This window comes from Geodermatophilus sp. SYSU D00691 (assembly GCF_054050275.1).
Window position 1 is genome coordinate 55,306 of record NZ_JBJGYZ010000018.1, and the last position, 47,737, is coordinate 103,042.

A 47,737-nucleotide genomic window follows, 5' to 3' on the forward strand; every position below is an offset into this window, starting at 1 on the left:
AGCTGACCCGCGTGCACGGGGACGACGACCTGGCGCGGACGGCGTACGAGGAGGCGCTGCGGCTGAGCGCGGAGGTCGGCGACGGGATCCTGCAGAGCATGCTGCTGGCCAACCTCGGCTACCTGGCCGAGCACCGCGGCGACCACGAGGAGGCGCGGGTGCTGCACCGCCGCGGGATCCACCTCTGCTGGTCCTCCGGGCGGCGGCTGGTGGCGGCGTGGCTCCTCGCCGAGGTGGCCGGACCGGAGGCCGCGCTGGGCCGGCCCGAGCGGGGCGCCCTGCTGGTCGGGGCCGCGGACGCGGCGCTGCGCGGGCTGGGCAACGACCGGGCGCCGAGTGACCGGCCCGAGTACCGGCGGGTGGTGCGGACGCTGCGCGCGGCCCTCGGCGACGCCGCCTTCGAGCGGGCGGCCGCCGAGGGGGCGCAGCTGTCGCTGGACGAGGCGGTGGAGCTGGCGATGACCGAGCCGGCGGTTCAGCCGGCCTGAGCCGCGGCCGCCACCAAAGGGTCGCGCCACACCACCGCGGTGCCGTCCAGGACGACGACGCCGTCCTGGTTGGTGATGGTCGTGGCCAGCGTGCTGATCGGCTTGTCCTCCCGCAGCGCCGTCACCTCGGCGGTCGCGGTGAGCACGTCGCCCGGCCGCACCGCCACGCGGAAGTTCCAGGTGACGGTGAGGAAGACGCTGCCCGGGCCGGGCAGGTCCTCGGCGACCAGCGCGTTGAGCAGGCCGCTGGTCACCCCGCCCTGGACGACGATCCCGCCGAACCGCGACCGCGCCGCGAGCTCCTGGTCGTAGTGCACCGGGTTGCGGTCGCCGGTGAGCTCGGTGAACAGCTCGATGTCCTCCGCCCGGACCGTGCGCGTCCGGCTCGCGGTGTCCCCCACGCGCATGTCACGCCGCCTCCTCCCGCACGACGCGGGCCTCGGTGAAGGTCTCGGTGCGCCACCACTGGCGGTAGACGTCCATGCCGACCCGCGCGATCAACCCTGCCGTCTGCGACCGGTGCGCCACCAGGGCCGCCATCTTCCGGTCGAGCAGCCGGCCGGACAGCACGGCCTCGTGGTCGGGGTCGGCCACCGGCTCCGGGGGCCCGGTCATCCACACGTCGGTCTCGGCGCAGAGCCCGCCCCAGCGCGCCAGCCACTCCGCGGTGAGCGCGGTGTGCCAGAGCCGCGCGGGGGTCCCGCCCACCGCGGCCGTCGTCCAGGCCGAGACGGCGCGGTGGTCGGCGTGCCCGGTCACCCCGTCGGGACCGAAGGTCACCACCAGGTCGGGGCGGACGTCGTCCACCACCGCGGCGACGGCCGCGGTGCCCACCGACCGCGGGACGGCGGCCAGCCGGCCGTCCCGCAGCGGGACCCGTGCGGCCAGCCAGCGGTGCTCGCGCACCCCGAGCTCCGCCAGGCTCTCCGTCAGCTCCCGGGAGCGGATCGCCGCCACCGCCGGGTCGTCGAGCCCCTCCTCGCCGCGGGTCGCGGTCGCGACCACCACGCGGTCGCCTGCTGCGACGGCCGAGGCCAGCAGGCCCGCCGCCAGGTACGCCTCGTCGTCCGGGTGCGCCCAGACCGCCAGCACTGTCCGTGTCATGGCGCAGACCGTCCGGGAGCGGTCTTCCACCGGCCTTCCGCGGCGGCGGCCGGCGCGTCCGGAGCGCGGAAGGCCCGCGGAAGGCGGCGTTCCTAGCGTCTGCCGCGTCCCGATCCACTCCCCGAAGGAGCACCCGACATGACCTCGACCGTGAGCCGCCCGGCCCGCAACGGTGTCGACGTCCCCACCCTGTTCGCGACCCTCGACGCGGTCAGGGGCGCCCCCCAGCTCGCCGACTTCCAGTTCCGCGCGACCAACACCTGGATCCGCGGCACCCACAGCCGCAGCACGATCCAGGGCTTCTACGGCGCCGGCCAGGAGGACGCCAGCCGCACCGAGGCCTTCGCCTACGACGCCGACCACCCGGCGGTGCTGGTGGGCACCAACCAGGGCCCCACCCCGGTGGAGTTCCTCCTCCACGCGATCGCCGCCTGCCTGACCTCGGGCCTGGCCAACATCGCCTCCGCCCGCGGCGTCGACCTGACCCGCGTCGAGTCGACCGTCGAGGGCGACATCGACCTGCTCGGCATCCTCGGCATCGACCAGGGCGTCCGGAACGGCTACTCGCAGATCCGGGTGCACTTCACCGTCGAGGGCGACGCCACCCCCGAGCAGCTGGCCGAGCTCGTCGAGCAGTCCCGCCGGCGGTCGGCGGTCTTCGACGTCCTGAGCAACGGCACCGACGTCCAGGTCGACGTCACCACCCCCTGAGATCACCCGCCCGCCGGCCGGCCCGCCCCCTGACCCGGGCGGGCCGCCCGCCGGCCCCCTCCCTGGAGACCCGTCATGACCTCCGTCCCCGCCCCGACCGTGGACGTCGCCGTCCTCGGCGCCGGCCAGGCCGGCCTCGCGGTCAGCCGCCTGCTCACCGACGCGGGCGTCGACCACGTCGTCCTCGACCGCGGCCGGCCGGCCGAGCGCTGGCGCTCCCGCCCCTGGGCCTCGCTGCGGCTGCTCACGCCCAACTGGATGAGCCGGCTGCCCGGCTGGTCCTACCGCGGCGACGACCCCTACGGCTACATGCGGGCCCGCGAGGTCGTCTCCTACCTGACCGCCTACGCGGCCTCCTTCGACGCCCCGGTGGTGGGCGACGCCGAGCTCGAGTCGGTGCGCCCGGCGCCCGGCGGCTACCGCGTCGACACCACCGCCGGGAGCTGGACCGCCGGCTCCGTCGTCGTGGCGACCGGCTGGTGCGACCGCCCGGCCGTCCCGGCCGTCGCGGCCGGCCTGGACCGGCGCGTCGCCCAGGAGACCGCGGGTACCTACCGCGACCCGGGGTCGCTGCCCGGCGGCGGCGTCCTGGTGGTCGGTGCCTCGGCCTCCGGTGTCCAGCTGGCCGACGAGCTGGCCGCGACCGGACGCCGCGTCGTCCTCTCGGTCGGCACGCACACCCGCCTGCCGCGCGACTACCGCGGGATGGACGTGCTGTGGTGGCTGACCTCGATGGGCGTCTTCGACCAGCGGATCCGGGTGCACGTCGCCCCCGGCCCGTCCGATCCGTCGCTGCAGCTGGCCGGCCGCCTCGACCGGCGCGACGTCGACCTGCCGTCGCTGCAGGACCGCGGGGTCGAGCTCGCCGGGCGGCTCACCGCCGCCGACGGCACCCGGGTCACCTTCGCCGACGACCTGCCCACGACGACGACCACGGCCGACGTCCGCCTGACCGCGCTGCTGCGCCGCGTCGACGCCTACGCCCGCGCCGTCGGCCTGGACGACGAGGTCGACCCGGTCCCGCCCGGGTTCGCCCCGGCCCGCACCGACGGGGCCCCGCGGGAGCTCGACCTGGCCGCCGCCGGGATCGGCTCGGTGGTCTGGGCGACCGGCTACCGCCGCGACTACCCGTGGCTGCACGTGCCGGTGCTGGACGCGGCAGGCGAGATCCGGCACGTCGCCGGCAGCACCGCCGCCCCCGGGCTGCACGTCGTCGGCATGCGCCGGCAGACGCGGCGCAACTCCACCTTCCTCGACGGCGTGCGGCACGACGCCGGCGCCGTCGTCGGCCGGATCCTCGGCTCGCTGGGCGCCGCCCGGCCCTCCCTGGGAGCGGCGGCGTGACCGCCCCGTGGGACGCGATCGTCGTCGGCGCCCGGGTCGCCGGGGCCTCGACGGCGATGCTGCTGGCCCGCGGCGGGATGCGCGTGCTCTGCGTCGACCGCGCCCGCAGCGGCAGCGACACCGTCTCGACCCACGCCCTCATGCGCGCCGGCGTGCTGCAGCTGGTGCGGTGGGGCCTGCTCGACGCCGTCCGCTCGGCGGGCACGCCGCCGATCCGGCGGATCCACTTCGGCTACGGCGAGGAGGAGGTCACCGTCTCGGTGCGGCCGAGCTCCGGCGTCGACGCCCTCTACGCCCCGCGGCGCACGGTGCTCGACGCGATCCTGGTCGACGCCGCCGTGGCCGCCGGTGCCACCTTCCGCTTCGGCACCTCCGCGACGGGGCTGCTGCGCGGTCCGGACGGCCGGGTCACCGGCGTCGTCCTGCGCGACCACGACGGCCGGGTGCGCGAGGAGCGCGCCCCGCTGGTGATCGGCGCCGACGGCCGCGCATCGCTGGTCGCCGAGCAGGTGACCGCGCCGTACCGCTTCACCGGCCGCGCGGCGACCGAGGTCGTCTACGGCTACGTCGCGGGCCTGCCGCAGGACGGCTACCGGTGGCTGTACGGGCCCGGCGCCAGCGTCGGCGCCATCCCCACCAACGACGGTCTCACCTGCGTCTTCGCCGGCGGGCAGCCGCACGCGGTGCGGCCGCTGGTGGGCGCGCACGGACCGGCCGGTGCGCTCCGCGCCCTGGCCTCGGTGAGCCCGCTGGGGCCGGCGCTGGCCGCGGCCACCCCGGTCGGGCGGGTGCGGCACGTGCGCGGCACGCCGGGGCACCTCCGGGTGCCGTACGGGCCGGGGTGGGCGCTGGTCGGCGACGCCGGCTACTGGAAGGACCCGCTGTCGACCCACGGCATGACCGCGGCCCTGCGCGACGCCGAGCTGCTGTCGCGGGCGGTGCTCGCCGCCCCCCGGCCGGGCCGGGCGCGCACCGAGGCGCTGGCCGGCTACGCGTCCTGCCGCGACGCGCTGTCGCTGCCGATGCTGCACGTCGTCGAGCGGATCGCCGCGCACGACTGGGACCTCGCGACGGTGCGCGAGCTGCTCATGGAGATGTCCTCGGCGATGACCGACGAGGTCGAGCTGCTGGAGGGGCTCCACCCGCTCGCCGAGGCGGTCTAGGGTCCGCCGCGGGGGTGGTCCGATGAGCGCCCACGAGGTCCGCGTCCGGCTGCTCGGCGGGTTCGGGGTGAGCGTGGACGGCGGTGCCCTGCCCGACGGCGGGTGGCGCCGGCGCTCCGCCGCGTCGCTGGTGAAGCTGCTCGCGCTCGCCCCCGGGCGCCGGCTGCACCGCGAGCAGGTGCTGGCCGCGCTGTGGCCCGGCACCGACCCCGCCGAGGCGGCGCCGCGGCTGCACAAGGCGGCCCACTACGCCCGGCGCTGGATGGTCGACGCGGGATCGCTGGTGCTGGCCGGCGAGCTGGTGGCGCTGTGGCCCGACGGCGAGGTCGTGGTGGACGCCGTCGCCGTGGAGGAGCGGGCCCGCCGCGCCCTGGCCGCCCGCGACGCCGGCCTCGCCGCGACCGCCGCCGACGCCTGGACCGGGGAGCTGCTGCCCGACGACCCGTACGAGGAGTGGGCCGCCGAGCCGCGCGACCGGCTGCGGCTGCTGCGCCTGGATGTGCTCCGGCTGGCCCGCCGGTGGGACGACGTGGCCGCCCTCGAGCCGGCCGACGAGCAGGCCCACGTGGAGCTCGCCCGCCGGCTGGCCGCGCAGGGCGACCGGGCGGCGGCGCTGCGCCAGTTCGAGCGGCTCGAGCGCGCGCTGCGCACCGAGCTCGGGGTCGACCTCTCCCCCGCCGCCGCCCGGCTGCGCACCTCGCTGCTGGCCGCGCGGGAGCCGCGGCCCGGCGACCTGGTGGGCCGCGACGAGGAGCTCGCGCGGGTGCGGGCACTGCTGGCCCGGGTGCGGCAGGGCACCGGCCGGGTGCTGTTCGTCTCCGGACCGGCGGGCGTCGGCAAGACGAGCCTGCTCGCGGCGCTGGAGGCCGAGGCCACCGACGCCGGCATGCGGGTGGGCACGGGGCTGGCCGCGCGCCTCGACGGCGCCTGGCCGTACGCACCGGTGCTGGAGGCGCTGGCCGACCTGTCCCGCCGGCACCCGGCCCTCCTCGACGGCCTCGACGACGCGATGCGGCAGGAGATCGAGCGGGCGCTGTCCGGCCGGGAGGGCGGGTGGAACGGCGTCGGCGGCCACCAGCGGCTGTTCATCGCCGCGGCCGAGCTGCTGCGGCTGGCCGCCGCCGGCGCCGGCGCGGTGCTGGTCGTCGACGACGCGCACGAGGCCGACGAGGCCAGCCTGCGGCTGCTGCACTTCCTCAGCCGGGCCACGGTGGGCGACCGGGTGGCCGTCGTCGTCGGCGCGCGGCCGGTCCCCGCCGGGGTGCTCGCCGACGTCCGCGGCTCGCTGCTCGGCCGCGGGAACGCCGGCACGCTGGACCTGGTGCCGCTGTCCCCGGCGGACGCGGTCGCGCTGGCCCGCCGGCACGCCCCGTCGGTCCCGGTGCCGGCGCTGCAGGCGGTGGCGGCCGCCGCCGGCGGGCTGCCCTTCGGCGTCGTCGAGGGGGCGCGGGCGGTGGCCGCCGACCCGTCCGCGGCGCCGGGGCACGCGGTGCTGCCGCCCGGGGTCCCGGTGGAGGTGCTGCGGGCGGTCGCGCCGGTCGCCGTCCTCGGGCCGTCGTTCGACACCGACGAGTTCGTCGAGTTGACCGGGCTCGGCGACGACGAGGCCTACGCCGTCCTCGACGCCGCGGTCGCCGCCCGGCTGCTGCGGCGCACGGCCACGGGGTTCTCCTTCGCGCACGCCCTGCACCGCGAGGCGCTGCTCGACCGGTTCGCCGGCCGCGGCGGCCGGCGGGGCGCGCACCGGGCGGCCGCGCGGGCGCTGCAGCGGCTCGGCCGCTCTCCCGGCCGGATCGGCCACCACCTCGTGCAGGCCGGCGCCACCGCCGAGGCCGTGCCGTGGGTGCTGCAGGCGGCCGAGACCGAGGCGGCGCTCGGCGCCTACCGCGACGCGCTGGCGACCCTGGACCGGGTGCGCGCGGCGGCCACCGGCGAGAACGCCGGCCGGCTGCTGGCGCTGCGCGCGGACCTGCTGAGCTCCTGCGGCGACCTGGCCGCCGTCGACGCCTACCGGGAGGCGCTGGCGGCGGTCACGACCGAGGGGCTGCGGGCGCGGGTGCGCACGCGGCTGGCCCGGGCGGCCACGCGGCACGGTGACCTCGACACCGCCGCGGCGGCGATCGAGGGCCTGCAGCCCGACGGCAGCAGCAACGACGGCGACCTCCTGGTCGCCCGGGCGCACCTGGCCTACTACCGCCGCGACTTCGCCGCCGCCGCCGACGCGGTGGACGAGGCCCGCCGCCGGCTGGCCCTCGGCGCCCCGGTCGACGGCCGGGTGTTCGACGTCGTGGCGCTGCAGGGCCTGCTCGCCCACCACCGCGGCGAGTGGTTCCAGCGGCTGCGCTCCGAGCTGCGGGTCGGGGTCTCGCGGCCGCAGTTCGCGATCGAGCTCTTCGACTCGCACCTGTGCGTCGCGGAGTACCTGCTGTACGGGCCGACGCCCTACGACGAGGTCCTCGAGCTGGCCGCCGACCTCCGGCGCACCGCGGAGCGGGCGGGCGTGGCCCGGGCGGTCGCGTTCGCGGTGGCGCTGCGCGGCGAGGCCGCCCTGCTCAAGGGCGACCTCGACCTCGCCGAGCGGGAGCTCACCGAGGCGGCCGACCTGCACCACGCCCTCGAGGCGCCCGGGGGCGAGGCGCACGCCCTGCAGCGGCTGGCCGAGGTGCACCTGCACCGCGGCGACGCGGCGCGGGCCGGCCCGCTGCTGCACCGGGCGGTGCCGCTGGCCCGCTGGTCGATCATCGGCCAGTGCCTGCTGCCCCGGATCTACGGCACGATGATCGACGCCGCCGGCGACGCCGAGGCCGCCGTCGCCGTGGTCGACCGGGCCGAGGCCACCCTCGGACCCAACAGCGACGACCAGTGCGGCTTCTGCGCGATCATGCTGGCCGCGCCGGCCGCACGAGCCCGCGCCGCCGTCGGGGACCTCCCGGGCGCGCGCCGGTGGCTCGCCGTGGCCGAGGCCAGCGGCTCGCACTGGGAGGGCACGGCCTGGGAGGCGGCGCTGATCGAGGTCCGCGGCGCGCTGGCGGCGGCGGAGCTGCGGCCGGTCGAGGCCTCGCGGCTGCTCACGTCCGCCGCGGCGCTGTTCGACAGCACGGGGCAGCCCTTCGACGCCGCCCGCTGCCGCACGGCGCTGGCCCCCGTCCCCGGCTAGGCCGGCGACAGCCGGACCGCGTCGAGCGCGGCCAGCGCGCCCAGCTCGTCGGCAGCCGTCCAGATCGCGCTGATCCGGCCGTCCCGCAGCGACAGGAGGTCGATCGCCCGCAGCTCCAGGTGCCGGCCGGTGGGCGCCAGCACGCCCGCTGCGGTGGCGAGCGGCCCCACCTGGCGGCCGCTGAGCCGGAAGGCCACGGCGACCTTGCCGTCGGCCCGGGCGACGTCCAGCACCTCGCGCTCGGGCCGGTCGAAGACCGCCTGCAGCGCCCGAGCCCGCCGGACGAGGTCGGCCGCCGACACCGCCGCCCCGTTCACCTGCACCGGGTCGGTGTAGAGGGCGCGGAAGGCGTCCTGCGCGGCGTCCTCGTCGTCCGGCAGGGGCTCGGTCCACAGGCGCAGCAGCCGGTCGACGTCGAAGGCCATGCGTCATCGTGCCCCGTCCGCGGCCAGCTCCGACAGGGTGACCGCGCGGTAGCCGCGGCGGGCCAGCTCCGGCAGCAGCCGCTCGGTCAGCGGCACCACGCGGGACCGCTCGTCGTAGCCCTCGTGCAGGACGACGACGGCGCCGGGCCGCAGCCGGCGCAGCACGAACGCCAGCTCGCGGTCGAGGTCGCGCACCTCGAGGTCGCGGACGGCGACGCTGCCCAGGGCCAGGCGGTACCCGACCTCCCGCGCCGTCCGGACCATGCCCGGGCGGACCCAGCCCGAGCCCGGCCGCACGAACCCCGGCCGCGCGCCGCACCGGCGCAGCACCGCGTCGGTGGCCCGCAGGTGCAGCCGGAACTCGGCGCCGCGCAGCAGCACGCTGGGGCGGTCCTCCCACAGGTGGTTGGCCACCTCGTGGCCGGCACGCACCAGCGCGGTCACCACCTCGGGGTGCTCCTCGGCCCGCGCACCGAGCGCGAAGAACGTCGCGCGGGCGCCGTGCCGCGCCAGGACGGAGGCCAGCGCCGGGGTCAGCCGCGGGTGCGGGCCGTCGTCGAAGGTGAGCGCCACCCGCCGCTGCCCGGTCGGGACGGCGAACAGCACCCGCCGCGACGTCCGGGCCAGGAGGCGCGCCAGCAGCGGTGACTGCCGGACCGCGCCCACCGCCAGCGCGGCCGCCGTCCCCCCGGCCAGCAGGGCGGCGCGCCGTCCCGTCACCGGAAACCTCCCACAACCACGCCGGCACGGTAGAGACTCCGCCCATGTCCAGCGACCTCGAGCGCCGCTCCCCGCCCTGCGCCCTCGTCATCTTCGGCGCGTCCGGTGACCTGACCGCCCGCAAGCTGCTCCCGGCGCTCGAGCGGCTCGCCGCCTACGGCGCGCTGCCCGAGGAGGTGTCGCTCATCGGGGTGGCCCGCACGCCGATGACCGACGACGAGTTCACCGCCTACTGCCGGGACAAGGTCGGGGCGACCGACAACCCGCGCTGGGCCGGGCTGCTCGCCGGCGCGCGGTACGTGCACGGCGGCTACGACGACCCGGCGACCTACGGCCGGCTGGCCGAGGTGCTCGGCGAGTGCGACCGCACGGCCGGGACGGCGGGCAACCGCGTCTACTACTTCTCCACCCCGCCGCGCCTGTTCGGGCCGATCGCGCTGAGCCTGGGCAAGGCGGGGCTGTCGGTCCCCGAGGGCGAGGCGTTCGTCCGCGCGGTGATCGAGAAGCCGTTCGGGTGGGACGAGGACAGCGCCCGCGACCTCTACGCCGACCTGTCGACGGCGTTCACCGAGGAGCAGATCTTCCGGATCGACCACTACCTGGCCAAGGAGACGGTGCAGAACCTGCTGGCGCTGCGCTTCGCCAACTCGATCTTCGAGCCGATCTGGAACCGCACCTGGGTCGACAACGTGCAGATCACCGTCGCCGAGACCCTCGGCGTGGGCGAGCGGGGCGGCTTCTACGAGACGACCGGCGCGATGCGCGACATCGTGCAGAACCACGTGCTGCAGGTGCTGTCGCTGTTCCTCATGGAGCCGCCGACGTCCTTCCACCCGGAGGCGATCCGCGACGAGAAGGTCAAGCTGCTGCGCGCCATCCGGCCGCTGGAGACCGAGGCCGAGATCGCCACGAGGGCGGTGCGCGGCCAGTACACCCGCGGCGGCACCCGCGAGGAGCTCATGCCCGGCTACCGGGAGGAGCCCGGCGTCGACCCGCTGAGCTCCACCGAGACCTTCGTGGCGATGCGGCTGGAGGTGGCGAACTGGCGGTGGAACGAGGTGCCGGTCTACGTGCGCACCGGCAAGCGGCTGCCGGCGCGGGTCACCGAGGTCGCGATGGAGTTCCACCGGCCGCCGCAGCTGCCGCTGTTCCCGGGGACGAAGGGCGACATCGAGCCCGACGCGCTCATCGTGCGGGTGCAGCCGGACGAGGGGCTCTCGCTGCGCTTCGGCGCCAAGGTGCCCGGGCACGCGTTCCGGGTGCAGAAGGCCTCCATGGACTTCTCCTACGAGAGCTTCGAGCAGCAGTCCATCGACGCCTACGAGCGGGTCATCCTCGACGCGCTCATCGGCGACCCGACGCTGTTCATCCGCGCCGACGAGGTCAGCCGCTCGTGGAAGATCGTCGACCCGGTGCTGCAGTACTGGAGCCAGGACCCGCACCCGATCCCGCTCTACCAGGCGTCGACGTGGGGGCCGACGGAGGCGGCGGCGCTGATCAGCCGGGAGGGCCGCCGCTGGCGCTCGCTGTAACGGTCAGTCGCGCGGCCGCGGGGTGACGTCGCGGGCGCTGTCGAGGACGTGCCCGTCCTCGCACGTCAGCGCCAGGTGGACCGGGGCGCCGCAGTCGCGGTGCCGCAGCTCCATCATCCCGGGGCCGTCGTCGAGCCAGCGGTCGCCCCACTCCATGAGCGCGACGAGCGTCGGGTAGAGGTCGATCCCCTTGCGGGTCAGCCGGTACTCGTGGCGCTGCCGCTCGCCCTCGGCCTGGTAGGGGACCCGCTTCAGGATCCCCTGGTCGACGAGCGTGGCCAGCCGGTCGGTGAGCACCGCCCGCGGCGCGCCCAGGATGCGCTGGAAGTCGGCGAACCGGCGGACGCCGAGGAACGCCTCGCGGAGCACCAGCAGGCTCCACTTCTCTCCGACGACGGCCAGCGTCCCGGCGACCGAGCACCGGGACCGGTCCAGCAGCAGCTCGCTCACGCCTCCAGCATAGAACCCCTGAGTTCACTTGACGAACCCCGAAAGGAGGAGCAGAGTTCGTCACACGAACTCAGGAGGTCCCGATGGAGATCGCGGTGGCGACCCGGCCCGTGCAGCCCGACGACCTGCCCCTGTTCCTGCGGCTGTGGCCGCGGCTGTCGCCCGAGACCCGGTACCGCCGCTTCCACGCGCCGGTGCACCGGTTCCCTATGTCCTTCGTGCGCCACCTGGTGCAGGTCGACCACGACGCCCGCGAGGCCGTGGTCGCCGAGGTCGGCGGCGAGGTGGTCGGCGTCGCCCGCTACGACCGCTCCCCCACCGACCCGGCGTCGGCCGAGTTCGCCGTGGTCGTGGAGGACGCCTGGCAGGGCGTCGGCGTGGGCCGGCAGCTGCTGCGCGACCTCACCGAGCTCGCCGCCCGCCGCGGCGTGCGCGAGCTGACCGCCACCGTCCAGGCCGACAACGACCGGATGCTGCGCCTGATCCGCCGGCTGCTGCCCGGCGCCGCGTTCGACGAGGACGACGGCGTCTTCACGGTGCGCAGCCGCATCGACTCCCCCGCGCCGGCCGTCGCGGTCGGCTGACCACCCGAGAGGAAACCGCCATGTCCCGCCTGCACGACCGCATGTCCCGCGCCCGCGCGACCCGCCGGATGCTCCGCGACGAGCGCGCCCTGCGCCAGCTCATCGCCGACGCCCCGACGCTCGAGTCGGCGCACGAGATCACGTCCCTGCTCACCCGCCGCTGAGGTCCGCAGCGCGGCTCACCCGCCGCCGAGCGCGCGCCAGGCGCCGGCGATCGCGGCGACGGACCGGTCGACGTCGTCCTCCGTCGTGGCGGCGCTCGACACCGAGATCCGCATCAGCCGGGTGCCGCGCCAGGTGGTCGCCCCGGTCCAGCACTCCCCCGACCGCTGGACCTCGGCGACCACCGCGTCGGTGGCGGCGCCGTCGTCGCCGAACCGGACCAGCACCTGGTTGAGGACGACGTCGTTGACGACCGTGACCCCGTCCAGCGACGACAGCCGCTCGGCGAACCGGCGGGCCCGGGCGCAGCACTGCTCGACGACGCCCGCGACGCCCGACCGGCCCAGCTCGCGCAGCGCCGCCCAGGTGGCGAAGCCGCGGGCCCGCCGGGACGACTCGGGCACGAAGTCCGCCGGGTGGCGGACGGCGCCCTCGCCCTGGCCGGTGAGGTAGGGGGCGGTGAACCACATCGCCGCCCGGTGGGCGGCCGGGTCGGCGCAGAAGGCGTACCCGCTGTCGTAGGGCACGTTGAGCCACTTGTGCCCGTCGGTCCCCCAGGAGTCGGCGCCCTCGACCCCGGCCACGAGGTGCCGGGTCGCCGGGCTGGCCGCGGCCCAGAGGCCGAAGGCGCCGTCCACGTGCACCCACGCCCGGTGCCGGTGCGCCACGTCGACGGCGGCGGCGAGGTCGTCGCAGGCGCCGGTGTTCACGTTGCCCGCCTGCAGGCCGACCACCGTGGGCCCCGCGGGCAGGTCCGCGAGCGTGCGCGCCAGTGCGTCGACGTCGATCCGGCCCTGCGCGTCGGCGTCCACCGGGACCACCGCGCCGGTGCCCAGGCCGAGCAGCCGCAGCGACCGGTCGACCGTCACGTGCCGCTCCACCGAGGCGACCACCCGCACCGGCGGGGCACCGGCCAGGCCGTCCCGCTCGACGTCCCACCCGGCGTCGGCGAGGACGCGGTGCCGCGCGGCGGCGAGCCCCACGGTGTTGGCGCCCTGCGCGCCGGTCACGAAACCGACCGACGCCGACGGCGGCAGCCCGAGCAGGTCGGCCAGCCAGCCGCCGGCGACCTCCTCGGCCACCGCGGCCGCGGGCGAGCTCACCGCGTTGAAGGCCGGCTGGTCCCAGGCGGCGGCCAGCATGTCGGCCGCCGTCGCCGCCGGCAGGGCGCCGCCGATGACGAAGCCGAAGAACCGCGGCCCCGCCGTCGCCACCAGCCCGGGCTCGATCGCGGCGACCAGGTCGCGCACGACGTCCGCCGGGTCGGCCGGCCCGTCGGGCAGGGCGCCGAGGGCCGTCCGCACCCTGGCCGCGGCCTCCGGCGGCGGCGCCACGGGACCGTCGGCGAGGCCCGCCCGGTAGGCCGCTGCGCGCTCGGCGACGTCGGTGAACAGGGTGCGCAGGTCCGTCACCCGCCGCAGGGTTCCACGACTCCGTCCGCCGCTCCAGACTGCAGCCCATGACCGTCGCCGTCGGCACGATGCTCCCCGACTTCTCCGGCGCCTCGCTCCCCGCCCGGCGCGCGATGGTGGCCGCGCTGGAGGACGCCGGGGTCGACCACCTGGCGATCGGCGACCACGTCAGCTTCTTCGGCGGGCACGGCTTCGACGGCCTGCTCCAGGCCGCGCACCTGCTCGCGCTGACCGAGCGGCTGCCGGTGCACATCGGCGTCTACCTGCTCGCGCTGCGCCACCCCGTGGTCGTCGCGCGCCAGCTCTCGGACCTGGCGGCGCTCGCGCCGGGCCGGCTGGTGCTCGGCGTGGGCATCGGCGGGGAGGACCGCCACGAGTTCGAGGTGTGCGGGGTGGACCCAGCCACCCGCGGCCGGCGCACCGACGAGGCCCTGCAGCTGCTGCGCCGGCTCTCGACCGGCGCGGCGGTGACCAGCGAGGGGCCGTGCTTCCCGGTGGTCGACGCGCGGGTGCTGCCGCCCTGGGACGTGCCGGTGGTCGTGGGCGGGCGGTCGGAGGCCGGCGTCCGGCGGGCCGCGCGCCTCGGCGACGGCTGGCTCGGCATCTGGGTGTCCGCCCGCCGCTACGCCCAGGTGACCGAGCAGGTGGCGCAGCTCGCCGCGGCCGACGGGCGGGGCGAGGTCGCCTGGCGGCACGGGCTGCAGGTGTGGTGCGGGTTCGGCGCCGATGCCGGGGACGCGACGCCGCCGCTGGCCCGCGCCATGGAGCAGCTCTACCAGCTGCCCTTCGACGCGTTCGCCCGCTACTCGCCGGCCGGCAGCCCCGAGGACGTCGCCGCGTTCCTCGCGCCCTACGTCGAGGCCGGCTGCCGCAGCTTCAACCTCATCCCCCGCGCCGCCGACCCGGAGCGGGCGCTGGCCGGCGTCGCCGAGGTCCGCCGGCTGCTGCAGAACTGACGGTGGGTCTCCCTAGCGTGCCCGCCGTGACCTCTCCCGACCCCGTCCTGGCCCGCATCGGGTCCGCCGTCGAACTGGGCGCCACCGACCGCGCGGCCGCCCGTGCCGAGTTCACCGCGATCTGGGACGAGCTCGGGCCCGCCGGCGACCCCCTGCACCGGGTGGCCGCGGCCCACCACGCCGCCGACGTCCAGGACGATCCGCGCGCGGAGCTCGCCTGGGACGAGCGGGCACTGGCGGCCGCCGACGCCGTGACCGACGAGCGGGCCGCCGCGGCCGGGGTCACCTCGGCGGTCGCCGCGTTCCACCCCTCGCTGCACCTCAACCTCGGCGAGGCGCACCGCAAGCTCGGCGACCTCGACGCCGCCCGGCACCACCTCGAGCGCGGCCGGGCGGCGGCCGGCGCCCTGCCCGACGACGGCTACGGGGCGATGATCCGCGGCGGGCTCGACGGCCTCGCCGCCCGGCTGGAGGTCACGCCGTCCGGGGGTGGGTGAGCCGGAGGTCGAGCTCCCGCCCGCATCGCTGGACGAGGCATGGGGGGTGTGGACCCGCACCCGGTCGGCGGGTCATCGTCAACCGGTGGTTGACGGTGCCGGAACGTCAACCTACGGTTGACGACATGACCCAGCCCGCGCCGTTGTCCCAGGCCGTCCGCCTGGACGACCTCATCGCGACGATCACCAGCGCCCACCAGGACCCGCTCGAGCAGCTGACCGACGCCGTCCTGCTGGCCGACCACATCGGCGAGGTCGCCGACTCGCTCATCGGCCACTTCGTCGACCGCGCCCGCCGCACCGGCGCCTCGTGGACCGAGATCGGCGCCAGCATGGGCGTCACCAAGCAGGCGGCCCAGAAGCGGTTCGTGCAGCGCGCGGGCGCCGAGACCGCCGCGCTCGACCCGAGCGCCGGGTTCGGCCGCTTCACCCCGCGCGCCCGCAACGTCGTCGTCACGGCGCAGGACGAGGCCAAGGCGCGCCGCCACGACCGGATCACCGCGGGCCACCTGGTGCTCGGCCTGCTGTCGGAGCCCGAGGGCCTGGCGGCCAGGGCGATCGTGGCCCAGGGGCTCGCGCCGGACCGGGTCCGCGAGGTCGCGGAGCGCACGCTCGGCCCGGCGGTGGCGGAGGTGCCGGAGATGGTGCCGTTCGACGACCACGCCAAGTCGGTGCTCGAGGGCACGTTCCGCGAGGCGCTGCGCCTCGGGCACAACTACATCGGCACCGAGCACGTCCTGCTGGCCCTGCTCGACGCCGAGGACGGCACCGGCGTCCTGGCCGGCCTGGGCATGGACCGCGCCCGCGCCGAGGCCGACATCGCGGCCGCCCTGTCCTCGATCGCGAAGGGGGCCCGGCAGCAGGGGTAGTGCCGTGTGCCACCGTGTCCGGCTGTGACCGCGGTCCTCTCCATCCAGTCGCACGTCGCCTACGGCCACGTGGGCAACTCGTCGGCCGTCTTCCCGCTGCAGCGCCTGGGCATCGAGGTGTGGCCGGTGCACACCGTCCAGTTCTCCAACCACACCGGCTACGGCCAGTGGCGCGGGCGGGTGTTCGACGGCCAGGCGGTCGAGGAGATCGTCGAGGGCATCGCCGAGCGCGGCGTCCTCGGCACGTGCGACGCCGTCCTCTCCGGCTACCTCGGCTCGGCCGACATCGGGCACGCCGTCGTCCAGACCGTGCAGAGGGTGCGGGCCGCCAACCCGGCCGCGGTCTACTGCTGCGACCCGGTGATCGGCGACGTCGGCCGCGGGGTGTTCGTGCGGCCGGGCATCGAGGAGCTGCTGCGGGAGGTCGCCGTCCCGGCCGCCGACCTGGTCACCCCCAACCACTTCGAGCTCGACCTGCTCGCCGGGACGACGACCCGCACGCTCGCCGAGGTCGAGGACGCCGTCGCCGCGGTGCAGGCGCTCGGCCCGCGGGTCGTGCTCACGACGTCGCTGGTCACCGACGACACCCCCGACGACGCGGTCGACCTGTTGGCGTCGGAGGGCGGCCGGCACTTCCGGGTGCGCACCCCGCGGCTGGGCGTCTCGGTCAACGGGGCCGGCGACGCGATCGCCGCGCTGTTCCTGGCGTCGTGGCTGGAGACCCGCTCGGCCGCCGAGGCGCTGGGCCGCGCGGCCGCCTCGGTGTTCGGGCTGCTCGCGCGCACCGAGGCGGCGGGCTCCCGGGAGATCCTGCTCGTGGCCGCGCAGGAGGAGTTCGCGGCGCCGTCGCGCACCTTCGACGTCCACGAGGTCTGAGACGCCCCCCACCGGGGTAGTGGAAGGCCACGCGACCGGTCGAACCAACGCGCCGACGCTCCGCCTCCTGGAAGTGCCTCCATGCCGACCGTTGCTGACCAGGTCTCCGACCTCGACCGCCGCATCGTGACCGCCTACACCGACCTCAACGTCGCCCGCGCGCGGTTCTACCTCGACCCCTGCGGTGAGGTCGTCACCGCCTGCGAGCAGGCGGAGGCGACGGTGAACGAGCTGCTGGAGCAGCGGTTCGCCATGACCGGCGGGACGCCGTCCACCCGGCTCCAGGCCGCCTGACCCGCCCTACGGCTGCGCCACCCGCGCGAACGCCGCCGCGGGGTCGCCGCCGCAGGCGAGCACCAGGGACAGCAGCACCCGGGCCTTCGGCCCGTCGAGGAACCCGGCCGGGACCAGCCCACAGGCCAGCAGGTCGGTCTCCGACCCGGCGAAGCCGTAGGTCGAGCGCAGCACCTCACCGGCGCCGGTCCGCCCGGCGAGCACCACCGGGACCTCCGCGGCCAGCGCCGTCAGCGCCGGCACCCAGGACGACGGCACGTGCCCGCCGCCGAACCCGGCCACGACCAGCCCGGCGTAGCCGGCCGCGCGCGTGGCACCGAGCAGCCGGCCGTCGTCGCCCGCTGTCGCGGTCACGAGCGCGACCGGCGGCACCGGCCCGGGCGCCGGGTCGACCACCGGCGGCAGGGGCGGCGGCCGCAGCGCGATGCGGCAGCGCCCCTCGGCCACCCAGCCGACCGGCCCGGCCGTCAGGGAGGTGAAGGCCCCGGTGCGCTGCGCGTGCGCCTTGCGGACGAAGCGGGCCGCGTGGACCTCGTCGGCGGCGACCACGAGCGCACCCAGCCCCGCCGCCGCCGGGTCGGCCGCCACCGTCACCGCGGCGTGCACGTTCGCCGGGCCGTCGGCACCCGGCAGCCCCGGGTGGCGCATGGCGCCGGTCAGCACCATCGGCCGCTCGCCGCGCACGAGCAGGTCGAGGGCGAAGGCGATCTCCTCCAGGGTGTCGGTGCCCTGGACGACGACCACCCCGTCGGCGTCGTCGGCCGCGAGCGCGGCGGCCAGGCCCACGGCGTCGTCCAGCGTCAGCTCCCCGGACGGCACCTGCCGGAACGCCACCGGGTCGACCCGCGCGACGTCGGCCAGGCCGGGCACGGCCGCGAGCAGCTCCGCGGCGCCCAGCCGCGGCGCCACTCCCGTGCCGCCGCCCGGCACCGAGGCGATCGTGCCGCCGAGCGAGTAGAGGGAGACCCGGCGCCGGGTCACCAGCGCTCGTCGTCGCGGACGACGTGGACGGCGGCCTCCTCGGCCGACGCGCCGGCGCCGTCGATCCCCTCGTCCTCGGCCCACAGCTCGGCCTCGTCGTCGCCGTACCCGTCGTCGCCGGCCGCGAGCCGCCCGGCCCGGTCGTCGCCCACCTCGTCGTCGCGCAGCTCCCCGTCGGTGCCGACGACGTCGCCGAGACCGTCACCGTCGTCCTCGGCCGGCCCGTCGGGCAGCTCGCGGGCGAGCCGGCCGTCGAGGCTCTCCCCCGCCTCCTCCTCGGCCTGGGTCATGCCGAAGTCCGTGGACGCCACCGCGGTGTCGCGCGGCGAGTAGCCGCGGTCGAGCACGTCGCCGTACGAGTCGTCCTCCAGGACGTCCTCGGGCTCGAGCAGCCCCGAGGCCTCCTGCGCGTCGGTGTCGTCCTGGCCGCGGTAGCCACCCATGCCTCGTTCTCCTCCCCGGCCGCCCCCCCGGGGGGGACGGCGTCAGCCGATGCGCTCGGACAGGTGCACGGTCACCGTGTCCCCCGGCTCCTTGCCGATCGCGCGTCGCACATCGTTGCGCACCGGCAGTTTGTGCGTGCCGTCGCCCAGCGCCATGAAGGAGCTGGAGAACGGGTGGCCGTCGACGGTGCCCCGCACCTTGACCAGGCCGCGGGTGCCGAAGAACTCGGCGGAGCCGTCCATCTGCACGTACGTCCAGCCGCCCTTGCTGGGGCTCTTGAGCAGTTCTGCGGTGAAGGTCGTGTCCAGCGGTCCGGTCGTGGCCATGGTCGCCGTCCTCTCGTGAGGTGCCTGCACGGTGCTCGACCGCCCGGCCCACCGGAACTCATCGCGGGCCCGCGGTGGCCGCCCCCCCGCGCGGTACGGAAGGCTCACCACCAGGAAGACGAGACGGAGGAAGCATGCCGATCAGCGAGACCCCGGAGTGGCGGGCACTGGCGGAGCACCACGGGCAGATCCGGGACCGCCACCTCCGGGAGCTGTTCGCCGAGGACCCCGGCCGCGGCACCGCCATGACCGCCCGCGCCGGCGACCTGACCCTCGACTACTCGAAGAACCGGCTGACCGGCGAGACGATCCGGCTGCTCGCCGCCCTCGCCGACGCGGCCGGCCTGCGCGAGCGCACCGAGGCGATGTTCGCCGGCGAGCACATCAACTCCACCGAGGACCGCGCGGTCCTGCACGTGGCGCTGCGCGACCCCGCGACCAGCGGCGCCACCGTCGACGGGCAGGACGTGCGGGCCGACGTGCACGAGGTGCTCGGGCGGATGGCCGGCTTCGCCGACCGGGTGCGCAGCGGGGCGTGGACCGGGCACACCGGCGAGCGGATCCGCGCCGTGGTGAACATCGGCATCGGCGGCTCCGACCTCGGCCCGGCCATGGCCTACCTCGCGCTGCGCGACTACTCCGACCGGTCGCTGACCTTCCGGTTCGTCTCCAACATCGACCCGACCGACCTCGCCGAGGCAACCCGCGACCTGGACCCCGCGACGACCCTGTTCGTCGTCGCCTCAAAGACCTTCACCACGCAGGAGACGCTGACCAACGCCCGGGAGGCCCGCCGCTGGCTGGTGGAGGGGCTCGGCGGCGACGACAAGGCGGTGGCCAAGCACTTCGTGGCGGTCTCGACCAACGCCGCCAAGGTGGCCGAGTTCGGCATCGACACCGACAACATGTTCGGGTTCTGGGACTGGGTCGGCGGCCGGTACTCGTTCACCTCGGCGATCGGGCTGTCGCTGATGGTGGCGATCGGGCCCGAGCGCTACCGGGAGCTGCTCGACGGGTTCCACACGGTCGACGAGCACTTCCGGACCGCGCCCTGGGAGGAGAACCTGCCGGCGCTGCTCGGGCTGATCAGCGTCTGGTACGTCGACTTCTTCGGCACCCAGAGCCAGGCGGTGCTCCCCTACTCGCAGTACCTGGCGCGCTTCCCCGCCTACCTCCAGCAGCTCTGCATGGAGTCCAACGGCAAGTCGGTCACCCTCGACGGCTCCGCCGTCGACGTCGCCACCGGCGAGATCGTCTGGGGCGAGCCGGGCACCAACGGTCAGCACGCCTTCTACCAGCTGCTCCACCAGGGCACCGTGCTGGTGCCGGCCGACTTCATCGGCTTCGCCCAGCCCAACCACGACCTCGACGGCATGCACGACCTGTTCCTGTCCAACTTCCTCGCCCAGCCGCGTGCCCTGGCCTTCGGGCGCACGGCCGAGGAGGTCGCGGCGGAGGGCACTCCGGCGGCCGTCGTGCCGCACAGGGTGATGCCGGGCAACCGCCCGTCCAACGCCATCGTCGCGCCGAAGCTCACGCCGTCGACGCTGGGCCAGCTGGTCGCCGCCTACGAGCACCGGGTCTTCACCCAGGGCGTCGTCTGGGGCATCAACAGCTTCGACCAGTGGGGCGTCGAGCTCGGCAAGGTGATGGCCAACCAGCTGGCACCGATGCTGCAGAGCGAGCAGGCGCCGGAGTACGACTCCGACCCGAGCACGAACGCGCTGGTCAAGTACCTGCGCGAGCACCGGGGGCGGCCCGCCTGATCCACACGGGGTGATCAGACGCGTCGCAGCCGACGCACAGCGGGGCGGCCGGCGGTTCCCCCGTGCGCGGGAACCGTCGGTACCGGCCGCTGGCACCCGCTGCGGCGGTCACGCTCGCCGGCGGGTCGATCGCCGTGGTCGTCCGGGACCCGGACGGCGGCGTCCTGGCCGACGGGCGGGTCGTCGTCCTGCTCGGCGACTTCCCGGACGCGACGACGTGGGCGCGGTGCTCGCCGGGAGCTCGTGAGCACTCGGCATGCGCACCATCCCGACCGGAATGGTGTGCTTTGTGGTAGGAAGTCGTCGTGGTCCCCCCGACGCTGAGCCGGCGCCTGCAGGTCGACCTCGTCCGGGTGCCCGCGGGCTGCTGTCGGCCGGCCTGACCCCGCCGCCCGCCAGCTCCGCAGGAGGACCCGTCATGACGCTCGCACCGGTCACCCCGCTCCGCCGTCCCGTCGCCCTTCCCGCGGTCGCCGACCCCGCCGACCGACCGGTCGCCGTCCTGGTGCTCACCGAGGACGGCCGGCTGCTCTGCTCCGACCCCGACCGGGTCGTCGACATCGCCGCGGCGCTGCACGGGCTCGCGCGGCGGGACGAGACGCCCACCGACCCCGCGGTGATCCGGCTGGGCCGGCTGGTCGTCGAGCCCGACGCGTACACCGCCCTGGTGGCCGGTCGCCGGGTCCCGCTGACCGCCCGCGAGTTCGAGCTGCTGCGGGCGCTGGCCCGCGCCGCCGGCCGCACGCTCAGCCGCGCGCAGCTGATGCGCGAGGTGTGGCCGGCCGCCGAGGGGGCCGCCGGCCGCACGGTGGACGTGCACGTCACCCGGCTGCGCCGCAAGCTCGGCCCCGCTGCCGCCCAGCTGAGCACCGTACGGGGCGTCGGGTATCGGCTCGACCCGTCTTGATTTCGGGGCACCGGGACCAAGGGCCCTGCCCCGAAAAGTCGATCCCCGGCACTCTGTGCGCCGTCGGGCTCCGCAATCGGCTCGCCGGCGTCGCCGGGTCGCTCCCGTCTCCCCCCGTCCTCCCCCACTCCTGCACGTGGAGGTCGTACATGCCCGCTGTCGTGGTGGCCGAACGGACCACGACCGGTCGTACCGAACCGAACGTCGTCGCCGATCCCCTGGCGACCTTCCCCCGGAGGATCCGCGGCCACGGCGCCGACGGTCGGCCGTGGGAACTGCTCACCAGCCGTTCCGGCGTGGAGGTCGTGACCCCCGCGGGGCGGCTCGCCGAGGCGCAGGTGAGCGACGAGCCCGAGCGCGTGGTCCTCGACTTCCGGGCCGACCTCCCCGGCCTGCCCGGCGACATCGCCGCGAGCCTCGTCGGGCAGGCGTTCGCCCACCCGGCCGTGCGCAGCCGGCGGCCGGTCCTGGTCGCCCTGCCGCGCGGCGAGAGCGCGGTGCTCGAGGAGGTCCTCGCCCGCACCGACGGCGGCTGCCGGGTCGCCGGCGTGACCTGCCTGGTGGAGGGGCGGGTCCGCACCCCTCGCTGACCTGTCCGGCATGGACCGCCCCAGCCTTTCCCCACTAACTTGATCGGGTCGGACGCGTCCGTCCCGCGCCAGGTCAGAGGAGAAGCTGCGATGAGCGAGCACGACCACCACCGGCACCACGACGGTGGGCACGAGAACCACACGTCCGACCCGACCTTCTACCGCACCCCGTCCGACGCGATCGCCGCGCCGACCGAGCAGCTGGCGTACGTGGTCGCCTTCGACCGGGCCGCGCAGAAGCCGGATGCGCTGACCGTCGTCGACACCGACCCCGGCTCCGGGACCTACGGGCAGATCGTGGGCTGGGCCGACCTGCCCACCGTCGGCGACGAGCTGCACCACTTCGGCTGGAACGCCTGCTCCAGCGCGCTCAAGCACGAGGGCCACGACATGGGCGAGGACGGCCTGCAGCGGCGCTACCTGCTGCTGCCGGGGCTGCGCAGCTCGAACATCCACGTCTACGACACCCGGCCGGACCCGCGGAACCCCGTGCTGCACAAGACCATCGAGGCCAAGGAGCTGGCGGAGAAGGCCGGCTACTCGCGCCCGCACACGCTGCACTGCGGTCCCGACGGCGTCTTCCTCACCTGCCTGGGCAGCGGGGACGGCGACGAGGGTCCCGGCGGCATCGCGCTGCTCGACCACAGCACCTTCGACGTGCTGCGGGCGTGGGAGACCGACCGGGGGCCGCAGTACCTGGCCTACGACGCCTGGTGGCACCTCAACCAGAACGTCCTGGTCTCCAGCGAGTGGGGCACGCCGTCGATGGTGGAGAACGGGCTGGTCCCCGAGAAGCTGCTGGCCGGCGAGTACGGCCACAAGCTGCACTTCTGGGACCTGGCCGAGGGCCGGCACCTGCAGGAGGTCGACCTCGGTGCCGAGCACCAGATGGTGCTGGAGCTGCGGCCCTCGCACGACCCCGAGGCGACGTGGGGCTTCGTCGGCGTCGTCGTCTCCACCGCCGACCTGTCGGCGTCGGTGTGGCGCTGGTTCCGCGACGGCGAGGAGTGGAAGGCCGAGAAGGTCATCACCATCCCCGCCGAGCCGGCGGACCCGGCCGACCTGCCGCCGGCACTGGCCCCGTTCGGCGCCGTCCCGCCGCTGGTCACCGACATCGACCTGTCGGTCGACGACCGCATGCTCTACGTGTCCTGCTGGGGCATCGGGGAGCTCAAGCAGTACGACGTCTCCGATCCGGCGCACCCGCGCGAGGTCGGCTCCGTGCACCTCGGCGGCGTGGTGCGCCGGACGCCGCACCCGGCCCGCCCCGACTTCCCGCTCGCCGGCGGGCCGCAGATGGTCGAGGTCAGCCGCGACGGGCGGCGGATCTACGTCACCAACTCGCTCTACGGCGCCTGGGACGACCAGTTCTTCCCCGACGGCTGCGGCTCGTGGATGGCCAAGATCGACACCGACCCGGCGACCGGCGGGCTCACCCTCGACGAGCGGTTCTTCCCGCACGGCGACGACTGGCGCGGCCTGCGCCCGCACCAGACCCGCCTGCAGGGCGGCGACGCCTCGAGCGACTCCTACTGCTACCGCTGATCGGGCCTTCCGCCGCACGAGATCTGCGATCTCGTGGCCTCCCCGGCCCGGGAAGCCACGAGATCGCAGAAGTCGCCGGGCCTCAACCCATCGCGGTGACCTTGCAGGGGGCACCGCAGCGGTCGTACGTCGTCCACCCGCCGACCTGGCGACCGCGGTCGAAGTGCCCGGAGCGGAGCGTCGTCCCGTCAAGGCGGAACCACTCCCAGCAGCCGTCGGGCTGCCCGCCGACGACCCGCCCCCGCGCCCGGAGGGAGCCGTCGCGGTGGTGCTTCCTCGTGCCGCCCGTCCTCGCCGAACTCCGCCCGTGGCAGGCCCGGGAGGATGCCGGCCGACCACCGGAAAGCGTCGGTACCCGCCGTTAGCGTCGCGGGCATGACGGCTCCGAGGACCTATCCGCACGGGGTGACCTGCTGGATCGACACCGAGCAGCCCGACCTCGACGCGGCCGCCGCGTTCTACTCCGGCCTGTTCGGCTGGACCCTCACCGACGCGGTGCCGCCGGAGGCGCCCGGCTCGTACCTCGTCGCCACGCTCGACGGGCAGGACGTCGCGGCGCTCGCACCCGCCGCCGACGCGCAGGCCCCGGCGTGGAACACCTACGTCGCCGTCGACGACGCCGACGCGACCGCCGCGGCGGTGCAGACCGCCGGCGGCGTCGTCGCCGTCCCGCCGGCGGACGCCGGCCCGGGCGGCCGGATGGCGGTGTGCGCCGACCCGCTCGGCGCGGAGTTCCGGCTGTGGCAGGCCCGACGCCGGCCGGGCGCCCAGCTGACCAACGCGCCGGGGACCTGGAACTTCAGCGACCTGCACGCCCCCGACCGGTCGACCGCGATGGCGTTCTACCGGCCGTTGTTCGGCTGGCGCGACGTCGACATGGCGATGGACGCCGGGACGATGCTCCAGGTCCCCGGCTACGGCGACCACCTGGCGGCGACCGTCGACCCGGGCATCCACGAGCGCCAGGCGTCCGCGCCGCCCGGGTTCGCCGACGTGATCGGTGGGCTCCTGGTCAGCGGTCCCGGGGAACCGGCGCACTGGCACGTCACCTTCAGCGTCGCCGACCGCGACGGGAGCGCCGCCACCGCCGAGCGCCTGGGCGCGACCGTGCTCGCCCGCGACGAGAACCCGTGGACCCGCACCGCGCTGGTGCGCGACCCGCAGGGCGCCGAGTTCACCGTCAGCCAGTTCACCCCGCCGGACGACTGGTGACGACGACGATGCCGGCCGGGTCGCAGGTCGAGGTGCCGGGCGCCCTGCGCTGGGCGGTCACCGACGGCGCCGCGGGCACGCACGCGGTGCCCGCGCCGGACGACCGCGAGGACGCGCGGCAGGTGCGCGAGCACTACCGGGGCGCCTTCTGGTGCAGCACCGAGGCCGGCGGCTGCGGCGGCCGGCTGCAGCTGGTGGTCGCCGGCCGGCTCCCCCGGTTCCGGCACGTCGACGACGGGCATTGCCGCTTCGCCGACGGCGGCGCCGACGCCGCCCTCGCCTACGAGCACCTGCGCTACCAGCGCGCCGTCACGGCCTGGCTGGCCGCGCAGGGCCACCGCGGACGGGTCGAGAAGGTCCGCCGCCCGGACGGCCGCACCGACCTGCACGTCGTCGTGGACGGTCTCGCGGCCGCCGTCGAGGTCCAGCTCTCGCCGCTGCCCGACACCGCCTGGCGGGAGCGCGACGACGCCGCGCGCGCCCGGTTCCGGCAGGTCACCTGGCTCTACGGTCCCGCAGCGGAGGCCGCCGCGACCACCGAGGCGGCGGTGCGCGGGGTCGCCTTCGCGCTGCGCCGCCAGGGCGCCGGCCTCGCGGTGGGGGTCCGCGACGTCGACGGCCGGACGCGCTGGGTGCGGCTCGGCGCCTGCCGGTTGGGCGCCGAGGGGTTCGTCGCGCCGGGCGTCGAGGAGGCCCGCGCCCTGCACGCCCGGCGCGCGGACGAGCGGGCGCAGGTCGCCCGTCGGGCGGCCGGACGCCGGCGGGGCGCGGCACGGGAGTCCTGGGCGGAGCCGATGCTGCCGCTGCCGTTCGCGGGCTGAGGGTGATCGTCCGAGCGGACGAGGAGCGGGGGCCTGTTCGTCCTCCCACTTGAACGTATAGCGCACCCCGGGGCTTGCGGCAAGACCCGGGACGGGCCGCAGAATCGCCGGCCGAGGCCACCGCCTCGAGCCCGCGAGTCGCGAGGGAACTCCTTGATCACCACCGCTTTCGCCCTTCCCGACAACCTCTCCGCCAAGGCCGACCCGGCGCTGATCGCCGACGACGAGCAGCACTTCGCCGCGGTCGCCGAGAGCCTCGACCGGTCGATCGCCGAGCTGTCCGACCGCCTCGAGACCGAGCGCCGCGCGCAGGGCCGCGGCGGCCAGGCCGCGCTGGACCGGGACCTGGAGGTCCACCGGCTCACCGCCCGCCTGCGCACCCTGCGCCGGTTCGGGCTCGACCTGTGCCTCGGGCGCATGGTCGGCGCGGACGGCGCCGAGCCCGTGTACGTCGGCCGGCTCGGGCTGACCGACAGCGACGGCCGCCGGCTGCTCGTCGACTGGCGCTCGCCGGCCGCCGAGCCGTTCTTCGGCGCCACCCACGCCTCCCCGATGGGGCTGGCGAGCCGCCGGCGCTACCGGTGGACCCGCGGGCGGATCACCGACTACTGGGACGAGGTGTTCACCCCCGACGGGCTGGTCGCGCATGCCGCGCTCGACGACCAGTCCGCGTTCATCGCCAGCCTGGGCAGCAGCCGCTCACCCCGCATGCGCGATGTGCTCGGCACCATCCAGAGCGACCAGGACGCGATCATCCGCGCGGGCTCGCAGGGCGCGCTGGTCGTCGACGGCGGCCCGGGCACCGGGAAGACCGTCGTCGCGCTGCACCGCACCGCCTACCTGCTCTACGCCGACCCGCGCCTCGGGCACCACCGCGGCGGCGTGCTGTTCGTCGGGCCGCACCAGCCCTACCTGGCCTACGTCTCCGACGTCCTGCCCAGCCTCGGCGAGGAGGGCGTGCAGACCTGCACCCTGCGCGACCTCGTCCCCGAGGGCGCCGCCGCCGCGGCGGAGCGGGACCCGCGGGTGGCCGCCCTGAAGTCGTCGGCGGACATGGTCGCGGCCGTCGGGACGGCCGTCCGGTTCTACGAGGAGCCGCCCGCCACGGGGATGACGGTCCCCACCCCGTGGGCCGACGTCCGGCTCACCGCCGACGACTGGGCGGAGGCCTTCGACGCCACCGACTCCGGGACGCCGCACAACGAGGGGCGCGAGCAGGTCTGGGAGGCGCTGCTGTCGATCCTCGTCGACAAGCTCGACGCGGACGACGACGTCCCGGACGACGCGGTCCGCCGGTCGCTGGCCCGGGACCGGGAGCTGCGGGCGACCCTCGACCGGGCCTGGCCGCTGCTGGAGGCGGCCGACCTCGTCGGCGACCTGTGGTCGGTGCCGGCGTACCTGCGGACCTGCGCCCCCTGGCTGGCGCCGGACGACGTCCGGGCCCTGCAGCGGGCCGATCCGCACGCCTGGACGGTGTCGGACCTGCCGCTGCTCGACGCGGCCCGGCAGCGCCTCGGTGACCCGGAGGCGGCGCGGCGCAGGCGCCGGCAGGAGGCCGCCGCGGCGGTCGAGCGCGAGCGCATGGCGGGCGTCATCGACGAGCTGATCGCGGCGGACGACTCGGAGCTGCTGCTGATGACGAGCCTGCGCCACCACGACCTGCGCGACGCCCTGGTCGACGAGGCAGCGCTGCCCACCGCCGACCCCGACGTGCTCGCCGGCCCGTTCGCGCACGTCGTGGTGGACGAGGCGCAGGAGCTGACCGACGCGGAGTGGCAGATGCTCCGGCTGCGGTGCCCGTCCGGGAGCTTCACGATCGTCGGGGACCGCGCGCAGGCCCGGCACGGCTTCCCGGAGTCGTGGCAGGAGCGGCTCGGGCGCGTGGGACTGGACCGGATCGGCCTGGCCTCACTGACCATCAACTACCGCACGCCGGCGGAGGTCATGGCCGAGGCCGAGCCGGTCATCCGGGCCGCGCTGCCCGATGCCAACGTGCCGACCTCGATCCGCAGCAGCGGCGTCCCCGTCGTCCACGCGTCGGTGTCGGAGCTGCACTCGGGCCTCGACGCCTGGCTCGCCGAGCACGCCGAGGGGACGGCGTGCGTGATCGGCGGCCCGGCGTTCCGGGCGACGCCCCGGGTGCGGTCGCTGACCCCGGTGCTGGCCAAGGGGCTGGAGTTCGACCTCGTCGTCCTCGTCGACCCGCAGGACTTCGGCGAGGGCATCGAGGGAGCGGTCGACCGCTACGTCGCCATGACCCGGGCGACCCGGCAGCTCGTCGTCCTCACGAGCACGGCCGGCTCGAGCTGACGACGTGCCACTCCCCCGAGGCGGTCAGCCCGCAACCGGAGAACGCGCCGGGGAACGTGCTGGGCCTGCGCAGCGTGATGTTCGCCGTCGACGACCTCGACGCCACCCTCGCCGACAGCTCGGCTGACGTCCCTAGCGGATCACGCGGTGGCGGAGGAAGACGATTCCCGAGCCGAGGGGGCGGGTCTCCACCAGTTCGAGGTCCACCCGGTGCTCGCGCTGGGGGAAGAAGGGGATGCCACCGCCGACCAGCACCGGGTAGACCCTGGGCCGGTACTCGTCGATGAGCCCGGCCGCGGCCGCCTCGGTGGCGAGGGTCGCGCCGCCGATGGCGATGTCCCCGTCCCCGGGCGCGGCCCGCAGCCGCTCGAGCTCCTCCGCCAGGCCGCCGGAGGCCAGGCGGGCATTGCCCCGCACCTCCGACAGCGTCCTGGAGAACACGACCTTGGGCAGCGCCTTCCACAGCGCGGCGAACTCGCGCCGTGCGTCGACGGAGATCCCGACCTGCTCGAACAGCTCGTCGTGCGACGGGTCCTCGTCGGCGGTCTCCCAGTACAGCATCGACTCGTACAGCCGGCGGCCGAGGACGTGGACCCCGAGCTCCCGGATCTGGTCGGTGGCGAAGCGGAAGAGCTCGGGATCAGGGGGCGACCAGTCGAAGCCGCCGTCCGGCCCGACGATGTAGCCGTCGAGCGAGACGCCCATCTCGTAGGTCACCCTGCGCACCACGATCCTCCTCGCTGTCGGCCTGCCCGTACGACCCCCGGGGGCCGCGGAACTCATCGCACCTCGACCTAGCCGGCGCCGCGGGCAGCAGCGGCGAACGCCTCCGCCGCCTCGGCGCCGTCCAGGGCGGTGTACCGCTGGACCCGCTCCCCCAGGCGCAGCTCGACCAGCACCCTGCGGCCGCTGCGCACCGCGACCTCACCCACCTCGGCCAGCGGCACCGAGGCGACGGACGGCTCGCCGAGCAGCTGCGGCTGCACCAGCCACAGCCGGCCGTCGGCTACGGCGAAGACGAGCACGCCGACGAGCCCGCGCCACGGGCCGGGGGGCGCCGCCTTGAGCACCGCCTGCGGCTGCCGCCCCTCCATGGCCAGCCGGCCGATGAGGAAGGCGCTGGCCGCGTCGGCACTCATGAACACGCGGCACAGCGTGTCAGGAGGTGGACGGCGGTGCCGTGGGCCCCGCCGTCCAGCATGATCGGCCGGTGACCGACGACACCGACGTCAAGGACGTGCTGACCGCCGAGGACCGCCGCTACCAGGCGATGCTCGACGCCGACCTGGCCACGCTCGACGAGCTGTGCGCCGACGAGCTGAGCTACGCCCACTCCAGCGGCGTCCGCGACACCAAGGCGGAGTACTTCGAGAAGGTCCGCAGCGGCTACTACGTCTACCACCGCATCGAGCACCCGGTGGAGCGCGTCGAGGTCGTCGGCGACACCGCGATCGTGGTCGGGCGGATGACCGCCGACATCCACGCCGGCGGGGTGGCCAAGACGATCGACAACCTGAGCCTGGCGGTCTGGTCACGCACGGTGAGCGGCTGGCGGCTGCTCGCCTACGCCCCGACGTCTTTGCCCAGCTGACACCCGCTATTTGAGTGATCATGCACCCGTCCGGCGCAGGATGGGTGCATGGGCCCGAGCAGCCGGTCCTCCGGACGGCGGGTGCGGCGGACGCTGCTGGTCGTCCCCGCCGCCTCGCTGGTGGGCGCCGTGCTGCTCGGCTCGGCCGACGGGTCCACCGGCACCTCGGTCCTCTCGACCGCCCTCGTCCCGGTCTGCGCGGCCGAGCCGCACGTCCCCACGCCGCCGGTGACGCGCCGCGCCGCTCCCCCGGCGGTCCCCCCGCCCGTGGCCGTCGACGCGGCCGCCGTCCTCGGCCAGGTGCAAGCCGCGGCCGCCGCCGCGGGCGGGACCGTCACGGTCGTGGTCACCGACGTCCTCGGCCGGCAGGTGCTGGCCGGTCCGGACGCCGGGCGGCCGGTGCTCACCGCCTCGCTCGTCAAGCTGCTCGTCGTCGCCGAGGTCCTGGCCCGCTGGGGCGGCAACCCCCCGCCGGAGGAGCGCGCCCTCCTCGAGCGCGCCGCCGTCTCTTCCGACGACGCCGCGATGAGCGCCCTGTGGGGGCGCCACGACGGCCCGGCCCTGGTCACCGCCGCGACGGCACGGCTCGGCCTGACCGGCACCTCCCCGCCGGCGGACCCGAGCCAGTGGGGCGAGGCGCTGATGAGCGCGACCGACGTGGCCACCTTCCTCTCCCGCGTGGACGAGGCGTACGGGCCGGGGGTCGCCGGCCCGCTGACCGCGTGGCTGCGCGCGACCACGCCCACCGCCGCGGACGGCTTCGACCAGCGCTTCGGGCTGCTCTCCGCCGGGATCGCCGGACCGGTCACCGCGAAGCAGGGCTGGATGTGCTGCGTCGACGGCCGCCGGCAGCTGCACTCGGTGGGGCTGCTGCCCGACGGCCGCGCCGTCGTCCTGCTCGGCGAGTTCTCCCCCGCCACGCCGTGGGCCGCCGCGGTCCGCGCTCTCGACGCCGCGGCGGCCGCGGTCGTGGCCGGCACCGCCGGCATCCCCGCGCAGGGCGGCTGAAGGGGTTGACCCGCACGCCGCACCTCCGGTCAGGTGGACGGCGTGCTGCATCGAGCCGGCAGGAGCAGGTGGACACCTCCGACGGGCGGGGAGCGGCCGCGGGTGGTGGTGGTCGGCGGCGGGTTCGCCGGCTTCTACGCCCTGAAGCGGCTGCAGCGCACGCAGCGGTGGCACGGCGCCGAGCTCGTGCTGGTCAACCCCACCGACTACCTGCTCTACAGCCCGCTCCTGCCCGAGGTGGCGACCGGCGTGGTCGAGGCCCGGCACATCGCGGTCTCGCTGCGGCGGGTGCTGCCCCGGGTGCGGCTGGTCCTCGGCCGCGTCGAGGACGTCGACCTCGCCGGTCGCACCGTGGGCGTGGTCGCCCGGGACGGCTCCGCGATGACGCTGCCCTGGGACCGGCTGGCCCTCGCCCCCGGCTCGGTCACCCGCCAGTTCCCGATCCCCGGCGTCCCCGAGCACGGGCGCGGCATGAAGACGCTGGTCGAGGCGGTGTTCCTCCGCGACCACCTGCTCGAGCAGCTGGACCTGGCCGACGCGACGCCCGACACCCCCGCCGGCCGCGCCGAGCGCGCCGCCCGGCTCACCGTCGTCGCCGTCGGGGCCGGCTACACCGGCACGGAGCTCGTCGCCCAGACCCAGCGCTGGCTGCGCAAGATCGAGAGCCGGTGGAGCCGCACGCGGGCGCAGGACGTCCGGTGGGTGCTGGTCGACGTCGCGCCCGCGGTGCTGCCCGAGCTCGGCCCCGAGCTCGGCCGCCGGGCGCTGGAGCTGCTCCGCCGCCGCGGCGTCGACGTCCGGCTGCAGGTGTCGGTCGCCTCCGCCGACGAGGACGAGGTGCGGCTCACCGACGGCACGACCGTCCCCACCCGCACGCTGCTGTGGGGCGCCGGCGTGGTGCCCAACCCGCTGGTCGACCGGCTGGGGCTGCCCACCCGCCGCGGCCGCCTGGTGGTCGACGCCGACCTGTCGGTCCCCGGCGTGCCGCACGTCTGGGCGGCCGGGGACGCCGCCGCCGTCCCCGACCTCGCCGCCGAGGCCGAGGCCGACACGCGCTCCGACACGCCGCCGACGGCGCAGCACGCGCAGCGCCAGGGCACGGTCATGGGCCGCAACATCGCGGCCGACCTCGGCGTCGGGAAGCCGAAGGACTACCGGCACAAGGACCTGGGCCTGGTCGCCGACCTCGGCGGCTGGGACGCCGTGGCCAAGCCGCTGGGCGTGCCGCTGACCGGCCCGCCGGCCAAGGCGGTCACCCGGGGCTACCACCTCTACGCGCTGCCCTCGACGCCCAACCGCGTCCGGGTCGCCACCGACTGGCTGTTCCAGACCATCCTGCCGCCGGAGTCGACGCAGCTCTCGGTCGTCCGCCCCGACGACGCGCGGATGGCGATCGCCCAGGGCCTGCCGCCCCGCGAGGCGGCGGGCTAGGCGAGAGCGAGCACGCGCAGCGCGGTGCGGGCGGCGCCCCCGCCCTCCTCCTCGGCCACGGCCAGCGCCCGTGGCACGTCGAGGTCGTCGAGCAGCGCCGCGAGGACGGCGTCGCCGCCGCGGTCCCCGCCGCGCCCGGCCGCCGCGTACAGCGACTCCAGGCGGGCCGCCGCGGCGGCGAGCCCGGCCGGCTCGAAGTCCCACGCCGCACCCCACGGCCGGTCGAGCAGCAGCAGCCGGACCGCGGCCGCCGGGTGCTGCTCGAGCAGGTCGGCGACCAAGGTGAGGTTGCCGGTCGACTTGGCCATCTTGGCGCCGCCCTGGCGCACGGCCCCGACGTGCAGCTGCCGGCGGGCGAACGGCGTCACCGACGCCGCCGCCTCGGCCATCGCCGCCTGGTAGGCGTGGTGCGGGAAGGCGAGGTCCTCCCCGCCGACCAGCACGTCGACCGACAGACCGAGCGTGGCGGTGGCCATCGCCGCGCACTCGGCGTGCCAGCCCGGCCGTCCCCAGCCCCAGGGGCTCGGCCACGCCGGGTCGGCCTCGCCCGACGGCCGCCACACCGGGACGTCGAAGGGGTCGTCCTTGCGCGGGTCGTCGGGGTCGTCGCCGAACTCGCGGGCCAGTTCCAGGGCGCGTCCGCGCGGCAGGCCGGAGCGCTCGGCCACGGCGGCCCCGCGGAACCAGACGGTGCCCTCCCGCTCGTAGGCGGCGCCGGCGGCGAGCAGGGCGACGGCGAGGTGTTGCACGTGCGGCACGTGGTGCCGGGCGCGCGGGCTGTGCGTCGGGCGGTGCACGCGCAGCGCCTGCATGTCGCGCTCGAACAGGAACTCCTGGCTGAGCGCGAACTCATCGTAGTGGCGGCCGCGGGCGTCGGCGGCGCGGGTGAGCACGTCGTCGACGTCGGTGACGTTCCGCGTCGTGACGACGTCGGCGCCGGTCGCGCCCAGCACGGCGGCGAGGACGTCGGACCAGACGAAGGTGGCCGCGTGCCCGAGGTGGGTGACGTCGTAGGGGGTGATGCCGCAGGTGTACACGCGGGCCGTGCCGAGCACCGGGAGCGCCGATCCGCCCAGCCGCAGCGAGGTCGTCGGGACCGCCCCGTCCGCGCCGGTCACCCGTCCCGCGGAGCCCACCACGCCGGACGAGGGCACCAACCGCGCAGTCATGACCTCATCCTGCCGGGGACACGCCGGGCGGTGACGTCCGGCCCTGGTCGGTACCGGACGGTTCCGGTAACACTGGTCCATGACCGCCGCGGCCGAGCCCCCGTCGCTGCTGCTGCACACCGTCGAGAACCTCGCGGAGTTCCACCGCGAGCACGAGAAGTTCTACGCCGCCGCCCCGCGCGAGCAGGCCGTCGTCCTCCAGCGCCACGCCAGCACCCTGCACGCCGTGGCCGACCGCACCGCCGCCGAGCTGGCCGGCGTCCTCTTCCTCGAGGGGCAGGGCGCGCCGCCGGGCCTGGCCGCGCTGCGCCGCGAGGTGCGCACGCTCGGCGTCGAGGACGTCGCCACCGGCGAGTGGATGACCAAGGCGATGCAGGCCGCGTGGACCACCGCGGCCGCGCTGCTGGACATCGCCCCGCTCGACGACCTGCTCGGCGAGCGCCACCGGATCGTCGCCAACGACTGGCAGGCCGCCGGCGCCACCGTCGTCGCCGGCCGGCTGCTCGAGCGGGCGGCCGACGTGCTCGACCGGCTCGACCCCGGCGCCGACGGCGACCCGCCGGCCGCCGGGCGCACACCGCCGCTGCTGCACTCGGCGGCCGAGCTGATCGCCCGGGCGGCCGACCTGCTCGGCGAGTCCGCGGGCCTGGTGCAGGACAACGAGCGGCGGTGGCGGGTCTTCCACGACCGGGTGGCCGCGCTGCTGGCGGTGCCCCCGCCGGCCGAGCCGCCGGCCGAGGTCTCCTAGTCCCGCGCGTCGAGGCGGTCGAGCAGGTCGCCGGCCGCCTGCTCGACCGCGTCGTGCCCGTTCTGGCTGGCCCGCTGCTTGGCGTGGATGAGCGCCGCCCGGTTGACCGTCCGGAAGTCGCCGTACGGGAACGCGAAGCGGCCCTTGGTCTCCTCGCTCGCCCCGGGGTCGACGGCGAGGTGCCAGGCGGCGAACTCGTCCCACCCCTTCTCCTCGATGACCTCGTTGCCCTGCTCGGTCGACGGCGCGGCGGTCGACCACTCGGTGCCGGTGTCCACCTCGCCGTCGTCGATCAGCTCCCGCGCGCGGCGGACGGCTGCCTGGTTCACCTCGTAGTCGGGCACGCCGGTCCTCCTACCCGGTCACGGGCAGGAGCAGCCGGGAGGCGCCGGAGCCCAGCGTGAGCGTGCGGTGCGAGGGCTTGAGCGAGCTGCCGGTGGCCGGGTCCTCGCCGGTGCCGAGGTTGCGGGCCCACCGCGGCAGCGAGCCGCCGGCGATCTGCAGGCGCAGCCGCGACCCGGCGCGGAAGCGGTGGGCCAGGGCGTCCAGCTCCAGCCGGACCGTGCCGCTCGCCGCCGCCGGGTCGAGCCGGCGGAACCCGTCGCTCACGTTGCGGGAGCGGCCCCTCGCGTCCACCTCGCACAGCCGCACGAACAGGTCGGCGTGCGGGTTGTCGGTGGTGTGCGCTAGCTCGACCACCGGGACGCCGACGACCTCGAGCGGCTCGGTCAGCACCGGGCCGGTGAAGGTCACGACGTCGTCCCGGGCCTCGAGCCGCGCCTGGTCGACGGAGCCGCTCCCGGCACCGAGCAGCCGGCCACCGACGGTGGGCGTGGGGAACGACGGGTCATAGGTGAACGTGGCCGGCGCGGCGTCGGCGGCCGGCGGCTCGTCGCCCAGACCCCCGCCGGGCTGCAGGAAGACCACCCGCTCGCGTGCGACCGGCGGCCAGGAGGGCAGGTGCCGCCACTCCCCCGCGCCGGTCACGTGCAGGTGCACCGGGGACCCGCGGCGGCGGGTGCCGGTGCCGGCGAGGTGCTCGGCCAGCCAGTCGAGCGTCTCCCGGGTCACCACGGAGCCGCCCTTGGTGAGCACCTCGGTGTGGGTCCAGGGGCCGACGGTCAGCGCCACGTCGACGTCGCGGTCGCGCAGCCGCGCGTACTGCTCCAGCGTCTGCTCGAGGAAGAGGTCCTGCCAGCCGCCGACGAGCAGGACCGGCACGGCCACCCGGTCGAGGGCGGCCGAGAGCCGCATCGGCGTCCAGTGGTCGTGGTCGGCGGCGGTGTGCGCGACCCAGTCGCGGTACCAGGGCGCCCCGCCGGCGAGCACCCGCTCGCCCGCCTCGACCAGCGGCACGTCGTGCAGCGCGGCGCGCAGCCGGCGCGGCGCGGTCGCCTGCCGGGCGAGCCCGCGCAGCGCGCTGCCGTCCTCCTGGTGGGCGACCATGTCGCTCCAGCCGAGGAAGTCGTCGAGCTTGAACGACCCGGCGCCGTGCACGCTCTGGTGGAAGTCGTGCGGGCCGACCAGCACCACCGCGGCGGCGAGCTCCGGCGGCGGGTCGGCCATCAGCGCCCACTGGGTGAAGCCGAGGTAGGACAGCCCGAGGGTGGCGAACCGGCCGCCGAACCACGGCTGCTCCCGCAGCCAGGCGACGGTGTCGGCGCCGTCCTCGATCTCGTGCTGCATGGGCTCGAAGCCGGTGCCGGAGCCGAACGTGCCCCGGACGCTCTGCAGGACGACGTGGTAGCCGCGCTCGGCGTAGAGCCGGGCGAACCCCAGGGGCCAGACGCCCTTCCGGCCGTAGGGCCCGCGCACCAGCACGGTGCCCCGTGCCTGCCCCGTGGGGGCGTAGTGGTCGGCCAGCAGCTCGACGCCGTCGCGCATCGGCACCGGCAGGTCGGGCGTGACGGTGTAGCCGCCGGTCGCCGGCGGGAGCCGGAGGGCCCGGCCGAGCGCCCGGTCGACGAGCCGGCCGGGACGGCTGCGGGGCCGGGCGGGGGCGGGCGGGGTTCCAGTCACGGACGGCGTCTCCTCGGGGTGCGACGGTGCACTGGGTGCATCCTGACCCGAGGGAGCGCTCGGCGTCGACCAGCCCGGGGGGCGTGGCGCAGGATGCCGCCATGGAACCGACGTTCTCCGCCGGGACGACCGCCGCCGTCGCCCGCGCGCGCCAGCACTCGGTCGGCGACCTGCTGCACCGCACCGCCCGCCGGTACCCCGACAAGCTCGCCGTCGTCGCCGGCGACCTGCGGGTGACCTACGCCGGGTTCGACGCCGCGGTGAACCGCACCGCGCACGCGCTGGCCGACCGCGGCCTGGCCAAGGGCGACCGGCTGGCCCTGCTCTCGCACAACTGCTGGCAGTTCGCCGTCCTGGCCTTCGCGACCGCGAAGCTGGGCGTGGTGCTGGTGCCGGTCAACTTCATGCTGGGCCCCGACGAGATCGCGTTCATCCTCCGGCACTCGGGTGCCCGCGGGATCGTCGCCGAGGACGCGCTCGCGCCCACGGCGGAGAAGGCGCTCGCCGCGGCGGGCCAGGACGACGGGGTGCGCGGCTGGATCGGGCTGTCCGGCACGGCGCCGGCCGACGGCTGGGAGGACGTCGACCCGTGGTGGCGCGAGGGCGACGACTCGGCCCCCGACGTCGCCGTCGCTGACGACGACCCGTTGCGGCTGATGTACACCTCGGGCACCGAGTCGCGCCCCAAGGGCGTGATGCTCTCCAGCCGCTCGCTGGTCAGCCAGTACGTCAGCTGCGTCGTCGACGGCGGGATGAGCGCCGACGACGTCGAGGTGCACGCGCTGCCGATGTACCACTGCGCCCAGCTCGACTGCTTCTTCTCCGTCGACGTCTACCTGGGCGCGACCAGCATCATCCTGCCCGCGCCCGATCCGGCCGCCCTGCTCGCGACCATCGCGCGAGAGGGGGTGACGAAGCTGTTCTGCCCGCCGACGGTGTGGATCTCGCTGCTGCGGCACCCCGACTTCGACACCACCGACCTGTCCAGCCTGCGCACCGGCTACTACGGCGCCTCGCCGATGCCGGTGGAGGTGCTGCGCGAGCTGCAGCGCCGGCTGCCCGACGTGCAGCTGTGGAACTTCTACGGGCAGACCGAGATGGCGCCGCTGGCGACGATCCTCCGGCCGCACGAGCAGCTGGAGCGGGCCGGTTCGGCCGGCCGCGCCGCGCTCAACGTCGAGACCCGGCTGGTGGACGACGACGGCGTCCCGGTGCCGCCCGGCCAGGTCGGCGAGATCGTGCACCGCAGCCCGCACGCGGCCCTGGGCTACCACGCCGACGAGGAGAAGACGGCCGAGGCCTTCCGCGGCGGCTGGTTCCACTCCGGCGACCTGGGGGTGATGACCGAGGACGGCTACCTGTCGGTCGTCGACCGCAAGAAGGACATGATCAAGTCCGGCGGGGAGAACGTGGCCAGCCGGGAGGTCGAGGAGGCGATCTACGAGCTCGACGGCGTCGCGGAGGTGGCCGTGTTCGGCATCTCCCACCCGTACTGGGTCGAGGCGGTGACCGCCGTCGTCGTCCCCAAGGCGGGGGCGGCGCTCACCGCGGACGACGTGCGGGCGCACACGCAGGCCCGGCTGGCCGGCTACAAGCGGCCCAAGTACGTCGTCCTGGCCGACGGGCTGCCGAAGAACCCGAGCGGGAAGATCCTCAAGCGCGAGCTGCGCCAGGCCCACGCCGGCCTGGCCGCGGAGGAAGGCGCGTGACCGCGCACCTGGTGCTCGAGTACACCCTCGTCGGCGACTACCTCGACCGCCGGGCGGCGCTGCGCGACGAGCACCTGGCGCTCGCGCGGGCCGCGCACGAGCGGGGCGAGCTGCTGCTCGCCGGGGCGCTGCCCGACCCCTACGACCGCGCGCTGCTGATCTGGACGGCGCCGCGCGAGGTGGTGGAGGCGTTCGCGCGGCAGGACCCGTACGTCCGGCACGGGCTGGTGACCGCCTGGACGGTCCGCGACTGGGACGTCGTCGTCGGCTGACCTCCGCTTTCGGCGCCGAAAGCGGGTGGTCAGCGGTATCAGCGGCGGCTATACCGCAGTGCTCACCTCGCCCAGGGCCTGCTGCGCGGCCCGGGCGACGAGGTCGCGCAGGTAGGCGTGCTCGGGGTCGTCGTCGAACACCGGGTGCCACCACATCGCCTCGAGCAGCGGCCCCACCTCGACCGGGGGCGGCAGCGCCCGGATGCCCAGGTTCAGCGGCAGCAGCTCGAACAGCCGGCGCTGCAGCAGCGCGATCCGGTCGCTGCCGGCGACCAGCCCGGGCACGGTCAGGAAGTTCTCGGTGATCACCTGCACGTGCGGCTCGATGCCGCGCATCCGCATCTGCCGCTCGGCGGGCGTGGCCGCCGTCGGCCCGTGGAAGGTGACCACCCACGGCAGCGTCTCGAGGTGCTCGACGGTGAGCCCGCCGTCGACGACGGGGTTGTCGGCGGCCACGATGCAGACCCACTCGTCGCGGTAGAGGTCGCGGTGCGACAGGCCGGTGACGAAGCCGTGCGGCAGCACCAGCAGGTCGGTGGTGAGCATGAGCTGGTCGGCGCGGTCGACCGCCGACGGCGTGTTCGCCGTCAGCCGCAGCCGGGCGTGCGGCGCCTCCTCGGCCAGCAGCTCGGCCACCGTGTCGCCGAGGACGGCGACCCAGTAGTCGCTGACCAGGAAGGTGAACTCCCGCGTCGAGGAGGCGGGGTCGAACTCCGGCTGGGCCGTGAACACCCGCTCCACCCCGGACAGCGCGATCCGGGTCAGCTCCTTGAGCTGCACGGCCAGCGGGGTGAGCCGGTACTCGTTGCCCACCCGGGTGAGCAGCTCGTCGCCGAAGTGCCGGCGCAGGCGGGCGAGCGAGGCCGACAGCGCCGGCTGGGACAGCCCCATCTGCGCCGCCGCCCGGGTGACGCTGCGCTGCTGGAGCAGGGCGTCGAGGGAGACGAGCAGGTTGAGGTCCAGGCTCGCCAGGTTCACGCCGGACACGCTATCGACGCCGCTGATGGCTGTCATCACACATCTCGTCTTCCCAACCCCTTCGGGAGACCGGACTGTGGTGTGCGTCGCTTCGAGGAGGATCCGACGTGCCGTCGCACAGCCCCATCACCCCCGCCGATCTCGACCGCTCCGACCCGGAGGGGGCGATCGCCGCCGCCGCCAAGCGCTGCTCCAACTGGGGCCGCTGGGGCGCGGACGACGTGCTCGGCACGCTGAACTTCCTGGACGAGGCCAAGCGCCTCGAGGGCGCCCGGCTGGTCCGCCGCGGGGCGAGCTTCTCGCTGTCGCAGCGGTTCGACATGGACGGCCCGCAGAAGGGCTGGCGGCGGCGCACCAACCCGGTGCACACGATGCTCGACACCGGCACCGACGCCGAGCGCGGCGTGCAGGGCTTCCCGCACGGCATCGGCGGCGCGGACGACGTCATCGCGATGCCGCTGCAGGCCTCCACCCAGTGGGACGGCCTCGGCCACATCTTCGACCACGGCATGGCCTGGAACGGCCGCCGCGCCGGGGACGTCGTCACCAGCGACGGCGACAAGGTCACCGGCATCGAGACCACCGCCGCGCTGTTCGCCGGCCGCGGGGTGCTGCTCGACGTCGGCCGCGCGATCGGCGACGACGGCGAGCTGCCCGACGGGTTCGCCATCACCACCGAGCACCTCGAGGCCACCATCGCCGCCCAGGGCGGGTCGGCCCGGGTCGGCCGCGGCGACCTGCTGCTGGTGCGCACCGGCCGGCTGACCCGCGCCCGCCGCGATCTCGCCGAGGGCCGTGGCTGGGGCGACTACGCCGGCGGCGCCGCCCCCGGCCTGTCGTTCACCACCGCCGACTGGCTGCACGGCACCGAGATCGCCGGCGTCGCCACCGACACCTGGGGCTTCGAGGTGCGCCCGAACGAGTTCGACGTCGCGTTCCAGCCGCTGCACCAGGTCGCCATCCCCAACATCGGCTTGTTCATCGGCGAGATGTGGGACCTCGACGCCCTGGCCGCCGACTGCACCGCCGACGGCCGGTGGGACTTCTTCCTCACCGCCGCCCCCCTGCCCGTGACCGGCGCCGTCGGCGCTCCGGTCAACCCGATCGCCGTCAAGTAGGAGCTCCCGTGACCGCCGTCAACTCCGTCCTCGTGGTCGGCGCCGGCCTCGCCGGCGCCGGCACCGCCATCCACCTCGCCGCCCGCGGTGTCGCCGTCGACCTGGTCGAGATCAAGCCCGAGGTGGCCGCCCTCGGCTCCGGCATCACGCTGCAGGGCAACGCGCTGCGCGAGCTGCGCTCCCTCGGGGTGTGGGAGCAGGTGCAGGCCGCCGGCTACGCCTTCGACGTCACCGGCATCCGCGCACCCGACCCGAACGGCACCGTCGTCGCCGAGGTCCCCGACGCCAAGACCGGCGGCCCCGACCTGCCCGCCGTCATGGGCATGCCGCGCCCCGAGCTGGCGAAGATCCTCGCCGACCGGGCCGCCGAGGTCGGCGTCAAGCTCCGCTTCGGCACCACCTTCACCGAGCTGAGCCAGGACGAGACCGGCGTGGACGTCACGTTCTCCGACGGCTCGACCGGCCGCTACGACCTGGTGGTCGGCGCCGACGGCATCCGCTCGTGGACCCGCCGGGCGCTCGGCATCAACCTGGAGACGAAGTCGGTCGGCATGGGCATCTGGCGCGCCTTCGGGCCCCGACCGGCCGGCGTCACCCGCACCGACCTCTACTACGGCGGGCCGTCGTTCATCGCCGGCTACTGCCCGACCGGCGAGAACTCGCTCTACGCCTACATCGTCGAGCCGGCCCAGGACCGCAGCGCGCTCTCCCCCGAGGAGCAGCTCGCCACCATGAAGGAGCTCTCGCAGGCCTACCACGGCCCGTGGGACGAGATCCGCGAGACGCTCACCGACCCGAGCCGGGTCAACTACACGTGGTTCGAGACCCACGTGCTCGACGTGCCGTGGAACCGCGGCCGCGTGGTGCTCATCGGGGACGCCGCGCACACCTGCCCGCCCACCATCGCCCAGGGCGGGGCCATGGCCCTGGAGGACGCCGTCGTCCTCGCCGAGCTGCTCACCGAGCGCGACGCGCTCGACCAGGACCTGTGGGACGCCTTCCACGCCCGCCGGTACGAGCGCGCCAAGACCGTCGTCGACGCGTCCAACCAGCTCTGCCAGTGGCAGCTCGAGCACGTCCAGGGCGACATCCCGGGCCTCATGCGCTCGATCGCCATGCTCACCAGCCAGCCCGCCTAAGGAACAGCCACCATGACCCAGCGCCTGATCACCCACCTGCGGCACGTCGACCTCGCCGTGCCGGACCTGCGCAAGCAGACCGACTTCTTCACCAGCACCTGGGGCCTCAAGGCCGAGCACAGCGACTCGGGCCTGACGTTCCTGGCCGCCGAGGGCTCGCCGGAGCAGTACGTCGTCCGGCTGCGCGAGTCGGCCGACAAGCGGATCGACCTGATCTCCTTCGGCGCGGCGAACGCCGCCGACGTCGACACCCTGGCCGCGCGCATGGCCGCCGAGGGCGTGCAGCTCGTGCACGAGCCCGAGGACCTGCACACCCCCGGCGGCGGCTACGGCTTCCGGTTCTTCGACAACGAGGGCCGCACCGTCGAGGTCAGCTCCGACGTCGCCGTGCGGCAGCACCGCAAGATCGAGGAGGGCGAGTCCATCCCGGTCCGCCTCTCGCACGTGGTGATCAACTCGGCCAACCCCGAGCAGACCGTCGCCTTCTACGAGAAGCACTTCGGCTTCGCCCTCTCCGACACCCTCATGCACCCGCGGATGGGCAACATGATGTGGTTCCTGCGGACCAACGCCTGGCACCACTCGATGGCGATCGCCCGCGGCCCGCACCCCGCCCTGCACCACGCGAGCTTCGAGATGCGCGGGATCGACGAGTACATGCGCGGCACCGGCCGCCTGCTGCGCGCCGGCGTCGAGAAGATCTGGGGCCCCGGCCGGCACATGGCCGGCAACAACACCTTCAGCTACTTCCTCGACCCGCACGGCAACACCGTCGAGTACACGACGGAGCTGGAGGAGGTCGACGAGGACACCTGGCACCCGCACGTCTACGACTTCACCCAGCCCGAGGTCTCCGACCAGTGGGGCACGGCGAACGCGATGAACGAGTTCGTCGCGCAGAAGTCGTTCAACGACCCGGACAAGGGCCTGTTCGTGGCCCCTCCCGTCTGATGCGGTTCGCCACCTGGGAGGACGGCGGGATCGTCACCGCCGGCGTCGTCGGCGAGCACGGGCTGCACGCCCTGCCCGTCGACGTCACCGTGCTCGACCTGGTGCGCGCCGGGCTGCCGGTCGCCCTCGACGCCGGGACGGCGGCCTTCTCGGCGCCGCCGGTCCCGGTCGACGAGGTCCGCCTGCTGCCGCCGCTGCAGGCGCCGACCGTGCGGGACTTCGTCGCGTTCGAGGAGCACGTCGAGGGCGTGCGCAAGGCGATCGACGGGCAGGCCGGCGTCGTCGCCGAGTGGTACCAGGCGCCGACGTTCTACTTCACCAACCCGTACGCCCTCGTCGGCGCGCACGACGACGTCGCGGTACCGCCGGGCTCGCAGCGGTTCGACTTCGAGCTCGAGGTCGCCGTCGTCGTCGGGCGGGACGGGACGTCGCTGACGCCCGAGGCCGCCCGCGACCACGTGTTCGGGTACACGATCTTCAACGACTGGTCGGCCCGCGACCTGCAGGCCCGGGAGATGAAGGTCAACCTCGGCCCGGCCAAGGGCAAGGACTCGGCCACCACCCTCGGGCCCTGGCTGGTCACCGCCGACGAGCTGGAGCCCTACCGGGACGACGAGGGCTTCCTCGCCCTGGACATGCGGGTGGCGGTGAACGACGTCGAGATCGGCCAGGACCTGCTGTCCAACATGGGCTGGCCGTTCGAGGAGCTCATCTCCTACGCCTCCCGCGGCACCTGGGTGCGCGCGGGCGACGTGCTGGGCTCGGGCACCTGCGGCAACGGCGGCTGCCTGGCCGAGCTGTGGGGCACCCGCGGCGACGCCGCTCCCCCGCCGCTGCAGCCGGGCGACGTGGTGGAGATGACCGTCGAGGGGATCGGCACCATCCGCAACCGGGTCGTGGAGGGCGTCGAGCTGCCGCCGGTCGCCCCGGCGCGGCAGCGCTCGCGGGCCCGCAAGCGACTGTCGTGAGCGGGCTCGGCGGGAAGGTCGTCGTCGTCACCGGTGCCGGGCAGGGGCAGGGGGCGGCCGAGGCGCGCCTGCTGGCCGCCCAGGGCGCCACGGTGGTCGGCTGCGACCTCAAGCCCGAGCCGGCCGAGGAGCTGCCTGGAGTGGGGTACCGGCAGCTCGACGTCACCGACGCCGCCGGCTGGGCGGCGCTCGCCGACGACCTGCGCGCGCGCCACGGCGCCGTGCACGGGCTGGTGGCCAACGCCGGCGTCACGTGGCGGGCGCGGCTGACCGACCTGGATCCGGCCGACCTGGCCCGGGTCTCGGAGGTCAACGTCACCGGCACCCTGCTCGGCATCCAGGCGCTCACCCCGCTGATGACGGGCGGCGGCTCGATCGTCGTCGTCGGCTCGGTCGCCGCGCTGACCGGCCACTACCCGGTGGCCTACACCGCGTCGAAGTGGGCGCTGCGCGGGCTGGCCAAGGCCGCCTGCCTGGAGCTGGGCCCGCGCGGAATCCGGGTCAACACCGTGCATCCCGGCTACATCGAGACGCCGATGACCGCCTCGGCGGCGCCGGCGTTCCGCGCCGCGAACGTCGCCGAGACCCCGCTCGGCCGCACCGGCACCGTCGACGAGGTCGCCCCGCTGGTCGCCTTCCTGGTCAGCGACGACGCCTCGTTCATCACCGGCGCCGAGATCCCCGTCGACGGCGGCCTGACCGCCCACGGCGGCGTCAAGTCGATCAGCGACGCCGTCCGCGCCGCTGTCTGAAGAACCACCGCGAGAGGAACGCACGTGTTCGAGTACTTCCCCACCGGCCCCTACACCTACAACCTCAGCGTCGTCGCGACGCTGAACTCCGGTGGGCTGATCGACGAGGTCGACCGCGCGTGCCGGCCGATCCGCGAGGCGGCCGCCGGCGGGGAGGACGCCGGCACCCCGGCGTTCCTCGCGGCCTGGACGAAGCTGACCGACCAGCTCGTCGGCCAGGCCGAGGAGGCCGAGAAGGCCGGGCACACCCGCACCGCCGGCCAGCTGTACTTCCGCGCCAGCAACTACCTGGCCCAGGCCGAGCGCATGCTCGCCCACTCCGACCCCCACCGGATCCCGACCTACAAGCGGCTGCTCGAGCTGGCCCAGAAGGCCTTCGACACCTACAGCCCGTCGGTCACCCGGGTCGCGATCCCCTACGAGGGCACGACTCTGCCGGCCTACTTCTCCGCCGCCCCCGGCGACGGCCCGAAGCCGGTGGTCATCCTGGTCAACGGGCTGGACTCCACCAAGGAGCACATGTACTCCTCCGATCACTGGGCGGAGCTGGCCGCCCGCGGCATCTCCTGCCTCATGCTCGACCAGCCCGGCACCGGCGAGGCGCTGCGGCTGCAGGGCCTGACCGCGCGGATCGACACCGAGGTGTGGGCCGGCGCCGCCGTCGACTACCTGGAGACCCGCGACGACGTCGACGCCGGCCGGATCGGCATCGTCGGCTGGTCGCTGGGCGGCTACTACTCCCCCCGCGCCGCCGCCTTCGAGAAGCGCCTGGCGCTGTGCGTGGCCTGGGGCGCCAACCACGACTGGGGCGCGGTGCAGCGCCGCCGCCGCGAGCGCGAGGGCGAGCGCCCGGTCCCCCACTACTGGGAGCACGTGCTGTGGGTGTGGGGCCAGGAGGGCGACGAGAACCACCTCGACGCGTTCCTCGACTTCGCCGACGGCGTGCACCTCGACGGCGTCGTCGAGCAGATCACCGTGCCGTTCCTCATCGCGCACGGCGCCAACGACCGGCAGATCCCGGTGGAGTACGCGCACCGCTCCTACGAGCAGGCGGTCAACTCCCCCAAGCGCGAGCTGCGCGTGTTCACCCCCGAGGAGGGCGCGACCGAGCACATCGGTCTCGACCACCTGCCCTACGTGAGCACCTTCATCGCCGACTGGGTCGCCGACACGTTCGCCGAGCTGGGCCGGGAGGGCTGACCGCCGTGCGGATGGTCTTCGTGAACCTGCCGGTGACCGACCTCGCGACCGCGCGGGACTTCTACACCGGCCTCGGCTTCGGCGTGCACGAGCGCTTCTCCGACGAGGGCAGCGCCGCGATCACCGTCGACGAGAGCATCGTGCTCATGCTGCACACCCGCGACCGGTTCGCCGACCTGGTGCCCGGCGAGGTCGGCGACCCCGCGCAGGCCACCACGGTGGTCCACCGGCTGACGGCCGACAGCCGGGAGGAGGTCGACGACCTGGTCGCCCGCGCCCTGGCCGCCGGCGGCCGGCCGTGGCTGCCGGCCCAGGACGGCGAGTCGTCCTACACCGGCAGCTTCACCGACCCCGACGGCAACGCGTGGGAGGTCAGCTGGCTCGACCAGCTGCACACCATCTGAACCGCGGTCACCCGGCCGCGGGCGCGGCTCGCAGCCCGGACAGCAGGCCCAGCTGGGCCAGGAAGTCGGCCATGTTCCAGTAGTCGTGGTTCTCGGCGATCCGCCCGTCCCGGAGCCGCCCGGTCGACACACCCCGCAGGGAGAAGCGGTTGCCCGTGGCCGGCAGGCCGAACTCCGGATCGGCCCGGTCGTTGGTGCCCTCCAGGACCCACTCGACGGCGTAGCCGTCGCCGGCGACGAGCACCTGGCCCGTGCTGATCCGGTAGTCGGCGGACACCCGCTCCTCCAGCGAGCCCAGCATCCGCGCGACGTCGGCGTGCCCCTGCTCCCGCGATCCGAGCGCCACGTCCTCGTACACGACGTCGTCGGTCATGCAGCGCAGCATCCGCGGGACGTCGTGGGCGTCCTGCGCGGCGACCAGCTCGCGGACGACGGCGACCGCGCTCTCCTCCCCCTCGGCCATGCCGGCCTCCCTCCGCCACGTGGCCGCGGACCGTACGCGCACCGGTCATTCGGACGGGAGAGCCGGAAGGCCCCGCCCGTGACCCACCGTGACGGCCCGCCCGGGAGTCCACCCCATCGGGTGCCCGGTCCGGACTGCGGTGTGCCGGAACCCTTCCTACGCTGATCGTGACCGACCAGGCACGCAGCGTGGAGGGGGTGCGCATGGCCGACGTCCCGCGCTGGCTCGGCCGTGCCCTCCTCCTCGGCGCGCTCGCGGTCGCGTTCTGGCTGGCCGGCAGCGCGTCCGCGTCGGCCGAGGAACGCCCGGCCGAGCCGCTGCCGGCGCTCCTGGCGGCGCCGCTCGAGGCCGTCCCCGCCGTGGTGCACGACGTCGTCGACGTGGCCTCCTCCGCCGTCCTCGAGCCGGCCGTCGCGGTGCTGCCTCCTGCCGTCGGCGAGCCGGTGCCGGCGCTGGCCGGCAGCCTGGTGACCGTTCCGGACCGCCTCGTCGACGAGGTGCAGCCGGGCAACCCGCCGCTGCCCGTGGCGGTGCCCGTGGTGGTGCCCGCGGCCCCGGTCGCGGTCGAGCCCGTCACCCCGGCGGTGGCCGCGCCGCTCCCGGCGCCGGACGCCGTCGCGCCCCAGCACCCGGGCACGCCCGTGACTCCCGCCGCGCCGGCCGCCGCGCCGCTCGCCGAGGCCGGCAACGCTCCCGCGACGCCGTCGCCGGCCGCACCGGTCCCCGCCCTCCCCGCGGCCGGCGACGGCACCCGCACCACCTCCTCCGGCGGCTCGGACACCGGCCCTGCCGCCGTCCCGGGCGCGACCACCGACGTCCCCGCCACGACCGCGACCGACCGGTCGGGCACCTCGTCCGCCGCCCCCCGCGGCGTCGTGGTCGACCCCTCCTTCTCCCCCGGCTGAGTGGCGCCCGGCCGGCCTCCTGGCCGGCACGGCGCACCCCCGGTCCTTCGCGACCGGTCCCACTCAGACCTGGAGGAAGAAGTCATGCACGCATGGATGAGGCGGGGCCTGCAGACGGCCCTGCTCGCCGGTGGCCTGCTGGCCGTCGGCACCGGGGTCGCGGCGGCCGACGAGAACGACGTCGCCGCCGAGGCCGCCGGAGCGATCGCCACCGTCCCCGTCGCCGACGGGGCCGTCCTCGACGTCCCGCTGCTGGCCGGCACGGACGGCGACCTCGACGTCGCCGGGCTGCTGGAGGTCCGCGAGGCCACCGGGGCGCCCGACCCGCAGGGCGACCTGGCCGTGACCGTCCCGGTGCACACCGCCGGGGCCGACCGCGCCACCGGGACGACGGTGTCCACCCCGCTGGTGCGCGGCGACGCCACCGGGCCGCGGCAGGACGCCGTCGTCCTGCCGGTCAGCGCCGAGGCCGGCGTGCCGACCACGGTCACGCTGCCGGACCGGTCGGGCGACGGCGAGGAGGAGCGCGAGGACCTGCTCGTGCTCCCGCTCGACCTGCTCCCCGGTTTCGGCGACGACCTGCTGGCCGGCACCACGGTCGACCTCGACCTGGCCGACCTGCTCGGCTCGGACGGCGGCGCGGTGATCGCCGTCCCGGTGAACGAGGGCCGCGACGGCCTGCTCGGCGACGTCCTGGTGCAGGTCACGCTGCCGTTCCCGGGCCACGGGCACGGGAGCGGGGACGGCGACGGGCCCGGGGACGGCGACGGGCCCGGGAACGGCGACGGGGACGGACCCGGCACGACCCCCGGAGCGGGGACCGGCGGCGGGGACGGCGCGACGCCGGACGGGCACGGTCCGGGTGGCGACGGGGCGCCCGGCGACGGGCTGCTCTGCACCGAGCCGGCGGAGGCTCCCGTCGCCCCGGCCGGCGGGCCCACCGGTGGCACCCCTCTCGCCACCGGACCGTCGGTGAGCGGCGGCGGTGCCCGTGACGAGCCGTGCGGCCTCGGCACGGCGTCGGCGACCCGGCCGGCCCCGGCGACCGGGCCGGCGCCGGCCGGCCTCCCGGCGCTGGTGGGCCTGGCCGGTCTCGGCGCCGTCCTGGCGCTGGCGACCGTCCGCCGGGCGCTGCGCCGCTGACCGCGACGGGGGGGGCGGGGCCGGGGGGGGCGGCGGGGGGGGGGGCCGCGGGGGGGGGGGGGGGGCGGGGGGGGGGCGCTCGCTCGCAGCCGCGGGCCGGGGGGGGGGGCGCGGGGGGGCGGC

The 47,737-nt window shown here is 75.7% G+C and carries 51 protein-coding genes (1 of these 51 cut by a window edge); 35 read left to right on the forward strand and 16 right to left on the reverse strand.

The annotated features are described in order from the left end of the window. Positions 1-488, forward strand: the 3' end of a protein-coding gene (locus tag ACI797_RS14590) for an ATP-binding protein (protein WP_456859408.1). Its footprint begins 2,239 nt before the window's first position; the window shows 488 of its 2,727 coding nt (coding positions 2,240-2,727); its start codon lies beyond the left edge, outside the window; its stop codon occupies positions 486-488. Here the strand turns inward: ACI797_RS14590 and ACI797_RS14595 are convergent. Beyond that, positions 476-895, reverse strand: a complete 420-nt coding sequence (locus ACI797_RS14595; RefSeq protein WP_456859409.1) for a MaoC family dehydratase — start codon at positions 893-895, stop codon at positions 476-478. The two genes, ACI797_RS14590 and ACI797_RS14595, sit on opposite strands and share 13 nt — an antisense overlap. Before the next feature lies 1 nt (position 896). Continuing rightward, a complete protein-coding gene (locus ACI797_RS14600; protein WP_456859410.1) occupies positions 897-1,592 on the reverse strand; it encodes a PIG-L deacetylase family protein in 696 nt (231 codons plus the stop codon). Positions 1,593-1,730: 138 nt separating this feature from the next. Here ACI797_RS14600 and ACI797_RS14605 point away from each other — a divergent pair, with 138 nt between their 5' ends. From ACI797_RS14605 to ACI797_RS14620, 4 genes are all read left to right on the forward strand, one after another. Next, positions 1,731-2,303 carry an OsmC family protein gene (locus tag ACI797_RS14605; protein WP_456859411.1) on the forward strand — a complete coding sequence of 191 codons (573 nt, stop codon included), beginning with the start codon at positions 1,731-1,733 and terminating at the stop codon, positions 2,301-2,303. Between the two features lie 75 nt (positions 2,304-2,378). Beyond that, entirely contained in the window at positions 2,379-3,647 is a 1,269-nt protein-coding gene (locus tag ACI797_RS14610) for a flavin-containing monooxygenase (protein WP_456859413.1), read from the forward strand. Beyond that, complete coding sequence (locus ACI797_RS14615; RefSeq protein WP_456859414.1) at positions 3,644-4,810, forward strand: NAD(P)/FAD-dependent oxidoreductase; 1,167 nt, start codon at positions 3,644-3,646, stop codon at positions 4,808-4,810. The genes ACI797_RS14610 and ACI797_RS14615 overlap by 4 nt, the downstream gene beginning before the upstream one ends. Positions 4,811-4,832: 22 nt before the next feature. Further along, the gene (locus tag ACI797_RS14620; protein ID WP_456859415.1) at positions 4,833-7,967 is read left to right on the forward strand and encodes an AAA family ATPase; all 3,135 of its coding nucleotides are present in this window, start codon (positions 4,833-4,835) and stop codon (positions 7,965-7,967) included. On the opposite strand, the gene ACI797_RS14625 is transcribed toward ACI797_RS14620, so the two are convergent. Both ACI797_RS14625 and ACI797_RS14630 read right to left on the reverse strand, forming a co-directional pair. Next, a complete protein-coding gene (locus tag ACI797_RS14625; RefSeq protein ID WP_456859416.1) occupies positions 7,964-8,392 on the reverse strand; it encodes an ester cyclase in 429 nt (142 codons plus the stop codon). The genes ACI797_RS14620 and ACI797_RS14625 overlap by 4 nt on opposite strands. A 3-nt stretch (positions 8,393-8,395) precedes the next feature. After that, positions 8,396-9,112 (reverse strand): polysaccharide deacetylase family protein, encoded by a 717-nt coding sequence (locus tag ACI797_RS14630; protein WP_456859417.1) that lies wholly within the window; start codon positions 9,110-9,112, stop codon positions 8,396-8,398. A 44-nt stretch (positions 9,113-9,156) separates the two neighbouring features. Here ACI797_RS14630 and zwf point away from each other — a divergent pair, with 44 nt between their 5' ends. Continuing rightward, positions 9,157-10,644, forward strand: coding sequence for a glucose-6-phosphate dehydrogenase (gene zwf, locus ACI797_RS14635; RefSeq protein ID WP_456859418.1), 1,488 nt, complete (start codon positions 9,157-9,159; stop codon positions 10,642-10,644). Positions 10,645-10,647: 3 nt separating this feature from the next. Here zwf and ACI797_RS14640 read toward each other — a convergent pair whose 3' ends face one another. Next, positions 10,648-11,094, reverse strand: a complete 447-nt coding sequence (locus ACI797_RS14640; protein WP_456859419.1) for a winged helix-turn-helix transcriptional regulator — start codon at positions 11,092-11,094, stop codon at positions 10,648-10,650. A gap of 83 nt (positions 11,095-11,177) precedes the next feature. Here ACI797_RS14640 and ACI797_RS14645 point away from each other — a divergent pair, with 83 nt between their 5' ends. After that, the gene (locus tag ACI797_RS14645) at positions 11,178-11,678 is read left to right on the forward strand and encodes an N-acetyltransferase family protein (protein WP_456859420.1); all 501 of its coding nucleotides are present in this window, start codon (positions 11,178-11,180) and stop codon (positions 11,676-11,678) included. 20 nt (positions 11,679-11,698) lie between these two features. Then, on the forward strand, positions 11,699-11,842 hold the full coding sequence (locus tag ACI797_RS14650; protein ID WP_456859421.1) for a hypothetical protein: 144 nt from the start codon (positions 11,699-11,701) through the stop codon (positions 11,840-11,842). A gap of 15 nt (positions 11,843-11,857) precedes the next feature. Here the strand turns inward: ACI797_RS14650 and ACI797_RS14655 are convergent, their stop codons facing one another. After that, a complete protein-coding gene (locus ACI797_RS14655) occupies positions 11,858-13,252 on the reverse strand; it encodes a pyridoxal phosphate-dependent decarboxylase family protein (protein ID WP_456859422.1) in 1,395 nt (464 codons plus the stop codon). Positions 13,253-13,299: 47 nt separating this feature from the next. On the opposite strand from ACI797_RS14655, the gene ACI797_RS14660 reads away from it, so the two are divergent. The 5 genes from ACI797_RS14660 to ACI797_RS14680 all read left to right on the forward strand — a co-directional run bounded on the left by ACI797_RS14660 (position 13,300) and on the right by ACI797_RS14680 (position 16,744). After that, positions 13,300-14,208, forward strand: a complete 909-nt coding sequence (locus tag ACI797_RS14660) for an LLM class flavin-dependent oxidoreductase (protein WP_456859423.1) — start codon at positions 13,300-13,302, stop codon at positions 14,206-14,208. 26 nt (positions 14,209-14,234) lie between these two features. Beyond that, positions 14,235-14,705, forward strand: a complete 471-nt coding sequence (locus ACI797_RS14665) for a hypothetical protein (RefSeq protein WP_456859424.1) — start codon at positions 14,235-14,237, stop codon at positions 14,703-14,705. A gap of 125 nt (positions 14,706-14,830) precedes the next feature. Continuing rightward, the gene (locus ACI797_RS14670; RefSeq protein WP_456859425.1) at positions 14,831-15,574 is read left to right on the forward strand and encodes a Clp protease N-terminal domain-containing protein; all 744 of its coding nucleotides are present in this window, start codon (positions 14,831-14,833) and stop codon (positions 15,572-15,574) included. Between the two features lie 24 nt (positions 15,575-15,598). Further along, entirely contained in the window at positions 15,599-16,450 is an 852-nt protein-coding gene (gene pdxY, locus ACI797_RS14675) for a pyridoxal kinase PdxY (RefSeq protein WP_456859426.1), read from the forward strand. 81 nt (positions 16,451-16,531) lie between these two features. After that, on the forward strand, positions 16,532-16,744 hold the full coding sequence (locus ACI797_RS14680; protein WP_456859427.1) for a hypothetical protein: 213 nt from the start codon (positions 16,532-16,534) through the stop codon (positions 16,742-16,744). Positions 16,745-16,750: 6 nt separating this feature from the next. Here the strand turns inward: ACI797_RS14680 and ACI797_RS14685 are convergent, their stop codons facing one another. Genes ACI797_RS14685 through ACI797_RS14695 form a run of 3 tightly spaced genes read right to left on the reverse strand, consistent with a single transcriptional unit; the run spans position 16,751 to position 18,495 of the window. Further along, a complete protein-coding gene (locus tag ACI797_RS14685) occupies positions 16,751-17,725 on the reverse strand; it encodes an asparaginase (RefSeq protein ID WP_456859429.1) in 975 nt (324 codons plus the stop codon). Continuing rightward, positions 17,722-18,168, reverse strand: a complete 447-nt coding sequence (locus ACI797_RS14690) for a DUF5709 domain-containing protein (RefSeq protein WP_456859430.1) — start codon at positions 18,166-18,168, stop codon at positions 17,722-17,724. Before ACI797_RS14690 ends, ACI797_RS14685 begins: the two co-directional genes overlap by 4 nt. Before the next feature lie 42 nt (positions 18,169-18,210). Continuing rightward, the gene (locus ACI797_RS14695; RefSeq protein WP_456859432.1) at positions 18,211-18,495 is read right to left on the reverse strand and encodes a DUF1905 domain-containing protein; all 285 of its coding nucleotides are present in this window, start codon (positions 18,493-18,495) and stop codon (positions 18,211-18,213) included. A 134-nt stretch (positions 18,496-18,629) separates the two neighbouring features. Between ACI797_RS14695 and pgi the strand changes: the two genes are divergently transcribed. The 7 genes from pgi (at position 18,630) to helR (ending at position 27,646) form a co-directional block, all read left to right on the forward strand. Continuing rightward, a complete protein-coding gene (pgi, locus tag ACI797_RS14700) occupies positions 18,630-20,261 on the forward strand; it encodes a glucose-6-phosphate isomerase (protein WP_456859433.1) in 1,632 nt (543 codons plus the stop codon). Between the two features lie 418 nt (positions 20,262-20,679). After that, on the forward strand, positions 20,680-21,168 hold the full coding sequence (locus tag ACI797_RS14705; protein WP_456859434.1) for a winged helix-turn-helix domain-containing protein: 489 nt from the start codon (positions 20,680-20,682) through the stop codon (positions 21,166-21,168). A gap of 149 nt (positions 21,169-21,317) precedes the next feature. Continuing rightward, positions 21,318-21,758 (forward strand): hypothetical protein, encoded by a 441-nt coding sequence (locus ACI797_RS14710; RefSeq protein ID WP_456859435.1) that lies wholly within the window; start codon positions 21,318-21,320, stop codon positions 21,756-21,758. A 90-nt stretch (positions 21,759-21,848) separates the two neighbouring features. Beyond that, positions 21,849-23,303 carry a selenium-binding protein SBP56-related protein gene (locus ACI797_RS14715; protein ID WP_456859436.1) on the forward strand — a complete coding sequence of 485 codons (1,455 nt, stop codon included), beginning with the start codon at positions 21,849-21,851 and terminating at the stop codon, positions 23,301-23,303. Between the two features lie 375 nt (positions 23,304-23,678). Further along, entirely contained in the window at positions 23,679-24,515 is an 837-nt protein-coding gene (locus ACI797_RS14720; RefSeq protein WP_456859438.1) for a VOC family protein, read from the forward strand. Then, positions 24,512-25,336 carry a competence protein CoiA family protein gene (locus ACI797_RS14725; RefSeq protein WP_456859439.1) on the forward strand — a complete coding sequence of 275 codons (825 nt, stop codon included), beginning with the start codon at positions 24,512-24,514 and terminating at the stop codon, positions 25,334-25,336. Before ACI797_RS14720 ends, ACI797_RS14725 begins: the two co-directional genes overlap by 4 nt. Before the next feature lie 153 nt (positions 25,337-25,489). After that, complete coding sequence (gene helR / locus ACI797_RS14730) at positions 25,490-27,646, forward strand: RNA polymerase recycling motor ATPase HelR (protein WP_456859440.1); 2,157 nt, start codon at positions 25,490-25,492, stop codon at positions 27,644-27,646. Positions 27,647-27,778: 132 nt separating this feature from the next. On the opposite strand, the gene ACI797_RS14735 is transcribed toward helR, so the two are convergent. Then, positions 27,779-28,372, reverse strand: a complete 594-nt coding sequence (locus ACI797_RS14735; RefSeq protein WP_456859442.1) for a dihydrofolate reductase family protein — start codon at positions 28,370-28,372, stop codon at positions 27,779-27,781. 68 nt (positions 28,373-28,440) lie between these two features. Further along, complete coding sequence (locus ACI797_RS14740) at positions 28,441-28,791, reverse strand: hypothetical protein (protein ID WP_456859443.1); 351 nt, start codon at positions 28,789-28,791, stop codon at positions 28,441-28,443. 65 nt (positions 28,792-28,856) lie between these two features. On the opposite strand from ACI797_RS14740, the gene ACI797_RS14745 reads away from it, so the two are divergent. From ACI797_RS14745 to ACI797_RS14755, 3 genes are read left to right on the forward strand one after another with little or no spacing between them, the layout of a single operon-like run. Next, the gene (locus ACI797_RS14745) at positions 28,857-29,237 is read left to right on the forward strand and encodes a nuclear transport factor 2 family protein (protein ID WP_456859444.1); all 381 of its coding nucleotides are present in this window, start codon (positions 28,857-28,859) and stop codon (positions 29,235-29,237) included. Between the two features lie 48 nt (positions 29,238-29,285). After that, positions 29,286-30,245 carry a hypothetical protein gene (locus ACI797_RS14750; RefSeq protein WP_456859445.1) on the forward strand — a complete coding sequence of 320 codons (960 nt, stop codon included), beginning with the start codon at positions 29,286-29,288 and terminating at the stop codon, positions 30,243-30,245. A gap of 42 nt (positions 30,246-30,287) precedes the next feature. Beyond that, entirely contained in the window at positions 30,288-31,676 is a 1,389-nt protein-coding gene (locus ACI797_RS14755) for an NAD(P)/FAD-dependent oxidoreductase (RefSeq protein ID WP_456859446.1), read from the forward strand. Here the strand turns inward: ACI797_RS14755 and ACI797_RS14760 are convergent. Next, complete coding sequence (locus tag ACI797_RS14760; protein ID WP_456859448.1) at positions 31,673-32,845, reverse strand: cysteine--tRNA ligase; 1,173 nt, start codon at positions 32,843-32,845, stop codon at positions 31,673-31,675. The two genes, ACI797_RS14755 and ACI797_RS14760, sit on opposite strands and share 4 nt — an antisense overlap. A gap of 79 nt (positions 32,846-32,924) precedes the next feature. Between ACI797_RS14760 and ACI797_RS14765 the strand changes: the two genes are divergently transcribed. Further along, positions 32,925-33,593 (forward strand): hypothetical protein, encoded by a 669-nt coding sequence (locus ACI797_RS14765; RefSeq protein ID WP_456541181.1) that lies wholly within the window; start codon positions 32,925-32,927, stop codon positions 33,591-33,593. On the opposite strand, the gene ACI797_RS14770 is transcribed toward ACI797_RS14765, so the two are convergent. Beyond that, positions 33,590-33,937 (reverse strand): hypothetical protein, encoded by a 348-nt coding sequence (locus ACI797_RS14770; protein WP_456859449.1) that lies wholly within the window; start codon positions 33,935-33,937, stop codon positions 33,590-33,592. The genes ACI797_RS14765 and ACI797_RS14770 overlap by 4 nt on opposite strands. 10 nt (positions 33,938-33,947) lie before the next feature. Beyond that, positions 33,948-35,612, reverse strand: coding sequence for a CocE/NonD family hydrolase (locus ACI797_RS14775; RefSeq protein ID WP_456859450.1), 1,665 nt, complete (start codon positions 35,610-35,612; stop codon positions 33,948-33,950). A 101-nt stretch (positions 35,613-35,713) separates the two neighbouring features. Between ACI797_RS14775 and ACI797_RS14780 the strand changes: the two genes are divergently transcribed. Both ACI797_RS14780 and ACI797_RS14785 read left to right on the forward strand, forming a co-directional pair. After that, positions 35,714-37,321, forward strand: a complete 1,608-nt coding sequence (locus tag ACI797_RS14780; protein ID WP_456859451.1) for an acyl-CoA synthetase — start codon at positions 35,714-35,716, stop codon at positions 37,319-37,321. Further along, positions 37,318-37,593, forward strand: a complete 276-nt coding sequence (locus ACI797_RS14785) for a YciI-like protein (RefSeq protein ID WP_456859452.1) — start codon at positions 37,318-37,320, stop codon at positions 37,591-37,593. The genes ACI797_RS14780 and ACI797_RS14785 overlap by 4 nt, the downstream gene beginning before the upstream one ends. A 48-nt stretch (positions 37,594-37,641) precedes the next feature. On the opposite strand, the gene ACI797_RS14790 is transcribed toward ACI797_RS14785, so the two are convergent. Further along, entirely contained in the window at positions 37,642-38,571 is a 930-nt protein-coding gene (locus tag ACI797_RS14790; RefSeq protein WP_456859453.1) for a LysR family transcriptional regulator, read from the reverse strand. Positions 38,572-38,678: 107 nt separating this feature from the next. Here ACI797_RS14790 and ACI797_RS14795 point away from each other — a divergent pair, with 107 nt between their 5' ends. The 7 genes from ACI797_RS14795 to ACI797_RS14825 are packed head-to-tail and all read left to right on the forward strand — an operon-like array spanning position 38,679 to position 45,103. Then, entirely contained in the window at positions 38,679-39,689 is a 1,011-nt protein-coding gene (locus tag ACI797_RS14795; RefSeq protein ID WP_456859454.1) for a cyclase family protein, read from the forward strand. 8 nt (positions 39,690-39,697) lie between these two features. Continuing rightward, positions 39,698-40,828: an FAD-dependent oxidoreductase gene (locus ACI797_RS14800; protein ID WP_456859455.1), complete on the forward strand. Its 1,131-nt coding sequence runs from the start codon at positions 39,698-39,700 to the stop codon at positions 40,826-40,828. A 12-nt stretch (positions 40,829-40,840) separates the two neighbouring features. Continuing rightward, entirely contained in the window at positions 40,841-41,779 is a 939-nt protein-coding gene (locus ACI797_RS14805; RefSeq protein ID WP_456859456.1) for a VOC family protein, read from the forward strand. Beyond that, on the forward strand, positions 41,779-42,747 hold the full coding sequence (locus tag ACI797_RS14810) for a fumarylacetoacetate hydrolase family protein (protein WP_456859457.1): 969 nt from the start codon (positions 41,779-41,781) through the stop codon (positions 42,745-42,747). The genes ACI797_RS14805 and ACI797_RS14810 overlap by 1 nt, the downstream gene beginning before the upstream one ends. Continuing rightward, entirely contained in the window at positions 42,744-43,499 is a 756-nt protein-coding gene (locus tag ACI797_RS14815) for an SDR family NAD(P)-dependent oxidoreductase (protein ID WP_456859458.1), read from the forward strand. The genes ACI797_RS14810 and ACI797_RS14815 overlap by 4 nt, the downstream gene beginning before the upstream one ends. 24 nt (positions 43,500-43,523) lie before the next feature. Continuing rightward, positions 43,524-44,699 (forward strand): alpha/beta hydrolase family protein, encoded by a 1,176-nt coding sequence (locus ACI797_RS14820; protein ID WP_456859459.1) that lies wholly within the window; start codon positions 43,524-43,526, stop codon positions 44,697-44,699. An 11-nt stretch (positions 44,700-44,710) separates the two neighbouring features. Continuing rightward, positions 44,711-45,103 carry a VOC family protein gene (locus tag ACI797_RS14825; RefSeq protein WP_456859463.1) on the forward strand — a complete coding sequence of 131 codons (393 nt, stop codon included), beginning with the start codon at positions 44,711-44,713 and terminating at the stop codon, positions 45,101-45,103. A gap of 7 nt (positions 45,104-45,110) precedes the next feature. On the opposite strand, the gene ACI797_RS14830 is transcribed toward ACI797_RS14825, so the two are convergent. Further along, entirely contained in the window at positions 45,111-45,566 is a 456-nt protein-coding gene (locus tag ACI797_RS14830) for a nuclear transport factor 2 family protein (protein ID WP_456859460.1), read from the reverse strand. Between the two features lie 167 nt (positions 45,567-45,733). On the opposite strand from ACI797_RS14830, the gene ACI797_RS14835 reads away from it, so the two are divergent. Next, entirely contained in the window at positions 45,734-46,471 is a 738-nt protein-coding gene (locus tag ACI797_RS14835; RefSeq protein WP_456859461.1) for a hypothetical protein, read from the forward strand. A gap of 84 nt (positions 46,472-46,555) precedes the next feature. After that, positions 46,556-47,614: a hypothetical protein gene (locus tag ACI797_RS14840; RefSeq protein WP_456859462.1), complete on the forward strand. Its 1,059-nt coding sequence runs from the start codon at positions 46,556-46,558 to the stop codon at positions 47,612-47,614. The last annotated feature ends 123 nt before the right edge of the window (positions 47,615-47,737 follow it).

What these genes read in the sequence shown, in the direction of transcription:
- ACI797_RS14610 (WP_456859413.1), top strand. Translation starts at nt 2,379, where the DNA reads ATGACCTCCGTCCCCGCCCCGACCGTGGACGTCGCCGTCCTCGGCGCC.
- ACI797_RS14595 (WP_456859409.1), bottom strand. Translation starts at nt 895, where the DNA reads ATGCGCGTGGGGGACACCGCGAGCCGGACGCGCACGGTCCGGGCGGAG.
- ACI797_RS14810 (WP_456859457.1), top strand. Translation starts at nt 41,779, where the DNA reads ATGCGGTTCGCCACCTGGGAGGACGGCGGGATCGTCACCGCCGGCGTC.
- ACI797_RS14805 (WP_456859456.1), top strand. Translation starts at nt 40,841, where the DNA reads ATGACCCAGCGCCTGATCACCCACCTGCGGCACGTCGACCTCGCCGTG.
- ACI797_RS14765 (WP_456541181.1), top strand. Translation starts at nt 32,925, where the DNA reads ATGACCGCCGCGGCCGAGCCCCCGTCGCTGCTGCTGCACACCGTCGAG.
- ACI797_RS14760 (WP_456859448.1), bottom strand. Translation starts at nt 32,845, where the DNA reads ATGACTGCGCGGTTGGTGCCCTCGTCCGGCGTGGTGGGCTCCGCGGGA.
- ACI797_RS14620 (WP_456859415.1), top strand. Translation starts at nt 4,833, where the DNA reads ATGAGCGCCCACGAGGTCCGCGTCCGGCTGCTCGGCGGGTTCGGGGTG.
- ACI797_RS14650 (WP_456859421.1), top strand. Translation starts at nt 11,699, where the DNA reads ATGTCCCGCCTGCACGACCGCATGTCCCGCGCCCGCGCGACCCGCCGG.
- ACI797_RS14695 (WP_456859432.1), bottom strand. Translation starts at nt 18,495, where the DNA reads ATGGCCACGACCGGACCGCTGGACACGACCTTCACCGCAGAACTGCTC.
- ACI797_RS14680 (WP_456859427.1), top strand. Translation starts at nt 16,532, where the DNA reads ATGCCGACCGTTGCTGACCAGGTCTCCGACCTCGACCGCCGCATCGTG.
- ACI797_RS14600 (WP_456859410.1), bottom strand. Translation starts at nt 1,592, where the DNA reads ATGACACGGACAGTGCTGGCGGTCTGGGCGCACCCGGACGACGAGGCG.
- ACI797_RS14830 (WP_456859460.1), bottom strand. Translation starts at nt 45,566, where the DNA reads ATGGCCGAGGGGGAGGAGAGCGCGGTCGCCGTCGTCCGCGAGCTGGTC.
- ACI797_RS14690 (WP_456859430.1), bottom strand. Translation starts at nt 18,168, where the DNA reads ATGGGTGGCTACCGCGGCCAGGACGACACCGACGCGCAGGAGGCCTCG.
- ACI797_RS14840 (WP_456859462.1), top strand. Translation starts at nt 46,556, where the DNA reads ATGCACGCATGGATGAGGCGGGGCCTGCAGACGGCCCTGCTCGCCGGT.
- ACI797_RS14625 (WP_456859416.1), bottom strand. Translation starts at nt 8,392, where the DNA reads ATGGCCTTCGACGTCGACCGGCTGCTGCGCCTGTGGACCGAGCCCCTG.
- ACI797_RS14670 (WP_456859425.1), top strand. Translation starts at nt 14,831, where the DNA reads ATGACCCAGCCCGCGCCGTTGTCCCAGGCCGTCCGCCTGGACGACCTC.
- zwf (WP_456859418.1), top strand. Translation starts at nt 9,157, where the DNA reads ATGTCCAGCGACCTCGAGCGCCGCTCCCCGCCCTGCGCCCTCGTCATC.
- ACI797_RS14710 (WP_456859435.1), top strand. Translation starts at nt 21,318, where the DNA reads ATGCCCGCTGTCGTGGTGGCCGAACGGACCACGACCGGTCGTACCGAA.
- ACI797_RS14645 (WP_456859420.1), top strand. Translation starts at nt 11,178, where the DNA reads ATGGAGATCGCGGTGGCGACCCGGCCCGTGCAGCCCGACGACCTGCCC.
- ACI797_RS14715 (WP_456859436.1), top strand. Translation starts at nt 21,849, where the DNA reads ATGAGCGAGCACGACCACCACCGGCACCACGACGGTGGGCACGAGAAC.
- ACI797_RS14705 (WP_456859434.1), top strand. Translation starts at nt 20,680, where the DNA reads ATGACGCTCGCACCGGTCACCCCGCTCCGCCGTCCCGTCGCCCTTCCC.
- ACI797_RS14605 (WP_456859411.1), top strand. Translation starts at nt 1,731, where the DNA reads ATGACCTCGACCGTGAGCCGCCCGGCCCGCAACGGTGTCGACGTCCCC.
- ACI797_RS14720 (WP_456859438.1), top strand. Translation starts at nt 23,679, where the DNA reads ATGACGGCTCCGAGGACCTATCCGCACGGGGTGACCTGCTGGATCGAC.
- ACI797_RS14780 (WP_456859451.1), top strand. Translation starts at nt 35,714, where the DNA reads ATGGAACCGACGTTCTCCGCCGGGACGACCGCCGCCGTCGCCCGCGCG.
- ACI797_RS14825 (WP_456859463.1), top strand. Translation starts at nt 44,711, where the DNA reads ATGGTCTTCGTGAACCTGCCGGTGACCGACCTCGCGACCGCGCGGGAC.
- pgi (WP_456859433.1), top strand. Translation starts at nt 18,630, where the DNA reads ATGCCGATCAGCGAGACCCCGGAGTGGCGGGCACTGGCGGAGCACCAC.
- ACI797_RS14750 (WP_456859445.1), top strand. Translation starts at nt 29,286, where the DNA reads ATGGGCCCGAGCAGCCGGTCCTCCGGACGGCGGGTGCGGCGGACGCTG.
- ACI797_RS14660 (WP_456859423.1), top strand. Translation starts at nt 13,300, where the DNA reads ATGACCGTCGCCGTCGGCACGATGCTCCCCGACTTCTCCGGCGCCTCG.